The sequence below is a fragment of the Novosphingobium decolorationis genome (genome assembly GCF_018417475.1).
In the GTDB taxonomy this organism is placed as follows: domain Bacteria; phylum Pseudomonadota; class Alphaproteobacteria; order Sphingomonadales; family Sphingomonadaceae; genus Novosphingobium; species Novosphingobium decolorationis.
The window spans coordinates 1,622,564-1,678,805 of record NZ_CP054856.1 but is presented as its reverse complement, the minus strand read 5'-3'; the positions used below and the strand labels follow the sequence as shown (position 1 = coordinate 1,678,805).

General features: G+C 66.2%; 52 protein-coding genes and 1 tRNA gene (2 of these 53 cut by a window edge). 25 read left to right on the top strand and 28 right to left on the bottom strand.

Going from position 1 to position 56,242, the window contains the following annotated elements; translation table 11 throughout:
• Positions 1-317, bottom strand: partial view of a beta-keto acid cleavage family enzyme gene (locus HT578_RS07595; RefSeq protein WP_213503372.1) — the start only. It extends 571 nt beyond the left edge of the window; the window shows 317 of its 888 coding nt (coding positions 1-317); it begins with the start codon at positions 315-317; its stop codon lies off the left edge, out of view.
• A gap of 156 nt (positions 318-473) precedes the next feature.
• Between HT578_RS07595 and HT578_RS07590 the strand changes: the two genes are divergently transcribed.
• A complete protein-coding gene (locus HT578_RS07590) occupies positions 474-1,310 on the top strand; it encodes a helix-turn-helix transcriptional regulator (protein ID WP_213503370.1) in 837 nt (278 codons plus the stop codon).
• On the opposite strand, the gene HT578_RS07585 is transcribed toward HT578_RS07590, so the two are convergent.
• The 4 genes from HT578_RS07585 to HT578_RS07570 form a co-directional block, all read right to left on the bottom strand.
• Positions 1,285-2,748, bottom strand: a complete 1,464-nt coding sequence (locus HT578_RS07585; RefSeq protein ID WP_213503368.1) for an MFS transporter — start codon at positions 2,746-2,748, stop codon at positions 1,285-1,287. The two genes, HT578_RS07590 and HT578_RS07585, sit on opposite strands and share 26 nt — an antisense overlap.
• Positions 2,749-2,802: 54 nt before the next feature.
• Positions 2,803-3,672, bottom strand: coding sequence for a CmcJ/NvfI family oxidoreductase (locus HT578_RS07580; RefSeq protein ID WP_213503366.1), 870 nt, complete (start codon positions 3,670-3,672; stop codon positions 2,803-2,805).
• 97 nt (positions 3,673-3,769) lie between these two features.
• Positions 3,770-4,207, bottom strand: coding sequence for an acyl-CoA thioesterase (locus tag HT578_RS07575; RefSeq protein ID WP_039391119.1), 438 nt, complete (start codon positions 4,205-4,207; stop codon positions 3,770-3,772).
• Positions 4,208-4,210: 3 nt separating this feature from the next.
• On the bottom strand, positions 4,211-4,891 hold the full coding sequence (locus HT578_RS07570) for a glutathione S-transferase family protein (RefSeq protein WP_213503359.1): 681 nt from the start codon (positions 4,889-4,891) through the stop codon (positions 4,211-4,213).
• A gap of 267 nt (positions 4,892-5,158) precedes the next feature.
• Between HT578_RS07570 and HT578_RS07565 the strand changes: the two genes are divergently transcribed.
• Genes HT578_RS07565 through HT578_RS07550 form a run of 4 tightly spaced genes read left to right on the top strand, consistent with a single transcriptional unit; the run spans position 5,159 to position 9,107 of the window.
• Positions 5,159-5,929: a glutathione S-transferase family protein gene (locus HT578_RS07565; protein ID WP_213503357.1), complete on the top strand. Its 771-nt coding sequence runs from the start codon at positions 5,159-5,161 to the stop codon at positions 5,927-5,929.
• Positions 5,930-5,939: 10 nt separating this feature from the next.
• Entirely contained in the window at positions 5,940-6,758 is an 819-nt protein-coding gene (locus tag HT578_RS07560; protein WP_213503355.1) for a beta-etherase, read from the top strand.
• Between the two features lie 10 nt (positions 6,759-6,768).
• Positions 6,769-7,620, top strand: a complete 852-nt coding sequence (locus HT578_RS07555) for a glutathione S-transferase family protein (protein ID WP_239026547.1) — start codon at positions 6,769-6,771, stop codon at positions 7,618-7,620.
• A gap of 50 nt (positions 7,621-7,670) precedes the next feature.
• Positions 7,671-9,107, top strand: a complete 1,437-nt coding sequence (locus HT578_RS07550; RefSeq protein ID WP_213503353.1) for an aldehyde dehydrogenase family protein — start codon at positions 7,671-7,673, stop codon at positions 9,105-9,107.
• 91 nt (positions 9,108-9,198) lie between these two features.
• Here the strand turns inward: HT578_RS07550 and HT578_RS07545 are convergent, their stop codons facing one another.
• Positions 9,199-10,128, bottom strand: a complete 930-nt coding sequence (locus HT578_RS07545; RefSeq protein WP_213503351.1) for an SDR family oxidoreductase — start codon at positions 10,126-10,128, stop codon at positions 9,199-9,201.
• Positions 10,129-10,201: 73 nt separating this feature from the next.
• On the opposite strand from HT578_RS07545, the gene HT578_RS07540 reads away from it, so the two are divergent.
• The 3 genes from HT578_RS07540 to HT578_RS07530 all read left to right on the top strand — a co-directional run bounded on the left by HT578_RS07540 (position 10,202) and on the right by HT578_RS07530 (position 14,170).
• The gene (locus HT578_RS07540; RefSeq protein WP_239026546.1) at positions 10,202-10,930 is read left to right on the top strand and encodes a nuclear transport factor 2 family protein; all 729 of its coding nucleotides are present in this window, start codon (positions 10,202-10,204) and stop codon (positions 10,928-10,930) included.
• 177 nt (positions 10,931-11,107) lie between these two features.
• Positions 11,108-12,373, top strand: a complete 1,266-nt coding sequence (locus HT578_RS07535) for an MFS transporter (protein WP_213504173.1) — start codon at positions 11,108-11,110, stop codon at positions 12,371-12,373.
• Positions 12,374-12,463: 90 nt separating this feature from the next.
• On the top strand, positions 12,464-14,170 hold the full coding sequence (locus HT578_RS07530; RefSeq protein WP_213503349.1) for an acyl-CoA dehydrogenase family protein: 1,707 nt from the start codon (positions 12,464-12,466) through the stop codon (positions 14,168-14,170).
• 33 nt (positions 14,171-14,203) lie between these two features.
• On the opposite strand, the gene HT578_RS07525 is transcribed toward HT578_RS07530, so the two are convergent.
• Entirely contained in the window at positions 14,204-14,671 is a 468-nt protein-coding gene (locus tag HT578_RS07525; RefSeq protein ID WP_213503341.1) for a MarR family winged helix-turn-helix transcriptional regulator, read from the bottom strand.
• 121 nt (positions 14,672-14,792) lie between these two features.
• Between HT578_RS07525 and HT578_RS07520 the strand changes: the two genes are divergently transcribed.
• A complete protein-coding gene (locus tag HT578_RS07520; RefSeq protein ID WP_213503340.1) occupies positions 14,793-16,262 on the top strand; it encodes a lignostilbene-alpha,beta-dioxygenase in 1,470 nt (489 codons plus the stop codon).
• A gap of 1,151 nt (positions 16,263-17,413) precedes the next feature.
• Here the strand turns inward: HT578_RS07520 and HT578_RS07515 are convergent.
• From HT578_RS07515 to HT578_RS07495, 5 genes are all read right to left on the bottom strand, one after another.
• On the bottom strand, positions 17,414-19,060 hold the full coding sequence (locus HT578_RS07515; protein WP_239026545.1) for an MFS transporter: 1,647 nt from the start codon (positions 19,058-19,060) through the stop codon (positions 17,414-17,416).
• Positions 19,045-20,100: an amidohydrolase family protein gene (locus HT578_RS07510; RefSeq protein ID WP_213503332.1), complete on the bottom strand. Its 1,056-nt coding sequence runs from the start codon at positions 20,098-20,100 to the stop codon at positions 19,045-19,047. Before HT578_RS07510 ends, HT578_RS07515 begins: the two co-directional genes overlap by 16 nt.
• Positions 20,101-20,107: 7 nt before the next feature.
• Positions 20,108-21,538 carry an NAD-dependent succinate-semialdehyde dehydrogenase gene (locus HT578_RS07505; protein ID WP_213503323.1) on the bottom strand — a complete coding sequence of 477 codons (1,431 nt, stop codon included), beginning with the start codon at positions 21,536-21,538 and terminating at the stop codon, positions 20,108-20,110.
• Positions 21,539-21,664: 126 nt separating this feature from the next.
• Complete coding sequence (locus tag HT578_RS07500; RefSeq protein ID WP_213503321.1) at positions 21,665-22,441, bottom strand: nuclear transport factor 2 family protein; 777 nt, start codon at positions 22,439-22,441, stop codon at positions 21,665-21,667.
• A 47-nt stretch (positions 22,442-22,488) separates the two neighbouring features.
• Positions 22,489-23,916, bottom strand: a complete 1,428-nt coding sequence (locus HT578_RS07495; RefSeq protein ID WP_213503319.1) for an MFS transporter — start codon at positions 23,914-23,916, stop codon at positions 22,489-22,491.
• 157 nt (positions 23,917-24,073) lie between these two features.
• Between HT578_RS07495 and HT578_RS07490 the strand changes: the two genes are divergently transcribed.
• Positions 24,074-25,009 (top strand): SDR family NAD(P)-dependent oxidoreductase, encoded by a 936-nt coding sequence (locus HT578_RS07490; RefSeq protein WP_039391156.1) that lies wholly within the window; start codon positions 24,074-24,076, stop codon positions 25,007-25,009.
• 10 nt (positions 25,010-25,019) lie between these two features.
• Complete coding sequence (locus HT578_RS07485; RefSeq protein WP_213503311.1) at positions 25,020-25,919, top strand: SDR family NAD(P)-dependent oxidoreductase; 900 nt, start codon at positions 25,020-25,022, stop codon at positions 25,917-25,919.
• Positions 25,920-26,089: 170 nt separating this feature from the next.
• Here HT578_RS07485 and HT578_RS07480 read toward each other — a convergent pair.
• Positions 26,090-26,163: transfer RNA gene (locus HT578_RS07480), tRNA-Cys, on the bottom strand.
• A gap of 222 nt (positions 26,164-26,385) precedes the next feature.
• Here HT578_RS07480 and mobA point away from each other — a divergent pair.
• Positions 26,386-26,907 carry a molybdenum cofactor guanylyltransferase gene (gene mobA, locus HT578_RS07475; RefSeq protein WP_213503309.1) on the top strand — a complete coding sequence of 174 codons (522 nt, stop codon included), beginning with the start codon at positions 26,386-26,388 and terminating at the stop codon, positions 26,905-26,907.
• A 94-nt stretch (positions 26,908-27,001) separates the two neighbouring features.
• On the opposite strand, the gene HT578_RS07470 is transcribed toward mobA, so the two are convergent.
• Positions 27,002-27,766 (bottom strand): winged helix-turn-helix domain-containing protein, encoded by a 765-nt coding sequence (locus HT578_RS07470; protein WP_213503307.1) that lies wholly within the window; start codon positions 27,764-27,766, stop codon positions 27,002-27,004.
• A 128-nt stretch (positions 27,767-27,894) separates the two neighbouring features.
• Positions 27,895-29,097 carry an LL-diaminopimelate aminotransferase gene (locus tag HT578_RS07465; RefSeq protein ID WP_039391195.1) on the bottom strand — a complete coding sequence of 401 codons (1,203 nt, stop codon included), beginning with the start codon at positions 29,095-29,097 and terminating at the stop codon, positions 27,895-27,897.
• Between the two features lie 235 nt (positions 29,098-29,332).
• On the opposite strand from HT578_RS07465, the gene HT578_RS07460 reads away from it, so the two are divergent.
• Positions 29,333-31,210 (top strand): PHA/PHB synthase family protein, encoded by a 1,878-nt coding sequence (locus tag HT578_RS07460; RefSeq protein WP_213503305.1) that lies wholly within the window; start codon positions 29,333-29,335, stop codon positions 31,208-31,210.
• Positions 31,211-31,395: 185 nt separating this feature from the next.
• On the opposite strand, the gene HT578_RS22185 is transcribed toward HT578_RS07460, so the two are convergent.
• Positions 31,396-31,863, bottom strand: a complete 468-nt coding sequence (locus tag HT578_RS22185) for a hypothetical protein (RefSeq protein WP_239026544.1) — start codon at positions 31,861-31,863, stop codon at positions 31,396-31,398.
• On the opposite strand from HT578_RS22185, the gene HT578_RS22180 reads away from it, so the two are divergent.
• From HT578_RS22180 to lptG, 4 genes are all read left to right on the top strand, one after another.
• Entirely contained in the window at positions 31,838-32,371 is a 534-nt protein-coding gene (locus HT578_RS22180; RefSeq protein ID WP_239026543.1) for a phasin family protein, read from the top strand. The two genes, HT578_RS22185 and HT578_RS22180, sit on opposite strands and share 26 nt — an antisense overlap.
• 133 nt (positions 32,372-32,504) lie before the next feature.
• The gene (gene clpS / locus HT578_RS07450) at positions 32,505-32,891 is read left to right on the top strand and encodes an ATP-dependent Clp protease adapter ClpS (protein WP_213503289.1); all 387 of its coding nucleotides are present in this window, start codon (positions 32,505-32,507) and stop codon (positions 32,889-32,891) included.
• A gap of 237 nt (positions 32,892-33,128) precedes the next feature.
• Entirely contained in the window at positions 33,129-34,367 is a 1,239-nt protein-coding gene (lptF, locus tag HT578_RS07445) for an LPS export ABC transporter permease LptF (RefSeq protein WP_213503287.1), read from the top strand.
• 1 nt (position 34,368) lies between these two features.
• Entirely contained in the window at positions 34,369-35,466 is a 1,098-nt protein-coding gene (lptG, locus tag HT578_RS07440) for an LPS export ABC transporter permease LptG (protein WP_213503286.1), read from the top strand.
• Between the two features lie 187 nt (positions 35,467-35,653).
• Here the strand turns inward: lptG and HT578_RS07435 are convergent, their stop codons facing one another.
• Positions 35,654-36,790: a fatty acid desaturase family protein gene (locus HT578_RS07435; protein ID WP_213503284.1), complete on the bottom strand. Its 1,137-nt coding sequence runs from the start codon at positions 36,788-36,790 to the stop codon at positions 35,654-35,656.
• Between the two features lie 176 nt (positions 36,791-36,966).
• Here HT578_RS07435 and HT578_RS07430 point away from each other — a divergent pair, with 176 nt between their 5' ends.
• Both HT578_RS07430 and HT578_RS07425 read left to right on the top strand, forming a co-directional pair.
• Entirely contained in the window at positions 36,967-38,133 is a 1,167-nt protein-coding gene (locus tag HT578_RS07430) for an N-acetyltransferase (RefSeq protein ID WP_213503282.1), read from the top strand.
• Positions 38,134-38,306: 173 nt separating this feature from the next.
• Positions 38,307-39,245, top strand: coding sequence for an HpcH/HpaI aldolase/citrate lyase family protein (locus HT578_RS07425; protein WP_213503275.1), 939 nt, complete (start codon positions 38,307-38,309; stop codon positions 39,243-39,245).
• Here the strand turns inward: HT578_RS07425 and HT578_RS07420 are convergent.
• Both HT578_RS07420 and lipB read right to left on the bottom strand, forming a co-directional pair.
• Positions 39,242-39,577 (bottom strand): hypothetical protein, encoded by a 336-nt coding sequence (locus tag HT578_RS07420; RefSeq protein ID WP_213503273.1) that lies wholly within the window; start codon positions 39,575-39,577, stop codon positions 39,242-39,244. The genes HT578_RS07425 and HT578_RS07420 overlap by 4 nt on opposite strands.
• Positions 39,574-40,257, bottom strand: coding sequence for a lipoyl(octanoyl) transferase LipB (lipB, locus tag HT578_RS07415; protein ID WP_213503271.1), 684 nt, complete (start codon positions 40,255-40,257; stop codon positions 39,574-39,576). Before lipB ends, HT578_RS07420 begins: the two co-directional genes overlap by 4 nt.
• Positions 40,258-40,379: 122 nt before the next feature.
• On the opposite strand from lipB, the gene HT578_RS07410 reads away from it, so the two are divergent.
• Entirely contained in the window at positions 40,380-41,228 is an 849-nt protein-coding gene (locus HT578_RS07410) for a lipoyltransferase (RefSeq protein WP_213503269.1), read from the top strand.
• 91 nt (positions 41,229-41,319) lie between these two features.
• Here HT578_RS07410 and HT578_RS07405 read toward each other — a convergent pair whose 3' ends face one another.
• The 4 genes from HT578_RS07405 to HT578_RS07390 form a co-directional block, all read right to left on the bottom strand.
• Positions 41,320-41,952 (bottom strand): class I SAM-dependent methyltransferase, encoded by a 633-nt coding sequence (locus HT578_RS07405; RefSeq protein ID WP_213503267.1) that lies wholly within the window; start codon positions 41,950-41,952, stop codon positions 41,320-41,322.
• Positions 41,953-42,065: 113 nt separating this feature from the next.
• Positions 42,066-42,410, bottom strand: coding sequence for an arsenate reductase (glutaredoxin) (gene arsC, locus HT578_RS07400; protein WP_039391213.1), 345 nt, complete (start codon positions 42,408-42,410; stop codon positions 42,066-42,068).
• 10 nt (positions 42,411-42,420) lie between these two features.
• Entirely contained in the window at positions 42,421-43,017 is a 597-nt protein-coding gene (locus tag HT578_RS07395; protein ID WP_213503265.1) for a (2Fe-2S)-binding protein, read from the bottom strand.
• A 48-nt stretch (positions 43,018-43,065) separates the two neighbouring features.
• Positions 43,066-45,117: a TonB-dependent receptor gene (locus tag HT578_RS07390; RefSeq protein WP_213503263.1), complete on the bottom strand. Its 2,052-nt coding sequence runs from the start codon at positions 45,115-45,117 to the stop codon at positions 43,066-43,068.
• 130 nt (positions 45,118-45,247) lie between these two features.
• Here HT578_RS07390 and HT578_RS07385 point away from each other — a divergent pair, with 130 nt between their 5' ends.
• On the top strand, positions 45,248-45,817 hold the full coding sequence (locus tag HT578_RS07385) for a YqgE/AlgH family protein (protein WP_213503261.1): 570 nt from the start codon (positions 45,248-45,250) through the stop codon (positions 45,815-45,817).
• Positions 45,818-45,820: 3 nt separating this feature from the next.
• Here HT578_RS07385 and HT578_RS07380 read toward each other — a convergent pair whose 3' ends face one another.
• The 5 genes from HT578_RS07380 to HT578_RS07360 form a co-directional block, all read right to left on the bottom strand.
• Positions 45,821-46,381 (bottom strand): nucleotidyltransferase family protein, encoded by a 561-nt coding sequence (locus HT578_RS07380; protein ID WP_239026606.1) that lies wholly within the window; start codon positions 46,379-46,381, stop codon positions 45,821-45,823.
• 38 nt (positions 46,382-46,419) lie between these two features.
• Positions 46,420-47,442 carry an XdhC family protein gene (locus HT578_RS07375; RefSeq protein WP_213503259.1) on the bottom strand — a complete coding sequence of 341 codons (1,023 nt, stop codon included), beginning with the start codon at positions 47,440-47,442 and terminating at the stop codon, positions 46,420-46,422.
• A gap of 41 nt (positions 47,443-47,483) precedes the next feature.
• Positions 47,484-48,098, bottom strand: coding sequence for a TetR/AcrR family transcriptional regulator (locus HT578_RS07370; RefSeq protein ID WP_213503251.1), 615 nt, complete (start codon positions 48,096-48,098; stop codon positions 47,484-47,486).
• A gap of 135 nt (positions 48,099-48,233) precedes the next feature.
• On the bottom strand, positions 48,234-48,872 hold the full coding sequence (locus HT578_RS07365; RefSeq protein WP_213503249.1) for a murein L,D-transpeptidase catalytic domain-containing protein: 639 nt from the start codon (positions 48,870-48,872) through the stop codon (positions 48,234-48,236).
• 132 nt (positions 48,873-49,004) lie between these two features.
• Positions 49,005-50,264 (bottom strand): polyhydroxyalkanoate depolymerase, encoded by a 1,260-nt coding sequence (locus tag HT578_RS07360; protein WP_213503247.1) that lies wholly within the window; start codon positions 50,262-50,264, stop codon positions 49,005-49,007.
• 249 nt (positions 50,265-50,513) lie between these two features.
• Between HT578_RS07360 and HT578_RS07355 the strand changes: the two genes are divergently transcribed.
• The 4 genes from HT578_RS07355 to ppk2 all read left to right on the top strand — a co-directional run.
• Positions 50,514-52,370 carry an ABC transporter transmembrane domain-containing protein gene (locus HT578_RS07355; protein WP_213503245.1) on the top strand — a complete coding sequence of 619 codons (1,857 nt, stop codon included), beginning with the start codon at positions 50,514-50,516 and terminating at the stop codon, positions 52,368-52,370.
• 117 nt (positions 52,371-52,487) lie between these two features.
• Complete coding sequence (locus HT578_RS07350; RefSeq protein WP_213503243.1) at positions 52,488-54,635, top strand: M13 family metallopeptidase; 2,148 nt, start codon at positions 52,488-52,490, stop codon at positions 54,633-54,635.
• Between the two features lie 89 nt (positions 54,636-54,724).
• The gene (locus HT578_RS07345) at positions 54,725-55,537 is read left to right on the top strand and encodes an undecaprenyl-diphosphate phosphatase (RefSeq protein ID WP_213503236.1); all 813 of its coding nucleotides are present in this window, start codon (positions 54,725-54,727) and stop codon (positions 55,535-55,537) included.
• A protein-coding gene (ppk2, locus tag HT578_RS07340) for a polyphosphate kinase 2 (RefSeq protein WP_039392392.1) crosses the window boundary here: on the top strand, positions 55,534-56,242 show its 5' portion. Its footprint extends 80 nt past the window's final position; only the first 709 of its 789 coding nucleotides appear in the window; its start codon is at positions 55,534-55,536; the stop codon falls past the right edge of the window. Before HT578_RS07345 ends, ppk2 begins: the two co-directional genes overlap by 4 nt.

The window sequence follows — 56,242 nt, the reverse complement described above, 5'->3', positions numbered from 1 at the left end:
ATCAGCGTGCCTTCGCCGCACACCTTGGGATCTTCCTCGCTCTGCATCCAGGTGCAGCCGGGCCCGGTGGTCACGTTGAGGATGACCTCGCGGTTCTTCTCGCGAATCAGGCCCACGACCTCGCGGTAGTCGTCGAGCGCCTGCGAGGGTTCGCCGGTCTTCCCGTCACGCACGTGGACGTGAATGATCGAGGCACCTGCCTCGGCGGCGGCGAGGGCTTCGGCGGCGACATGGTCGGGGCGGAACGGGAAGTTGGGGTGGTCCGGCATGGGCGAACTGCCGGTAACCGCACACGTAATGTAGACCTTCTTGGCCAATTTGGATCTCCTCTCACCTTGCATGCCCGTTTGATTTCGGGTTCACTCTGGCAAAACTACAAGATCGAGGCTGGCGGAATAGTTCAGCACATATCCTATCACGCCCGGTAACAGGTACCGGGAGTGACAGGTCGGAGAGAGAGAAGGGGAAGAGAGATGTCCCATCGCAAGGAACTTTCGCGATTCCTGAAAGCGGCCCGGGCCCGGCTGACACCGTCCGAAGTGGGCCTTCCCGAAGGTGAACGACGCCGTGCAAAGGGTCTGCGGCGCGAAGAAGTCGCCGCGCTCGCGGGCATGAGTGTCACCTGGTACACCTGGTTCGAACAGGGCCGTGAGATCCAGCTGTCCGCGCCCATGATCGAGCGACTGGGACGCACCTTGCGGCTTTCCGATACCGAGCGTGACTACCTGTTCGGCCTTGCGCAGCATCGCCCGCCGCCGCTCGCCTCCAGGCTGGACGAGGACATTCGTCCGGCGACGCGCCACCTGCTCGATACCCTTGGCATGCCCGCGCTGGTGATTGTTGCGGACTGGACCGTGGTGGGCTGGAACCGGATGGTGACGGCAGCCTTTCGTGACTACGCGGACATGCCGCGCGGCGAGCGCAACCTGTTCAAGATCCTGATGCTGGGCGAACGCTACCAGCGCCATCCGGAAAGCTTCCGCGCAATGGCCTCGCGCCTGACCGCGCGGTTGAAGTGGGACTACAGCCAGGCTGGCACGCCCGAGGCCTTTGATGAACTCATCGCGGAAATGACCGAGAAGTCGGAACATTTCCGCGAGTTCTGGGAGTGCAGCGCGATCCAGGCCCACTTCGGCGGCGAGAACAACGCGCGCGTGCCCGAAGTGGGCAAGATCTCCTTTACGCACAGCTCCTATGGCATCGAGGAAGCGCCCGGCCAGCGCCTGATCCTCTTTGCACCCAAGGGTGAGGAAGACGCCCGCAAGCTGGAAAAGCTGCGCGAACTCAGGCCCGAACTGGTGGCTCTGTAACCGCGGGCGCGTTGCCGGTGACCTTGGCTCCGGCATCGGCAGGAAGGCGCAGGAACAGAAAGACCGACAGGGTTCCGATGCCCGAAAGCGCAAGCAGTGCGACGCGGTAGGGCAGGGGATCGGAGGCAAGCCCGTCGCCGAGCGGAAGGTTGAGGAATAGCGCGCCGAGCGAAATGCCCGCGGCAGCCGATAGCGCGTTGCCGATGGCGTTGAGGACATTGGCGCCGGGCAGTTCGTCGGCCTCGACATCCGCAAAGGCGAGGCTGACCATGCCGGTGAAGGGGACCGAACGGGCCATTCCGATGAGGAACATGGCCAGCGCCATCAGCCAGACCGGCATTGCGACCGTAAACGCGGCGACCGAGGCGCTCGCTGCCATCATCATCGCGGTACCCACGACAAGGCCGCTGCGAAAGCCGACGCGGCGCAGGATGCGACTGATGAAGGGTTTGACCGCCAGGTCGCCGAGGTTGTTGGCGAGCAGCAGGACACCGGCCATTCCTGGTGACAGCCCGAAAGCCAGCTGGAAATAGAGCGGCAGGACGAGGGCAAGGCCCATGTGGGGAATGCGCATGAGCATGCCCGCGCCATAGGAAATCGCGCGGAAGGTCTGGTGGCGCAGCGCGTCGAGGGGGACCAGCCCATGGCGCATTCGGCGAAGCCAACGGTAGGCCATGACGGCAAGCACGCTGCCTGTACCCATCAGGATGAGGGGCACCGTGGGCGCATCGGGGTGGGCGCCGAGCCGGTCCAGCCCATAGATGAGGAGTGAGAGCGCGGAGGCTATGAGCACGAATCCCACCGCATCGAAACGCAGCCGCTGGGGCGCAAGACGCGGGAGCAGGCGCCGGGCCAGCAGCGCGCCGACCAGCGTGAGCGGCAGATTGATCAGGAAGATCGAAGGCCAACCAAAAGCCTCTGTCAGGAACCCGCCGAGCGGCGGCCCGATGACCGGCGCGATGAGCGCGGGCGTGGTGCTGATCGCCAGCATCTCGACAAGTCGGTGCTTGGGCGTGATGCGCAGCAGGACTAGGTTGCCGACTGGGGTCATGAGGCTGGAGCACAGCGCCTGGAAGGCGCGCGCAGCGACGAAGAAGCCCAGTGTCGGGCTCTGCGAGCACAAGAGCGAAGCGACCCCAAAGCCGAGCACCGAGACGGTGAGCACGCGCCGGGGCCCGAGGCGCAGCGCGACCCAGCTGCTCAGAGGCAGGAACGCGGTCGAGACCATGAGATAGGCGGTGATGCCGATGCCCAGTTCGCTCGCCGCAACGCCAAAGTCACGCGCCATGTCGGGAAGCGCGGTCGCGATGACCGTCGCCTCGAGGATCGAGAGAAACATGACGAAGGCGACAAGGATGGCGGCCGCACGCGGATCGGCGTGCGACGCATCCCTGCCGGGTGCCTCGGGAGCGCGGCGGGTGTCCGCTGGCGCGCTCATATATGCCTCCGAAGGCGGATGGGCCCCGGAATGTGGTCGGCTCGCGTCAGGGGATCAGCCCTTCTTCTCGAAATAGGCGATGGCCCGGAATTCGTAGCTGCGCCGCACATTTGCGTCGGGGCGCGTGGTGTCGTGGAAGGCGGTGTGCGGGCTGCGCCAGGCGCGCGCGTGGTCGGAATCGTGGAACTTGATGAAGATGACCTCATCGCGGGTCATGTCCGGATAGTACCACCAGCGGTGCCCGGGGCTGTACTTGAAGATCGTCGCGGCGAGCAGCTTTTCCTCGTCGGGAATCGGCGCGAAGAGATCGGCGCCGGTCGGGATCTCGTCGACATCGACCTTGTAGTTGGAGATGCTGTCGTCCTCGCCGATCGAGGGGCCCTCGCACAGCGCGAGCGGCCAGTCCTGCGGCGGCGGCGAGAAGGTACGCCAGAGGCTGAAGCACACGAAGCGCTCGTAGCCCGGACCATCGGGGCGCATCTTGTCGTAGAAGACCTTGGCGATGGCGTTGGCGGTCGGCGTGTTGAAGTCGACGTGCGCTTCGGCCGCAGGGGGCTGCACGCCCGCGGCACCTACAACGGGAGAACGCAACTGGCCCCCCATGGGGTGGATGAAGTCGCAGCCCGTCAACCGCTTGGCGACCTCTTCCACCTCGGCCGGATAGATCGCCTTGAGCGTATCGGCATCGGCAAAGTCGGTCACCTTGGTGGGGTGCTCGGCCAGGCAGAAGCCGTGTTCGTCGAGGGTGGGGGGCGTCTCGCGCAGGCGCGCGTTGCGGATCGTCGCAGGGTAGAAGTCGTAGACGCCGGTGTTGTACTCCGCGCCCGGCGCCCAGAAGCGACGGTTGATGCGCGAGGTCGGCACCAGGTACTTGATCTCGGTGTCAATGGCCGCGCCGGGGCGCGACAGGGTGGCACTGTCCATGGTTGTCCTCTCCTCCATGCTGGATGGGGCGCCTGCCGGATCTTGTTGTCGTGTCCTGTGCAGGCGCCTTGGTGCGGCCCTCGGGCTTGCCGGCGGTCTACCCGGACGCGAAGCGCGCGCGCACGTCGTCGGGCACGCGTGCGGCCTTGAGCGGGCCGCTGCCGTCCTTCTCACGGATCGTCCAGACGCGCTTCTCGGTTCCTTCGACGCAGAGCGCATCGCCAAGGCGGATGCGGTGCGCGATGGTGAAACTGGAGTTGCCGAAGACGGGGGCATCGGCCTCGATGGTGACCACGTCGCCGTAGCTGGCAGGCTTCAGGAAGCGGGCCGACAGGTCCACCAGCGGGAAACCGGCAACGCCCATCTCGCGCAGCATATCGCGCTTTTTGGGAAGGCCTGCCGCTTCGAACAGCAGCACCGAACTCTCGGCGAACATGTCCATGTAGCGCGGGGCAAAGACGATGCCGGCCGGATCGCACTGGCCCCACTCGATGCGGTACTCGCGGCTGAGGAAGGGGGGGGTAGGTGTGCTCATCGTTCAGGCCAGGATGTTCTTGCCCTGGCGGGTCGTCTTTTCGGCCATCTCGTCCGCCTTGGGCGGTTCAGGCAGGAGCAGGCCGCGCTGGACGGCCGGGCGCTCACCGATGGTCTCGAACCAGCGCTGCAGGTGGGGCAGCCCCTCCATGTCGATGCAGGCCCAGTCATGCCCGCGCACCCACGGGAAGCAGGCGATGTCGGCGATCGAATAGTCGCCCGCGAGGAATTCGTTGTCGGCGAGGTGCGTGTCCATCACCTCAAAGAGGCGGCGGCTCTCGCGCGTGTAGCGGTCGATGACCTCGGGCAGCCTGGGCTCGAAGTAGCGGTTGAAGACGGTGGCCTGTCCCATCATTGGTCCCAGGCCCGACATTTGCCACATCACCCACTGGATCGCGCGGCTGCGGCCCATCGTGTCGGTCGGCAGGAAGCGGCCGAACTTTTCGGCAAGGTAGATCAGGATCGCACCCGATTCGAACACCGCGAAACCACCGTTCGCGGCATCGACCTCATGGTCGATCAGCGTGGGGATGCGCCCGTTGGGATTGCGGGCGAGGTACCAGTCTTCCTTCTGCTCGCGGTTGGTCAGCGAGATTGGACGCAATGTGTAGTTCGCGTCCAGCTCCTCGAGCATGATGGTGGTTTTCCAACCATTCGGTGTTTCCGAAGTCCACAGTTCCAGCACGTCTCTCTCCCATGGCGCCGTGTGCGTGATTCGCCTTCAGGGTGCGCCATTCGTGGCACGAACGAAAGCAGAGGCGATGCTCGCGGGCAAGAAGAGTGCAAACAGTAGTATTGGAAGTGACAGTTAGGCCCTGCGCACCGATCTGCGGCTGCAACCAGTTGGCTATTGTAATAGTATCGCTGCTGGGCTTCCCCCCGGCCGCGCGGCGACGCACTCTGCCATTCGAGAGATCCGCAAGGACACAAATGGAGAGGATACGCCCACGCGATGTTGACGCTGTACAGCTTTGGCCCCGGAGCCAATTCGCTTAAGCCCCTGCTGGCCCTTTACGAGAAAGGCCTCGAATTTACGCCGCGCTTCGTCGATCCGACCAAGTTCGAGCATCACGAGGAATGGTTCAAGAAGATCAACCCGCGCGGCCAGGTTCCCGCGCTCGATCACGATGGCAACGTCATCACCGAATCGACGGTGATTTGCGAATACCTCGAAGACGCCTTCCCCGATGCGCCCCGGCTGCGTCCCACCGACCCTGTGCAGATCGCCGAGATGCGCGTGTGGACCAAGTGGGTGGACGAATACTTCTGCTGGTGCGTCTCCACCATCGGCTGGGAGCGCGGCATCGGTCCGATGGCCCGCGCGCTCTCGGACGAGGAGTTCGAGGAAAAGGTCAAGCGCATCCCGATCCCTGAGCAGCAGGCCAAGTGGCGCAGCGCCCGCGCCGGCTTCCCCAAGGAGGTTCTGAACGAGGAAATGCGCAAGATCCGCGTGTCCATCGACCGTCTCGAAAAGCGCCTTTCCGAAAGCACCTGGCTGGCGGGCGAGGACTATACGCTTGCCGACATCTGCAACTTCGCCATCGCCAACGGCATGGAGAAGGGCTTTGATGACATCGTCAATACGGCCGCTACGCCCAACCTTGTCGCCTGGATCGAACGCATCAACGCGCGTCCCGCCTGCATCGAGATGTTCGCCAAGTCCAAGAGCGAGTTCGCCGCGCGCAAGCCCTTCGCCAAGAGCGAAGAGCAGGCACAGGCCTGAGGAGCGCGCCATGGCCAAGGACAACCGCATAACGCTTTACGATCTGCAGCTTGCCTCGGGCTGCACGATCAGCCCCTTCGTGTGGCGCACCAAGTATGCGCTGGCGCACAAGGGCTTCGACATGGATATCGTGCCGGGCGGCTTTACCGGCATTGCCGAGCGCACGGGGGGGCGTTCCGAACGTGCGCCGGTGATCGTCGACGATGGCAAGTGGGTGCTCGACAGCTGGAAGATCGCTGAATACCTCGACGAGACCTATCCTGATCGCCCGATGCTGTTCGAGGGCCCTTCCATGAAGGTGCTCACCAAGTTCCTCGATGCCTGGCTCTGGAAGACGATCATCGCACCGTGGTTCCGCTGCTACATCCTCGACTACCATGATCTGTCGTTGCCGCAGGACCATGCCTACGTGCGCGAATCGCGCGAGACGATGTTCCTGGGCGGGCAGAAGCTGGAGGATGTGCAGGCGGGCCGCGAGGATCGGCTTCCGCACGTGCCGCCGTTGCTGGAGCCGCTGCGCCAGCTGCTGCGCGATACGCCCTGGCTGGGCGGTGCGACACCCAACTACGCGGACTACACTGCGCTCGCCATCTTCCTGTGGACCGGCTCTGTGTGCACCACGCCGCCGCTCACCGAGGATGACCCCTTGCGCGACTGGCTCGACCGCGGCTTCGACCTTTACGGCGGGCTGGGGCGTCATCCGGGCATGCACACGCTGTTCGGCCTGAAGCTGCGCGAGGGCGATCCCGAGCCCTTCGACCGCACCGGCCTCGGCATCGAGCCGGCGCCGGTCAACCAGGGCTCGGCCGAGCCGGCTACGGCGAACTGAGGGGGCGCACATGGCATGGGACGATGAACCCGAAGGCGGCGCTTTGCGCATGTACCAGATCCCGGGCTGCCCGTTTTCCGAACGGGTGGAGCTGCTGCTCGACCTCAAAGGGCTGGGCGATGTCCTCGTCGACCACGAGATCGACATCTCCAAGCCGCGCCCGGACTGGCTCCTGAAGAAGACGCGGGGGACGACTTCGCTTCCCGCGCTGGAGTTGGAGAACGGGGAGACCTTGAAGGAGAGTATGGTCATCATGCGCTACATCGAGGACCGCTTCCCCGAAGTGCCGGTCGCGCGCCAGGATCCCTACGAGCACGCTCTCGAGGCGATGCTGTGCGCAACTGATGGCGCCTACACCGGAGCGGGCTATCGCATGATCCTGAACCGGGACAAGGCCAGGCGCGAGGAATTGAAGGCCGAGGTCGACGCGCAGTACGCCCGGCTCGACGATTTCCTGCGGCACTACAGCCCGGATGGGGTCTACCTGTTCGACCGTTTCGGCTGGGCCGAAGTGGCCTTTGCGCCGATGTTCAAGCGGCTGTGGTTCCTCGAATACTACGAGGACTACGAGGTGCCGCAGAACCTGACGCGGGTGCTTTTGTGGCGCGAGGCGACATTGGCCGAGCCCGTGGTGCAGGCGCGCCACGGCCACCGCGAGCTGATGACGCTCTACTACGACTACACCCAGGGCGGTGGAAACGGACGTCTGCCCGAAGGGCGCAGCGTCTCCAGCTTTACCCTCGATCCGCCGTGGCGCGCGAGGCCCATGCCGCCGCGTGACAAGTGGGGGCAGGGCGCCAGCGATGCCGAGCTCGGGCTGATCCCGGGCATTACTGTCCGTTCGGACACAGTGCCCGCCTGAGCGCACTGGCCCGACACCGAACACCTATTTGTGAGAGCAGGAAGCCGACAATGAAGAGCTATCTCCAGAACTACATCGATGGAAAGTGGGTCGACAGCACCGGGGGCGTGAAGCACACCGTCATCAACCCGGCGACCGAAGGCCCGGCGAGCGAGATCGTGCTGGGCACCAGCGCGGATGTCGATGCGGCGGTCAGCGCCGCGCGCGCGGCTTTTGAAACCTTCAGCCAGACCACGCGCGAGGAGCGCATGGAACTGCTGGGCAAGGTGATCGAGGCTTACAAGGCCCGTATCCCCGACATTGCCGAAGCCATTGCCGTGGAAATGGGCTGCCCGATCTCCACCGCCTCGACCGCACAAGCGGGCTCGGGCCTGGGGCACCTTGCCCAGGCCCTTGCCGCGCTTGAGAAGTTCGAGTTCTCCGAGCAGGTGGGCGACAACGTCGTGGTGCGTGAGCCCATCGGCGTGGTCGGCCTCATCACCCCGTGGAACTGGCCGATGAACCAGATCGTCGCCAAGGTGGGCCCGTGCCTTGCGGCTGGCTGCACGATGATCCTCAAGCCATCCGAGGAAGCGCCGAGCTCGGCCGCGATCTTCGCGGAGGTGCTGGAAGCCGCAGGCGTTCCTGCCGGTGTCTTCAACCTCGTTCAGGGCGATGGTCCGGGCGTGGGCACCGCTCTTGCCGCGCATCCGGGTATCGACATGATCAGCTTCACCGGCTCCACCCGGGCGGGCATCATGGTCGCCAAGAACGCGGCCGACACGGTCAAGCGCGTGGCGCAGGAACTGGGCGGCAAGTCGCCCAACATCATCCTGGAAGGCACGCCGCTCGACAAGGCGCTGCCCGACGGCGTGGGCGGTGTACTTCTGAACTCGGGCCAGTCCTGCGTGGCCCCGACCCGCATGCTTGTCCATGTCTCGCAGCATGACGAGGCTGCAGCGGAAGTGGGCAAGATGTTTGCCGAAAAGCCCGTGGGCGATCCCATGAGCGAAGGCCCGCACATCGGCCCGGTCGTCAACAAGGCCCAGTGGGAGAAGATCCAGGGCCTGATCCAGAAGGGCATCGACGAAGGCGCGACGCTTGTCACCGGGGGGACCGGCCGCCCGAAGGGCTTCGAGCATGGCTTCTACGTGAAGCCCACGGTGTTCTCCAACGTGACGCCCGACATGGCCATCGCGCAGGAAGAGATCTTCGGCCCGGTTCTGGTGATCATGCCCTACACGGACGAGGACGATGCGGTGCGCATCGCCAACGACACGCCCTACGGCCTTGGTGCCTACATCGCGGGCGATCCGGCCAAGGCGAGCAAGCTGGTCGGCAAACTGCGCGCTGGCGCGGTCTTCGTCAACGCAGGCGGCCTGGTCATGGACATGCCGTTCGGCGGCTACAAGCAGTCGGGCAATGGCCGTGAATTTGGCAAGTTCGGGCTTGAGGAATTCCTCGAGGTCAAGGCGGTGATCGGCACCTACGTGCCCGAGAACGCCTGATCCTTTCTGATCTTCGACACCTCCCGAAGGTGACTTCGCCCCCGGATGCCTCGCGCATCCGGGGGATTTTTCGTGGGCCCTTCGGGCCTGCTCAGGTGAGGTCCGCGAGCGAGATCGCCTGTCCTGCGGCCGAGGCGCGGTTGGCCTCGCGGCGCAGCCGTTCGATCTCGAGGCGCTCGGGCGGGGCCTCCTCGTCGGGAAGCGCGGCGAGCGAAGTCCGGTAGATCTCCTCGAAGTCTTCCGCGTACTCGGGGTGCGAGAAGATCAGCCCGCGGTTCTCCTCGATGCCCTTCAAGGTCTTCTCGCCCACTTCAAGCGGGTCCATGCCAAGATCAAAGGCCTTGCCGAATTCGGTCAGGGCCTCGGGATCGATGTCCTCGAACCCGCTGTGCGCAAAGGCGTCCGGGCGGCGAAACGCACTGTCCCACGCGTTGGTGCGGGTAAGCCCCGGGCACAGCAGCGAGACCCCGATACCTTCGGGCGCGAGGTTGTAGCGCAGGCTCTCGGTCAGGCCGCGCACGGCGAACTTGCTCGCGGTGTAGATGCCCGCCTGCGGACCCGACAGGTACGCCGCCATCGAGGCGACATTGACGACGTGACCGCCCTTGCCAGTGCGCTTCAGGAGCGGAAGGAGGGCGACAAGACCATTTGCAACACCTCCGAAATTCACCCCCATGATCCAGTCGTAATCGGCGTGGGTGGCGGTGTCGGTCGGCCCGAACACCGAGACGCCTGCGTTGTTGACCAGCACGTGAAGCCGGCCGAAGGCAGCCTCGATTTCCTCGGCCACTTCGGCAAAGCGGGCACGGTCGGTGACATCGAGCTTCACGAACAAGGGGATTTCCCGCTTTTCCTCGCGAAACCAATCTTCCGCCTGCGCGCGGTAATCTTCGTTGCGGTAGCTGAGAGCAAGCCGAAAGCCCGCGTTCGACAGGGCGCGCGCAATCCCGAAGCCGAGGCCCGATACGCCGCCGGTGATGAAGGCTACCCGCCCTTCGTGGCGTTTTGTCGTCTCTCCCATGGTGCGAAGTTCTCCTCTCGCCTTGATTTCAAATATTGTTGGTGTAGCAAACTATAACGAACAAGATCGTGCAATGGGAGAGATTCGCATGACCGACGTGCTCGACAAGGCCGCGACCGCGCGCCTCGATGCGCTGGAACACCGTGTGGGCGAACTGGAGGACATCAACGCCATCCGCCGCCTGCACTGGGCCTACGGCTACTACATCGACTTCAACCAGCCCGAGGAAGTGGCGCAGCTCTTTTCCGAGGATGGCGTCGTCGTCTTCCTTTCGGGAGAATATGTCGGTCATGCCGGTGTGAAGCGTCTTTACGGCGACTGGATCGCGGGGCGCTTCACGGGCGGGCGTCCGGGCCCGGTGGACGGTCTGCTCCTGGATCACTTCCAGATGCAGGACATCATCACCGTCGCGCCCGATCGCCAGACCGCGAAGGGCCGCTTCCGCGGCATGCTGTTCGGCGGCTGGCACGACGATTTCCAGGACACGCGCGAGGAGATCATGCCCCAGCAGTTCATGGAAGCGGGCATCTACGAGAACGACTACGTGCGCGAGAACGGCGTGTGGAAGATCAAGCGCCTCGACTACATGATGCAGTGGCAGTCCAACTACGAGGACGGCTGGGCGCACACCACCTCGCACCTTCAGCCCGCCGCCAAGACTTTCCCGGAAGACCCGCTGGGCCCCGACCGCCTGCTTCCTGAAAGCGAGCATCGCCCGACCTGGCCGTTCCGTCGTGACGTGCCTATGCACTTCGCGCACCCGCGTTTCGGCGCCGTTCTGGCGGGGCAGCAGGCCTCCTGATCCCTCGCGCGATTTTCGCGTTGGTTCCGCCTCTTATTGTATGCTAACGAAACAATGAGAGGCGGAACGGAGCCGTAAGAGGCGGCCCGTTCTTCCGCAAGCCTTGGGAGAGACGGCGCCGTGAACTCGGTCGATGCCAGCCTGCGCGATCCGCGCGATATCATTTCCGACGCCCCCATGTCGCGGGGGCAGATCATTGCCGTGGCCATCATGGTTGGTCTCAACGCGCTCGACGGGTTCGATGTGCTGTCGATCAGCTTCGCCTCGCCGGGCATCGCGACCGAGTGGGGGATCGACCGGGTGGCGCTGGGTGCGGTGCTCTCGATGGAGCTCATCGGCATGGCCGTGGGCTCGGTGGTGCTGGGCGGCGTCGCCGACCGGATCGGTCGGCGCCGCACGATCCTGGGGTGCCTGGTTGTCATGGCGCTGGGCATGGCGATGGTGACGCAGACCGCCAGCGTGACCGTACTTTCGATCTGGCGTGTCCTCACGGGGCTCGGCATCGGCGGCATGCTGGCCTCGATCAACGCGGTCACGGCCGAGTTCGCCAGTACGCGACGGCGCACGCTCGCCATGGGCATCATGGTCATCGGCTACCCGCTGGGCGCGGTCATCGGTGGCCTCATTTCAGCCGAGCTTCTCGTCCTTTTCGACTGGCGCGCGATCTTCTGGTTCGGTGCGCTCCTCACCGCCATCTTCATCCCGCTGGTCTGGATCTTCGTGCCCGAGAGCGTCCATTATACGCTCGTGCACCGAAACCCCGATACGCTGGCGCGGATTAACGCCCTGCTCGCTCGCTTCGGGCACGGTGCGGTCTCGGTTCTCCCGCCGGTGCGCGAAGAGGAGGAGAAGGCCTCCATCGCCGACATCCTGCGCCCGGGTCTGATGGCAACGACGCTTCTCGTGACCTTCGCCTACTTCGCGCACATCGTCAGCTTCTACTTCATCCTGAAGTGGACGCCCAAGATCGTGGTCGATCTCGGCTTCCCGCCGCCTGAGGCCGCCAGCGTGCTCGTCTGGGCCAACATGGGCGGCGTGCTGGGAGGGGCGATCTTCGGCTTTGCCGTGCAGCGCCTGCCGCTGAAGGGGGCGACCGTCACCATGCTGTTCGGCGCTTCGATCATGGTCGCGCTGTTCGGTGCGGCGGGGGCGAACACGCTCGTCGGCCTTTCCGCGCTGGCCTTCGCTTCGGGGCTCTTCACCAATAGCGCGGTCTCGGGTCTCTACACGCTTTTTGCGCGGGTCTTCCCGACCCATGTGCGCGCGACCGGCACCGGCTTTGCCATCGGTATCGGACGCGGCGGGGCGGCGCTTTCGCCGATCCTCGCCGGTGCGCTGTTCGAGTGGGGGCTCTCGCTCGCCCTGGTTGCGACCACCATCGCTCTGGGCTCGCTCACAGCGGCCTTCGCGCTTCTGGCGCTGCGCTTCCAGCCGCGCGACTGAGTGGAGAGGGCGTCTCTACTTTTGCTCTCGAAATAGCAATCAAACATAGCTATCTCGATTCCAAGAGAACGATACGTTTGGAGAGCGAACTTGGATTACCAGCCGCATTGCGATGCCCTTGCCCGTCACCTGGAGATTGCGCCGTTCCTGGAGGAGCTGGCCGCCACGGGAATCGAGGTCGACCAGGAGACATGGCAGCAGATCCTCCTGGAGGCTGCCAAGCTGGCCGAAGGCGTGATCGCGCCGGTGGACCGCGTGATGGACGAGGTCGGCGCCAAGATCGTCGATGGGCGTGTGAAGACGGTGCCCGGCCACAAGGAGGCTTGGGAGCAGTTCGCGCAAGGTGGCTGGATCGGCCTTCCTTTGCCGGAGGAGTTGGGCGGCATGGCGCTGCCACTCGTCCTGCAGAACGCGTGCGAGGAACTGTTCAACCGGGCCTCCCCCGCCTTTTCGATGCTGGGAACTCCCGGGCGCACCGCGGCCGAGATGCTGGTGGCCAGCGCACCGGCGGAAATCGCGGGCGAGTGGGTGCCGCGGCTCGTCAGCGGCGAATGGGGCGCGACGATCTGCATTTCCGAGCCCGATGCGGGCTCCGACGTCGGGCGCATTCGGATCCGGGCGGTCTCCGATGGCGCGGGCGGATGGCGGATCACCGGCGAAAAGTGCTGGATCTCCTTTGGCGACCATGACCTGACCCAGCGCATCGGCCACTGCATGCTCGCGCGTTCGAACGAGCAGCCTGGCGTGCGGGGTCTCAGCCTCTTTCTCGTGCCTGACAGCATCGAGGATGGCACGCGCAACGGCGCCTTCGTGCGACGGATCGAGGAAAAGCTGGGTCTGCACGGCTCGCCGACTTGCGTGATGGGCTACGAGGATGCGCAAGGCACTCTGATCGGTCCGGAGGGGCGCGGTTTGCAGACGCTGTTCCACATGATGCTGCGCATGCGCCTCTCGTGTGGTCCGCAGGGCATCGGTGTCGCCGCCAACGCCTTCGACCGCGCGCTGCGCTATGCCGGAGAGCGCCGGCAGGGCGGGGCGCCGACCGACAAGCCCGTTCTCATCCGTGAGCATGCCGATGTTCAGCGCATGCTGCTGGGCATGGCCGGGCGCATCGAGGCGGCGCGCGGTGTGTCGCTCGCCTGCGGCAACATCCTGCAACTGAGCGAACGGGCCGAGGATCCCGCCGAAAAGGCGCGCTGGGCTTCGCTTGCCCAGTTCCTGCTGCCGATTGCCAAGGACATGTCGGCCAGGCTCGCCTTCGATTGCGCGAGCGAGGCGGTGCAGGTCTTCGGCGGGGCGGGCTACACCCGCGAATGGCCGGTCGAGCAGACCTTGCGCGATGCGCGCGTGTTTGCCGTCTTCGAAGGCACCAGCGGCATCCAGGCCATCGACATGGTCCACCGCCGTCTCTGGCGCGAGAAGGGGGAGGGGCTGGGCCACTTCCTTGCGATCGCGCGGGGTGAGGGCGATTTGGGCGATACGGAAGCGGCCGCGCAACTGGGCGCAAGCCTCGACACGCTTGAGGCCGTCGCGGCGCAGATGGCGCAGATGGAAGGTTCGGGGCGCGATGGCGATGCCGGGGCGCTGGCCTTCCTCGACCTGTGCGGTGCCTGTGTCGGCGGCTGGATCGCGGGGCGTCTGGTACGCGACGCTGGCGAGGATCCGGCAGGTGCACGCCTCAAGGCCGCAGCGCGCTTCTACCTGGCCGAACTCCCGGCCCGCACAGAGGCGCTGGGCCGACTGGCAACGCTGGGCGAACGTCGCCTTGAAGGTTTCGCGGCGTTCGTCGAAGATTGAGGTGCGGCAGGCGCGCGGGACAGGCCGCGCGCCTCAGAAGGCCTTGATGTCGACCTCGTGAATGCGTTTCAGGAGGGCGGCGAGCATGTGGAACTCGGCATCGGAAAAGCGCTCCTTGAGCCAGTTGCCAAGCTCGGTGCTGCGCTCACGCGCAATCGAGAGCATCGCCGTGCCCGCCTCGGTGATGGCGAGCGTCTGGCGGCGCTTGTCGGTCGGCGACTGGCCGCGTTGGATAAGTCCACGCCCTTCGAGGCGGTTGATGATGCCCATCACCGTGGCGCGGTCCATCTGCAGCGTGCGGCCGATATCGCTCTGCGAGGTGCCTGCGTTCTCCTGGATCAGGATCATCGTGGTAAGCTGGGTCTGGGTGATCCCCAGGTCGCTGAAAATGTCGGAAAACCGCCGTTGTACCGCGCCCTGCGCCAGGCGAAGATGTAGGTCGAGCACATGATCGATGCTCGTCGCAGTGGGCACTTCGGTCAAAGGGAGGGGGGCGTTCATAGGCCCTAGTTGCGATCATTTCTGCATTGCGTCAAGCGGCGACTTGGATAAATTTGTGAGTGAGGCATACAATATCGCAAGGGCGAATCCACGCACGAGATTCGCTGATCCAGGAGAGGATATGTCCCACTTCCCCGACAGCCCGAGTTTCACCGGGTTCAACACGCCGTCGCGCATCGAGGCCGACATCGCCGACCTTGCCCACGAAGGCGCGATTCCCGAAGCCCTGAGCGGCGCATTCTACCGCGTCCAGCCCGATCCGCAGTTCCCGCCGCGGCTGGGCGATGACATCGCCTTCAACGGCGATGGCATGATCACCCGCTTCCACATCCACGACGGCCAGTGTGATTTTCGCCAGCGCTGGGCCAGGACCGACAAGTGGAACCGGGAACACGAAGCGGGTAAGGCTCTCTTCGGGGCCTACCGCAATCCCCTCACCGACGACCCGTCCGTCAAGGGCGAGTACCGCTCCACCGCCAACACCAACGCGTGGATCTACGCGGGCAAGCTCTGGGCGATGAAGGAGGATAGCCCGGCTCTCCTGATGGACCCGGTGACGATGGAAACCACCGGCTTCGAGACCTTCGGCGGCACGATGAGGGGCCAGACCTTCACCGCCCACCCCAAGATCGATCCCCTTACCGGCAACATGGTCGCCATCGGCTACGCCGCCTCGGGGCTGTGCACCGACGATGTCGCCTACTACGAGGTCAACCCGCAAGGAGAACTGATCCGCGAGGTCTGGTTCAAGGTCCCCTACTACTGCATGATGCACGACTTCGCGATCACCGAGGACTACCTCGTCATCCACATCGTGCCTTCGATCGGCAGCTGGGAGCGGCTCGAGAAGGGCCTCCCCCACTTCGGTTTCGACACGACCAAGCCGGTACACCTCGGCGTCCTCCCCCGCCGCGAGGGTGTTTCCGGCGACGAGATCCGCTGGTTCACCCGCGACAACTGCTTTGCCAGCCACGTCCTCAACGCCTGGCAGGAGGGATCGAAGATCCACTTCCTGACCTGCGAGGCGAAGAACAACATGTTCCCCTTCTTTCCCGACATCCACGGCGAGCCCTTCAACGGCATGGAGGCGATGAGCTACCCGACCGACTGGACGGTGGACATGGCCAGCAACGAGGACGCCTTCGAGGCGGTCACGAAGCTGAGCGAGACGGCCTGCGAATTTCCCCGCATCGACGACCGCTTCACCGGCCAGCAGACCCGCTACGGCTGGTTCCTCGAGATGGACATGAAGCGCCCCGTCGAATTGCGCGGCGGCAGCGCAGGCGGTCTTCTGATGAACTGCCTGTTCCTCAAGGACTTCGCAACCGGCGAGGAGCAGCACTGGTGGTGCGGCCCGGTTTCCAGCCTGCAGGAACCCTGCTTCGTGCCCCGCAGCGCCGAGGGCGAGGAAGGCGATGGCTGGATCGTCCAGGTCTGCAACCGCCTCGAAGAGCACACCAGCGACCTCCTGATCTTCGATGCCCTCGACATTGCCAAAGGCCCCGTCGCGACCGTCCACATCCCGATCCGCCTGCGCTTCGGCCTCCACGGCAACTGGGTTGACGCCCAGGACATCGGCCTCGCCGCCTAGCCGCATCGGGGCCAGGTGACACCCAGGTTGACACAGGTGACACAGTCCAGAGGGTGTCCCCCGGCCCCCGTGTCACCCTCCCAAGGTGCCTGATTTCAAGGAGATGGCGATAGCGAGCATTCCCGCAGTTTCGCACGAGCGCGCGCCTGTAGGAAAGTGAAAACTCCTGGCATCGAGGGCTAAGAAAAGGCCGATGCGAGGGCCATCGCCCTCGCGCTCCCAGAACCGGAGAGGGCAGGTTCTTGCGCGAAGGTCGCGTCCTCCCGCCAGCCTCGACTTCGCGTAAAGTCCTGGCCGAGGCGTGACGTCGCAGTTGCGCCCTAGTTGGTCGTTCGAGGGGCGATTTGCCGCGCCAGGAAACCGTCAGTCAGGTTACGTTTGTCGACCCGATCGGCCAGCAGTCGGAATGGGTGGCGGGCGGAAATTCCGCCGTGCGCCAAATATGGTCGCGCATGATGAGCCTTGCGCATTTTAGAAAAAGTGTACATTTTTATTCAAATTCGCTCTAAATCTAGATTAATTTACGAAAATTATATGAATTAAGGAGGGCAATTTGCAAAATTTCGGCATTTGGCACATTCTTATATCACTTTCAGTGATATTATTTTGGTTATTTATTGCAAAATTTATTCACAATAAGCTTAAATAAAATAACACGAATGTTGTAATCGCAGCCCGCAGTGTGGCGGCATATTGCCAGAATCTCTCAGAACTTGCTTGTCCGTTACCGGCCTGTCTCGGGTATCCAGAATGAGAAAGCAGGCCGACCGCAGCTGGGCACGGAAAATCGGCGGTTGAAGGCCGCAAAGGGTCGCGAGCTGCCTCCGCGTGAGCGTCAGCTATCCCCGCAACCCGGCTCCAAACCGGAAAGTCGCCCACCGGCCCAGATTCGACGAGGCCGTTGCCAGAAGAGGGGCATGGAAGGGCACGACTTCGCTCGACAGTTTCGGGAGCCCGAGGGCGATGGCCCTCGGAATTCACTTCTTCTGCTTTCTTTCGCTTTCTGTCTGCCCAGATGGTCTACCTTACGGATCTGACGCGGACCCGGCTGCGCGAGGTGTGGTTGCCGGGTATGGGGTCAAGGGGGGGGGGGATGACCCCTTGAATTTCCCCTTTCTCCTGCACTTCGCAGCCGCCGGAAGGGGCGTGCGTCAGACCGGCTCTCCGGCGGCGCGGCAGCGGGGGACGAGGCTGTTTTCGTCGCGTTTTACCCAGATCATGGCGAGGATGAGGCAGACCACGATCACGGGAGCGACGAGGTTCACCGAGAGGATCGCCGAGCCCAGGTTCCCGCCGTTGGCGTCGCTGATCATGCCCACCGCGTAGGGGCCGATGCCAAGGCCGCTCAGCGTCGAGATCATCACGAAGGCCGAGCTTGTCACGCCGCGCATGCGGGGCAGGACGAGGTTGTACATCATCGCGTAGAGTGGGGGCATCCACATCGTCAGCACCAGCGAATAGAGCGTGAAGCGCAGGTAGAAGCTGCTCGCCTCGGGGGCGGTGTAGACCCAGATCGCGAGGAGCGGCGAGAGGCCGAGCGAGGCGAGGGTGAGGCCGATGCGGCCTGCGCCCGGAAGGTAGCGGTTGGCCTTGTCGGCGAGCGGGCCGGCCACCAGCGGGCCGAGCATGCCCAGGCCCGCCGAGAGGAGGCCGAAGTTGAGCCCGGTCTCGCGCGCGGAGAGGCCGTAGCTGCGCATCAGGAAGGACGGCGTGAAGCCCATGACCCCGTAGTTGATCGCGTATTGCAGCGCGCCCGCGCCCATCAGCAACAGCAGCGTGGGCGAGGCGATGGCCGCGTGGGCCGGGCGGTCGGAGAGCTTGAGCGACTGGAACAGGTTGAGGATCACGAAGGCCCCGAAGCCGACCACGCTCCACTGCAGGACATGCGGGTTGATGGCGAGGACGCCGAAATCGATGGCGGGACGCGGCGAGAAGTGCTGGGCGAGCCTTGCGATCGTGGTGCAGGCGGTCACGATCAGGGCAAGGCCCACGATGTTGGCGATCCAGCTGCGCGCAGGAGCCCCGCGCCGGTGCAGCATGGCCCAGTTGGTGACGGGGGCAACGGCGGCAAAGAGCGCGAGGCTGGCCTTGAAGGGCGCTGGGTCCTTTTTCGTGGCGATGCCATCGCTCTTGCCGCGTTCGGGTTCCGGCTCGCGCAGGAGCAGCAGCACGAGGATGAAACCGGGAAGGGCCGCGACCACGAAGGCGAACTGCCAGCCCGAAAGGCCGAGCGGCGCGCCGGAGGTAAAGGCGTGGTTCCACCAGTCCGCCGCGATTCCTCCCAGCATCATCGAGGCACCAAGGCCCAAGGCGATGGCGATGGCGACGGCGGCCATGGCGAAGCTGCGCCGTCCCTTGGGGATGACATCGAAGATGAGGCTGTTGCCGGTCGGCTGGGCGGCGGCCTCGCCGATCCCGACGCCCAGGCGCGAGAGGGCAAGGAGGGCAAAGCCCGAGGCGAAGGCCGCCATCAGTGTCGAGACCGACCAGATCGCGATGCAGATCGCGAGCAGCTTCGTGCGGATCCAGCCATCGGCGAGCCGCCCCAGCGGGAGCGAGAAGAGCGCGTAGAAAAGCGCGAAGACGGTGCCGTAGAGCAGGCCCAGTTCGGCATCGCCAATGTTCAGATCGGCGCGGATGTCGCTGGCGAGGATCGAGAGGATCTGGCGGTCGAGCAGGCTCATCGCCTGGGCCGCGCAGATCAGGGTGAGGATGCGCCAGCCGGCCGTGCCGATCCTGTCGTCGCGGGTGGGTGGCGGAGCACTCGGGGTCACGTCGGCCTTCACAGGTTGAACCATTTTTCAGCGTTGGTCTGGAAGAACTGGCGTTTGGCGTCGAAGGGCATGTCCATCGCGTCCATGGCGTGGACCTCCTGCGCGACGACTTCATAGGGATAGTCCATCGCGTACATCACGCGCTCGGTGCCCATGACGCTCTGCGCGAACTTGACCGCGGGCTCCCAGGCCATGCCCGAGTTGGTGACCAGGACATTGCTGCGGAAATACTCGGCAATCGTCTTGTTCAGGGGCTTCATGCATTCGTAGCGGTTCGCGCGCACGCCCGCCTGGTGCATGTAGTCGAGCCGGTAGAGCCAGTAGGGCAGCGCCTCGCCCATGTGGCCGACCATGATCTGCAAGGTCGGGTAGCGGTCGAAGATGCCGCTGGTGATGAGGCGGAGCAGGTGCATCCCCGTCTCCACCCCGAAGCCGAAGATCGCGCCGTCGAGCCCCGCTTCGAGCATGGGGTCGATCATCGCATCGGGCGGGGTCGAGGGGTGGATGTAGAGCGGCTGGCCGACATCCGCGAGCGCACGGAAGATCGGATCGAACTTGGCCGCGTCCAGATATTCGCCCTGGGTGTGGCTGTTGATCTGGACGCCCTTGAAGCCCAGCTCCTTCGCGCCGCGCCGGATCTCGGCGGCGGACCATTCCGGGTCCTGCGGGGCGACGGCGGTCATGCCGATGAAGCGGTCGGGGTGGGCCTGGCAGCGCTCGGCGAGGTAATCGTTGGCGGCCAGCGCAATGCCTTTGGCCTCGTCCAGGTCGAGGAGCGGCTGCACGCCGGGCGAGGTCAGCGCCAGGATCGCCTTGTCGATGCCGTGGGCGTCCATGTCCGCGAGGCGCCGCTCGCCCAGGTCCAGCAGGCGCTCGATGATGGTCATCGCGCGCTCGCTCGGGCTCTTGGCGTAGAAGCCCCAGAGCGAGACCATGCCCTTGTCCGCAGTCCCGTCCTTCACCATGCGCAGGTAGATGTCGATCTGCTCGCGCGTGGCGAAGGCCTCTTCGGTGGCGATGCGAAGGTAGCCCTTGTCACCGCCGGTCTTGAGCTCTCCCGTCATGTCTTTGTTATCCTTCGTGTACAGCCTTGGTGACGAGGCAGGCCATGATGCCTTCGGGCCCGTCCTCGTGCCCGTGGCCTGACCATTTGACCCCGCCAAAGGGGCTGTCCGCGCCCCCGATCATGGGCGTGTTGATGCCGACCATGCCCGCCTCGATGGCGGCCGAAAGGCGCTTCTGGCGCGAGGCGTTCGATGTCCAGGCGTAGGCGGCAAGGCCGTAGGGCAGGCGGTTGGCCTCGGCGATCATGGCTTCCTCGCTCTCGAAGCGGTTGAGGAGGGCGACCGGGCCGAAGGGTTCCTCGTTCATGATGCGCGCGGTTTGCGGCACGTCGGAGAGGACCGTGGGCTGGTAGAAGAAGCCCTGGTTGCCCAGCCGCTCGCCGCCGGTGTGGAGGCGCGCGCCCGCATCCACCGCCTCGTGGATGAGCGCGTCGATGGCCTCCACCCGGCGCGGGTTGGCGAGCGGACCCATCTGGCTTTCCGGGGCGAGGCCGGGGCCGATCCGCAAGGCCGCGGCGCGGCTTGCAAAGCCTTCGCGGAAGGCCTCGTAGACAGGCGCCTCGACGAGGAAGCGGGTGGGGCTGACGCAGACCTGCCCGCCGTTGCGGAACTTCTGCGGCACGGCAATGTCGAGCACGCGCTCGATATCGGCGTCGGCAAAGACGAGCACGGGGCCGTGGCCGCCCAGTTCCATCGTCGTGCGCTTGAAATCCTCCGCCGCGAGCTTGGCGAGCTGGCGCCCGACCACGGTGGAGCCGGTGAACGAGAGCTTGCGGATGACGGGACTGGCCAGGAGGTGGCGCGAGACTTCGTCGGGCACGCCGAAGACGGCCTGCGCGACATCGGTGGGAAGCCCCGCGTCATAAAGGCATTGCAGCACGGCAAGCGCGCTGGCGGGGGTTTCCTCGGCCGCCTTCATGATGACCGAGCAGCCCGCCGCGACCGGCGCGCCGAGCTTGCGGCCCGGATTGCCGATGGGAAAGTTCCAGGGCGCAAAGGCCGCAACCGGACCGACGGGCTCGTGCACCACGGTCGAGCGCATGCCTTCGGGGCGCACCAGCGTGCGGCCGTAGATGCGAAAGACTTCGCCCGCATAGAACTCGAAAAGGCCGATGTTCATGCCGACCTCGATGCGCGCTTCGGCAAGGGTCTTGCCCTGTTCGAGGACGGCGATGCGCGCGATGTCCTCTGTGCGCTCGCGCATCAGGCGCGCCGCGCCGTTGAGTACGTTCGCGCGTTCCTGCGGCGTCGATTTGCGCCAGCGGGCAAAGCCGCGCGCGGCCGCCTCCAGTGCGCGGTCGAGGTCGGCGCTGCTCGCAAGTGGCAGCTTGCCGATGGTCTCGCCAGTCGCCGGGTTCAGAACATCGTGGGTCCTGCGGTCGGCGCCGGAGAGGCGCTCGCCGTCGATCATCAGGTACAGTTCAGGGTATTCGCTCATGCCTCACCGCGCGGCTGGAGGGATCGGGTAAAGGGCCTTCAGGCAGGGGCCATCGGGCAGGGCCCTCTCGCGCCAGAGGGGTTCGAAGCGGCGCGAGGGAGCCCTGCCGTCAGGGCGCAGGCGGGCCTATTCGGCCGCCTGGGCACCTGCCTTGGCGTCTGCCTTGGCTTGGGCGCGGTCGATGTCGCCCTGCCAGCGCTCGGCCACCATGTCCTTGCCGGTCACAGGGTGGGGCATGTGGAAGGGCAGCAGCTTGTGGGTGGGCCAGAGCCAGTGATCCTCGATCAGGGCGTCCGGGCCGCTCGGGTCCTCGGGGTAAAGCACCTTGGGGAAGGGGACGTATTCGGCCTCGGTATAGGCCCAGCCCTTGTCGAAATCGGCGTGCCAGTGCGGGAAGTAGTTGAGCACGTGGATGCGCCAGACCCCGTCCACCTTCTTGTAGGTGTTCTCGTAAATGCCGCCTTCCCACCACTGGCGCGGGTTGGCCATCATCGGGTTGTCGGGGGTGAGGTAGTCCTTGTGGCGCCCGGCCTGCATCATCGAACGCGCGCGTGCGTGCGCGGTCACGCCGTCGGGATCGATGGTGACGATGTCCTGGAGCTGCGGATGGTCGAGCAGGAAGCCGTCGATCGGGCCGTTGTTGCCGTGGGTGAAGCGCTTCTGGAACCGCTCGACGTAAAGGCGGCGCGCGCCTTCCTTGCCCTTCCACACGCCGCCGAAGAAGCGCACTTCGGCATCGTCGGTGAACAGGTCGACGGTCTCGTTGTACATGCACTTGTCGATGAGATAGCCGTAGAGGTGCTGCAGCTTGCGCACGTCCAGCTCGTCCTCGCGCACGGTCAGGCGGCGGGCCAGATCGGCGACCTGGTTTTCCAGGGCCTCGATGCGGGCGGTGTCGGTCATATGGGGGTCCTCTCTCCTGGGATTATCGTTGTCGGGTTGGGGCAGGGTCACAGGCCCAGCGCTTCGAGACGCTCGATCTCCTCGCGGTAGGGGCGGATTGCCCGGTAGATGCAGAAAGTGGCGAGCGGCAGCAGGGCGATCGCGGTGATCTCCAGCGCCAGCCACAGCTTGGCCGGGTCGGCGACGACGTACTGCGCGACAAGCCCGATCACGAAGCTGCCCATCGCGCCAAAGAAGGTGAACATGAACAGGTAGATCGCGGTGACCTGCCCGCGCATGGCGTTGGGCGCGACGCGCTGGATCGCCGCGTTCTGGGGCACCGCGCCTGCAATCCCGAACATCGCGCCGAACGAGGCGACGCCCAGCGCCGCATAGCCGTTGGGCATGAGCGGCGAGAGGATCGAGCACACGGTGACGACGGCAAAGCAGATCGTGGCGGCAACGACGTTGGCGTCCTTGCGGCGCTTGGCCAGCCATTCGACGAAGGTGCCGCCCAGGACCAGGCCGAGCAGCGAGGCGACGAGCGTCATGCCGCCGATGACCGCGCCGATCTGCGCTTCGTTCCAGCCGTAGGTGCGGATCATGAAGGGCACGCGCCAGAAGGAAAGGCCGAAGGTCTCGATCGCGCTCAGCGCAAGACCGAAGAACAGCGGGTAGTAGACGCGGCGGTTGGCGTGGATCGCCTTGGCCGCGTCGAGGCCGGTGAAGGTGAGGATGCGGCGCGAGAGCGAGGCGTTTTCCGGGACAGTGTTCATCATGCCCGGAATGACAAGGCGCTTGGGTTCCTTCACGGTCAGGAACAGGAGCGCGAAGAGGAAGGCGGGTAGGCCCGTCCAGATCAGGATCCACTGCCAGGAATAGATGCGAAAGGAGCCCCAGACGGTCGGCTCCCAGTGCGAGGTCATCGCGATCAGCTGGCCGCCGAGAAGGGGGCCGAGCGTCGATCCGCCGATGAAGCCCAGCTGCAGCACGGCAAAGGCGCGGGTGATCTTCTTGGGCGGGAACATGTCGGCGAGCAGCGAATAGGAAGCGGGCGCGTGCGCCGAACCGCCCGCGGCCAGGAACACGCGGCTGCCCACGAACTGGATGAAGTTCTGCGCGATGCCGCCTGCAATGGTGACAAGGCCGATCACCGCGACGCCGCCTGAAAGCACGTACTTGCGCGGAAAGATGTCGGCGAGGCGGGCGAGCGGGATGCCCACGAAGAGGTAGCAGATGATGCTGGCGGGCCCCGCGAGGAAGCCCAGCTGCGAATCGGTGAGCCCGAAGTCGGCCTTGATCCGTTCGGCCATCATCCCGAACACGACCTGGTCGAAGAAGGTGAGAAAGGTCGCCAGGACAATCACGGCCAGCGCCCAGTAGGCGCTGGAGGGCGTGGGCCATTCGCGCGATTCGGCGCCATCCTGACCGGCGGCCCCTTGCGCTTCGCTGCCCGCAGGCTCGAACGGCTCGATACCGGCACTCGCTACTGCCATCGCGTCTCTCTTCCCATCTCTCTCAGGACGCCTTGTCAGGTCGTTCCCATTCGTTATTGTTGGCCTTGCATACAATCTCTTGTTCGTGAAAAAAAGACAGGAGATTCGGTTCAAGGCCGAAAAAGTTTGAAAAATCGATGGAGAGGAGTGAGGAACTATGCAGGATCTACCGGGGAAGACCGCCTTTGTGACCGGCGGCGCCAGCGGGATTGGCCTGGGTATCGCCAAGGCCCTGCTGGGAGCGGGCATGAACGTTGCTATTGCCGACATTCGCCAGGACCATCTCGATGACGCCGCAGCCGAACTGGACGGCGGCGACAAGGTGCTCGCGCTCCAGCTCGACGTCACCGACCGCGCTGCCTTTGCTGCCGCCGCCGATGCCACCGAGGCCAAGTTCGGCAAGATCCACATCCTGTGCAACAACGCAGGGGTTGCGGTTGTCGGCCCCACCGACATGGCGACTTTCGCCGACTGGGACTGGGTCATGGGCGTGAACGTGGGCGGCACGATCAACGGTATCGTCACCATGCTGCCGCGCATGCTCAAGCACGGCGAGGGCGGCCACATCGTCAACACCGCCTCGATGTCCGCGCTCGTGCCAGCGCCGGGCACCACGATCTATTCCTCGGGCAAGGCGGCCGTCACCTCGATGATGGAATGCATGCGCCCTGAACTGGAATCGCGCGGCATCGTGTGCTCGGCCTTCTGCCCGGGCGCGGTGCAGTCGAACATTGCCGAAGCCGGGCGCACCCGTCCCGACGCCCTCGCCGAAACCGGTTACGCCGAGGCCGACAAGGGGCGCCAGGCGGGGGGCAGCTTCTTCCACCTCTACCAGACCAAGGAAGAGGTCGGTGAGCGCGTGCTGACGGGCATCCTCAACGATGAACTCTACATCCTCACCCACGCCGAATTCCTCATCGGCGTGCAGGAGCGTGGCGAGGCGACCACCGCGGCGGTGCAGGTCCAGCTGCCCGAGAACGAGGAGTACAAGAACACCTTCGGCGTGCTGTTCCGCAACTCGGCGATCACCCAGGAGATCGACCGGCAGAAGGCCCTGCGCGCCGCGCAGATGTCTGAAGCTGGCGTCGCGTAAGGGGGCGGGCATGACACAGCTTGCGGGCCGCACGGCCTTCGTGACGGGCGGGGCGAACGGGCTGGGCCTGGGCCTTGCCCGCGCCCTCCTTGCCGAAGGGTGCAAGGTGGCCATCGCCGACGTGCGCGAGGATTCGATCGAGGCCGCGCTCAAGCTGCTGGAGAACCAGCACGTGATGGGCGTGCCGCTCGATGTCGCCTCGCGCGAAAGTTTTGCGCAGGCGGCCGACCGGGTGGAGGCCGAACTTGGCCCGGTCAGTCTCCTCTTCAACAACGCTGGCGTGAACCTTTTCCAGACCATCGACGACAGTTCGTACGATGACTGGGACTGGCTTCTGGGGGTCAACCTGCACGGCGTCATCAACGGGGTGACGACTTTCGTGCCGCGCATGAAGGAGCGCGGGCTGGGCGGCCACGTGTGCAACACCGCCTCGATGGCCGCGTTCCTGTGCAATGGCGCGCCGGGCATCTACAACACGACCAAGTTCGCGGTCCGGGGCCTTAGTGAGTCCTTGCGCTACAGCCTCGCCGCACACGGGATCGGCGTCTCGATGCTCTGCCCGGGGCTGGTGAAGAGCCAGATCTATGCGAGCGATGCGATCCGGCCCGAGGCGCTCAAGGCGGGTGCGAAGGAGGTGAACACCGAATTCGTGAGCAACCTCGAAAAGCTGCACCAGGCCGGGATGGAGCCCGAGGTGATCGCCGCGCGTACGCTGGAGGCGATCCAGGAGAACCGCTTCTACATCTTCTCCCACCCCGAGTTCCAGGACGAGCTGGCCGAAGTCTTCGACGAGGTCCTCGCCGATTTCCGCGAATACCCCGAGGATCCGGGCCTTGCCGACCGCCTGCAGATCGAGGCGGGCCGCCGCGCCAGCTACAGGAAGGCGCGCGAGGCCGCCAACGCGCTCTGATCCTTCGGCATATTCTCCGAGAAAACCCACGGGCCGCGCAGGGCGATCTGCGCGGCCCGTTTGCGTTGCGTTTGGGGCCACGACAGGCCCGCGGGCAGGCCGCTCGTCATGTCCGGGATGGAGAGGAAAGCCACAGGACCGAACTCGACCGGAATTGCGATCGGCGGTAGTGGAGGCCCGAGCCGGAATCGAACCGGCGTATACGGATTTGCAGTCCGCTGCGTCACCACTCCGCCATCGGGCCTTCGGTGTGGAGGAAGCGCCAGTAACAACGGATCGCGGCTTGCGCAATGGCTTTTCCGCGCGAAAACGATGCAGGTGAGAATTCTTTCGCAGGTTCCTGTGCAAATGCCGCTTTTTCGGGCCCGACACCGCGCTTGGCGGAAGTGGGAGGCTTGCAGGGACGGGGGCTGCTGCGCCATCGTGGCGGGGCACATGACGTGCGGTGGCGGCAAGGAGCGCAAGCATGATCCTGGGTGTGGTGCTGGCGGGAGGCCAGTCGCGCCGTTTCGGTACGGACAAGGCGCTCGCGTGCTTTGCGGGCGAAAGCTTGCTGGAAAGAGCGGTCGCGCAGTTGCAGGCGTGGTGCGACGAGGTCGTTGTCGTGGGCCGACAGGACGCGCCCGTGCCCGTGCTTCCCGATTGGCCGCGTCCCGGAATGGGGCCTCTGGCGGGCCTTGCCGGAGCCTTGCGGCATGGGCGTGAGCAGGCGTTTGCCTCCGTCCTCAGTGCGCCGGTGGATTGTCCGCTTCTGCCCCAGGACCTGCTGGCCCGGCTTTCGCCAGCGCCGGCTTTCCTTCTGGACCAACCGGTCATCGGGCACTGGCCCGTCGCGGCGTTTGCGGCGGCAGATGCGATCCTGATGGGAGAGGGGCGTCACTCGATGCGCCGCCTGGCCGAGAGCATCGGCGCGCGCGGGGTTGCGTGCGAGGGGCCGTTGGTCAACGTCAATACGCCGGAGGACCTGGCCGCGCTCCTGCGCCGCTGAGCGCAGGCTCTGTCTGATGGATTGGGTGCGAGCTAGCTGATGTGCCGTCCAGGGGGCCGGGGGAGCCCATGGACAGCGGCATCACGGTCTGGTGTCAGTTCGCCAGGCTCTGGCTTTCCTGCGCCATGGGATGTGGCCTGGAGTACGTGCCTACGCTCCGGCTCTCGTTGCGGGAGGGGCCCTGCGTGTGCGGGTTGCGCAGCGAATAGCCGCCGCCCGGGATCGTCTCGATCAGGTCGCGGATGCCGACATGCGCGAGCTTGCGGCGCAGGCGCGACATATGCACCGCGATGCTGTTGGTCTCCGGCACAAATCCCATGCGCCACACATCGTGGATCAGCGATTGCTTGCTGACCGGCCGGTCGATGTTCTCCGCCAGCCGCCAGATCAGGGCGAATTCCCGCGGATTGAGATTGAGCGGCGTGTCTTCGTGGTAGCCCTCGCGCGCGAGCAGATCGAGGCGAAGGCGGTCAAGGCGACGCACGCGCGGAAGGCTCTTGATCGCTTCCATGAGCAGTCGCCCGCGTGCGTCGAGTTCCTCGAGGCAGACATCCGCCGGTATGGCATCGCCGATACCGGCGTGGAGTAGGTCGGCGCGCGCCCGGCTCGAATCGACATCGACCACCATGATCGATTTTTTGCAGGCCCAGCTCAACGCAGCGCCCTCCTCGCTCTCGCACATGGTCTCGTAAGACGCGAGATCCATGAGGCTCAGGGTGCCCTGATTGAGTTCGTTCGAACCTTCGCTCGTTACGAGGTGCCAGCCCCGTATCCGCAGATCGTGGCTGGCCGGAAGCGGCTCCGCGCCCAGCCAGCGGAATGTTCTACTGTTAACCTTCGTACTATGGGCCTGCGCCATGTGTGTCCCCCCAATCGCAAAGTCTCACTGCGGTTTCTTTCCAAGGGCACAGTGGGTCGGATGGGGGGGAGCAACAACTGCAAAAATATTACAGGTATGACTACGTAGAAGTTGGAAAGTACACGTTTCTAGGAAGTTGCGCCGCTGTTGACGCCTTTGCTGTTCAGGAAGCGCTTGATGTTGCGCGCGGCCTGGCGCAGGCGCTGCTCGTTCTCAACCATGGCGATGCGCACGAATCCTTCGCCGTCCTCGCCATAGCCCACGCCCGGCGCCACGGCGACTTCGGCCTCGGTCAGGAGCTGCTTGGAGAATTCCAGGCTGCCCATGTCCTTGAGTGCAGGGGGGAGCGGGGCCCAGGCGAACATCGAGGCCTTGGGGCTGGGGATCTCCCATCCGGCACGGCCGAAGGCCTCGACCATCACGTCGCGGCGCTTCTGGTAGAGCTGGCGGTTCTTCTCGACGATGTCCTGCGGGCCGTTGAGCGCGGCGCAGGCGGCCGCCTGGATCGGGGTGAAGGCGCCGTAGTCGAGGTAGGACTTCACGCGGCTCATCGCCGCGATCAGCTTGGGATTACCCACCGCAAAGCCCATGCGCCAGCCCGCCATCGAATAGGTCTTCGACATCGAGGTGAATTCCACCGCGACGTCCTTGGCGCCGGGCACCTCGAGGATCGAGCGGGTCGGGTTGCCGTCGTAGTAGAGCTCGGAATAGGCAAGGTCGGACAGGATCCAGACCTTGTTCTCCTTGGCCCAGGCGACGAGGCGCTCGTAGAAGGCGAGGTCCACCGTCTCGGCGGTCGGGTTCGAGGGGTAGTTCACCACCAGGATCGAGGGACGCGGCACGGTGAAGGCCATCGCGCGGTCGAGCTGCTCCCAGTAGTGCTCGTCGGGCGTGGTCGGCACCGAGCGGATCGTCGCGCCCGCGATGATGAAGCCGAAGGTGTGGATCGGGTAGCTGGGGTTGGGGGCCAGGACCACGTCGCCCGGCGCGGTGATCGCGGTAGCGAGGCTGGCGAGACCCTCCTTGGAGCCCATCGTGACGACGACTTCGGTCTCGGGATCGACGTCGACGCCGAAGCGGTTGCCATAGTAGTTGGCCTGGGCGCGGCGCAGGCCGGGAATGCCCTTGGACTGCGAATAGCCGTGCGCGTCGGGCTTGCGCGCCACTTCGCACAGCTTGTCGATGACGTGCTGCGGGGGCGGCAGGTCGGGGTTGCCCATGCCCAGGTCAATGATGTCCTGTCCCGCTCGCCGGGCCGCGTGACGCATCGCGTTGACTTCGGCGATAACGTAGGGCGGCAGGCGCTTGATGCGGTAGAACTCGTCTTCCATGACCTATCTTCTAAAATCCGTGTCTGTGGGCGGCGGGAATGCCTATGCGCCCCTCTAGTGGATAACGAAGCCTACGCAAATGGGTCTCTTGCGCAAATTTTGTTGCGCGCGCCGCAGGGGCGGTTTGCCGCAGCGCCCGTGCAAAGCCCCTCGACAGGTCCGCTGCGATGCCGCAGACAGGGGCGACCCAGTGCCCGAGGGGCGCAGCGCGAGAGACGGGGAAGGAGCTGGCCGCATGGCGCACGACGCCACTGAATTTCTGAGCGAGATCCTGCAGAACCAGACCAGGGGGATGACCGAGCTGTTCGGGCTCCTGGCGCCCCAGGAGGGCAGCGCGCAGGCCGAAAGCGTGGTGCACTGGACCCAGATCGCCGAGCGTATGCAGTCCATCTGGACCGACTACCAGGTCGAGCAGTTCCAGGGCGGCGGCAAGAGCAATGCCGGGCACTTCAGCGATCCGCTCAAGTGGATCGGCACGCTCGAATCGGTCATGCGCCTCCTGCCGCTGTCGCGGCCCGAGGTGCAGCAGCGTCTGTGGACGCAGGGGCTCGAACTCGCGCAGGCCGTGCTCGCGCGCTACGGCATCGGCGAGCACGCCCACGTCGCCAGCGAGGCGGGCGCTGGCGATGCGCCCGAGCTGCCGCTGAGCGACGCGCGCTTCGGGGCCGAGGAGTGGCGCTCCACCCCCTTCTTCGCGCTCATCCACCAGCTTTACCTCATGTTCCGGCAGGAGCTCATCGGCCTTGCCGAGGCGACCGAAGGCATGGAGCCTGCGCGCAAGGCGCAGCTCCTGTTCGCGACGCGCGCGCTCGTCGATGCGCTGAGTCCGGCCAATTTTCCGCTGACCAACCCGGTCGCCATGACCGAGGCCAGCCGCACCGGGGGCGAGAGCCTGGTGCGCGGCTTCCAGAACTTCGTCGAGGACCTGCGCAAGGGCCAGCTGACCCATTCCAACACCGGCTTCTTCACGCTGGGCGAGAATATCGCGGTGACGCCGGGCAAGGTGGTCCACGAGACGCCGCTGTTCCAGCTGATCCAGTACACGCCGACGACCGACGCGGTCATGGAGACCCCGCTCGTCATCTTCCCGCCGTGGATCAACCGCTTCTACATCCTCGATCTCAACGCGAAGAAGAGCTTCGTGCGCTGGGCGGTCGAGCAGGGCATCACCGTCTTCATGGTGTCCTGGAAGTCGGCCGACGAGACCATGGCCGACGTGGTCTGGGACGATTACATCGCCGCGCAGATCGAGGCGATCGAGCTGGTGCGTGCGCGCCTCAAGGTGCCGTCCGTCCACACCATCGGCTACTGCGTGGCCGGGACCACGCTCGCCGCGACGCTGGCGCTGCTGGCACGGCGCGGCGAGGCGGACAAGGTGGCGAGCGCGACCTTCTTTACAGCGCAGGTCGATTTCGAGGAGGCGGGCGACCTCAAGAACTTCGTCGACAGCCAGCAGATCGACAACCTCGCGCTGCTCTCGCCCGAGGGCTATCTCGACGGGCGCTACCTGGCCGCGACCTTCAACCTGCTGCGCGGCAACGACCTCATCTGGAACTACGTCGAGAAGAACTACCTCAAGGGCGAGGAGCATCCCGCCTTCGATCTGCTCCACTGGAACGGGGACGTCACCAACCTGCCGGCACGCTGGCACCAGCATTACCTGCGCGATCTCTACCGCGACAACCGGCTGGTCGTACCGGATTCGCTCAAGGCGCTGGGGGAGCCGATCGATCTCCACCGCATCGTCACGCCCTGCTACATCCAGGCGGGCCGCGAGGATCACATCGCGCCGCCCGAGAGCGTGTGGAAGCTGACCCGCTACCTGGCCGGGGACTGGACCTTCCTGCTGGCCGGCTCGGGCCATATCGCGGGCGTGGTCAATCCGCCCTCGGCCAACAAGTACCAGTACTGGACCAACGCGGGCGACGTGCAGGACCTCTCCGACTTCATCGCCGGGGCCACGGAGACGAAGGGCAGCTGGTGGCCGCACTGGGCGGCGTGGCTGCAGGCTCGTACACCAGGTGAAGTTCCCGTACGCGGCAAGCGCCGACCGGGCGGGCGCGGGGATACGGTGCTTGAGGATGCACCCGGCCGCTACGTGATGACACGCTGAGCCCGCGCCTGCCAGTTCACCGGGTGAAGGAACCAGGAGCGCGGGTCGCAGGTTAACTTTCTGACACCTTCGTCAATTCATGCTGCAATGCGATGGATTGCATGCGAACTGGAGGCAGTTGGCCTTGACGCCAAGGGGCTTGAAGCGTATTGTGCACTGCAACAAAGGATGTTCGGGCGCGCTCTTCAAGGCAGCTTTTCGAATGCTTTGAGTATCTTCCGGACGTGACACTGCACGAGAGGCTGGATTCGCGGGATGGCTGAAAACGAAGTTCCGAAAAGCGAAGATGCGCCCAAGGCCGATGCTTCGGCCAAGGCGGACGAAATCAAGGTGGCACCGGCTCCCGTAGCGGCGCCGGAACCCGCGGCAAAACCCGCTTCGGCCCCCAAGGTCGCGGCAAAGGCTCCCGCTCCGAAGGCTCCGGCCCCCAAGGCGCCCGCGGCGAAGAAGCCGGTGGCCAGGAAGGCGGCGCCCAAAAAGGCCGCGGCGACGAAAACTCCGGCGAAGGCCGCAGCTGCTCCCAAGGCAAGCGCGCCCGCACCCAAGAAACCGGCCGCTCCCAGCGCGCCGAAACCGACTGTCACCAAGGCTGAAGAGAAGCCGGCGAAGGCCGGGGCAAGCCCGAAGGTGGCGAAACCCAAGGCGGTGCCCAAGACCGCTCCTTCATCCACTGCTCCCGCGTTTGCCGGGCTACTCAACAACTTCATGCTCGAGGATACGACAATGGACATGAGCGCTAACTTCACCAGCTTCCAGGACGCGATGGCACAGGCCCAGAGCAAGGCCAAGGAAGCCTTTGAGAAGGGTACGTCGATGATGGGCGAAGCATCCGATTTCACCAAGGGTAACGTCGAAGCAATGATGGAATCGGGCAAGATCTTTGCCGAGGGCATGCAGAGCTTCGGTTCGGAAATGGTCACCGAAGGACGCTCGGCGTTCGAGACCATGTCGGGTGACATCAAGGAACTCGCCGCCGCCAAGTCGCCGACCGACTTCTTCAAGCTCCAGGGCGACATGGTCCGCAAGAACTTCGACACCGCCGTGGCGACCAGCTCGAAGAACAGCGAAGCCATGCTCAAGCTGATGAGCGATGCCTTCGCCCCGCTCTCGGGCCGCGTCAGCATGGCCATGGAAAAGGCGCGCAAGGCCACTTCGGCCTGATCACGCCTTTTTGCTAACGGTTTGATGGGGATGGGGTTTTGGCCGCGTCCCCCTCTCGCCGTGACGCATATACTCAGACCCAGCCAAGGGAGCGTCTTGTAGAAAGAGGCTCCCTTTGCGATATCCAGGCTCTATGGCTTACCCCTTCGACGATTCCCTGTTGCACCGCGTATCCCCTCTTGTCGCCACCGGAGCGGGGGAGGACGGACCCGGTACAGGTGACGACGATCAGGTCGGCATCGCCACCAAGACCCGCGCCAAGCCCAAGAAGCCCAGCCAGTTCAAGGTCCTGATGCTGAATGACGACTACACGCCGATGGAGTTCGTCGTGATGGTCCTCAAGCGCTTCTTCCATATGGACCTCGAGCAGGCGACCCGCGTGATGCTTCATGTCCACCAGAAGGGCGTCGGCGTCTGCGGGATATTCCCCTATGAGATCGCGGAAACCAAGGTGAACCAGGTGATGGATTTCGCCCGGCAGAACCAGCATCCGCTCCAGTGCACCCTGGAAAAGGCCTGAGCGGCCACGGGTGCAGCCCCCGGAAGGTTCGGCCTCGCGCGTCCGGACGGGGAACGCGCGCGGCGCACGTTCGTTGGACATGTCCATTCCCTTTCGGGGTTGCCGACATGCCTCCCGTGTACATCCCAATTGCCTTGAACGCATCGCGGCGCGCGCGGCGGGCTCGACAATTCGCTTTTCCCGAGGCGAACGAGCCGTTAAGGCCCATGGCGAACCCGGCGCTGTGATGACGACTACGTGAAATTTCTGAACGCCATAGACCGCTATATCCTGCGCCTCGTGCTCATGCCGATGCTGGGCATCTTCGTGCTCGCCGCCTCGCTGCTGGTGCTCGACAAGATGCTGCGCCTGTTCGACTTCGTGGCAACCGAAGGCGGGCCGGTCGGCGTTGTCTTCAAGCTTCTCGTCAACATGCTGCCCGAGTACGCGAGCCTGGCGATCCCGCTTGGTCTCATGCTCGGCATCCTGCTCGCCTTCCGCAAGCTTGCCACTTCGAGCGAACTCGACGTGATGCGCGCGGTGGGCCTGAGCTACACGCGCATGCTGCGCGTGCCCTACATGATCACGCTGGTGCTGGTGGGGGTGAACTTCGCCATCGTCGGCTACCTCCAGCCGCTCTCGCGCTACTACTACGAAGAGCTCAACTACGAGTTGCAGTCGGGCGCGCTCGGCGCCTCGATCAAGGTGGGCGAGTTCACCACGCTGGAGGACCGCATTGCCCTGCGCATCGATGCCAGCGAGGATGAGGGGCGCCGCCTCATGGGCATCTTCGCGCGCGTTGCCAACTCCAAGGGGCAGGTGCTCTCGATCTCGGCGCGCGAGGGCCGCTTCATGGCGCTCCAGGGCTCGCCCGACACGATCATCCTGCGCCTCGAGAACGGCCAGATCATTCAGGACATGCCCGGCGATGCGCCGCGTGTCCTGTCCTTTACCCGGCACGACCTGCCGATCGACCTGCCCGCGATCGAGAACTTCCGCCAGCGCGGCGGCCAGAGCCGCGAGTACCTGCTGCCCGAACTGATGCAGCTGGGCTGGAACAAGGACAGTCCGCAGACCGCCGAGGAGCGCGCCTCCAGCCAGGCCAATTTCAACTACCGCATGGTCGAGGTGGTGATGATGCTGCTCCTGCCGCTGCTGGCCGTGGCGCTCGCGATCCCGCCCAAGCGTTCGACCTCCTCGCTCGGTCTGTTCGTCTCGATCGTGATCATCGTCGCCTATCACAAGGTCAACCAGTACGCGAGCGACGTGGCCGCGCTGGGCCGGATCGATCCCGTGATCGGCCTTTGGGGGCCGTTCCTCGTGCTCGCCGCGCTGATCCTCTGGATGTATTACCGCGTGGCCTACGTGCCTGGCGGCCAGGCCATCGGCTGGCTGGAGAAGGGCTTCGAGATGCTCACCAAGCGCCTGAAGTCGCTCCTGCGCCGCCGTCGTCGCAGCCACGGCCCGGTTCTGCCCGAGCCGCAGGACCAGAATTGAGATGCAGTTGGAATTCTTCCCCTCGCGCACGCTGACGCTCTATCTTGCACGCCTCTTCGTGACCCGCATCGCGGCCATGCTGGTGATGCTGGTGCTGGTGCTTCAGGTGCTCGACCTCCTGGGGGAGAGCGGCGACATCCTGGCTTATCCCAGCAACGGCGAATCGCAGCTTCTCTATTACGTCTCGCTGCGCGTGCCGCAGCTGATCGCGCGCTTCCTGCCCTATTCGGTGCTGCTGGCGACGATCATCACACTGGCCACGCTCAACCAGAACAGCGAGGTCATCTCGATGAAGGCGGCCGGGCTCTCGGCGCACCAGGTCCTGGCGCCGCTCCTGATGAGCGCGACGGTGATTGCGGGCATAAGCTTCGTCTTCAACGAGCGCGTGGTGACCCGCGCGACGGCGACGCTCGATGCCTGGAGTTCGGTCGAATATGGCCCCGTGCCCGAGGATTCGGGCGTGCGCAGCAACATCTATCTTGCCGATGGGAAGAACCTGATGACCGCGCGCACGATGACGGGCGAGGGGGCCGGGCTGATCCTCAACGGCGTCACCTTCTACGCGCGCGATGAGAACGACATGATCGTGCAGCAGGTGCGCGCGGACCGGGCGACTTACGCCAATCCGGGCTGGAAGATGACGAACGCGACCGTCTTCGAGGTGGCGACGACCACGACCACGCAGGTCCCTGCGGTTGTCGTCGCCAAGGACGTGACGCCGGGCAAGGTCACGCTGTCCAAGGTCGATGCCAATTCGCAGGACATCTTCACACTCAGCACCTCGATCGAGGCGCTGCGCGTCGCCGGGCGCCGGACAAGCTCGCTCGAAGCGGCCTGGTGGCACAAGATTTCCGGGCCCATGTCCTCGATCCTGATGCCGCTGCTGGGCGCTGTCGCGGGCTTTGGCCTTGCCCGTTCGGGCCAGCTCCTGATCCGCTCGATCGCGGGCATGGCGCTGGGCTTTGCCTACTTCGTGCTCGACAACGCCGCGCTCGCGATGGGCAACTTCGGCGGCTACCCCCCGCTGGTCGCGGCCTGGGCGCCGTTCGTGCTCTTCGCGCTCATCGGGGAGGCGGTGCTGGTGCGGACCGAGGAATAGAAGCAGTACGAATTCAAGGGGCCATTGCCCCTTGGGCCCCGAAATGGACGACCTCACCTTACGCGCGCGAACGTGGCTGAAAGCGGTGCGGTCGACAGTTCGGGGAGCCCGAGGGCAATGGCCCTCGGATCATTCCAGTCCTTAAAGCCACAAAAAAAAGCCGGCGCAGCGCCGGCTTTTTCGTATCTCAGCGGCGAGACATCGTCCCGCGCACGAGCCGCCCGAGCAGTGGCAGGAGGCCGGGGTAGCTCGCCTTTTCGTAGGTCGATTCCAGGCCCAGGTGGGCGCTCAGGCGCCGGTGGCACTCGGTCAGCGAGTGGTAGGGCATCGAGGGCAGCAGGTGGTGCAGCGCGTGGAAGCGCAGGCCGACGGGCGCCCAAAGCGGCGACAGGAAGCCCGGCGGGGGCACGTTCACCGAATCGAGATACTGCGCGGTCAGGGTCATCTCCTCGCCCTCGTTCTCCCACAGGTGCGCGACAAGCGTGCGGACCTGGTTGAGGAAGGCGGTCAGCGAGACCACCGAAAGGGCGATGATGAGCGGGCGCCAGCCGTAGCTGTAGCTGGCGACAAGGACGGCGATGGCCCAGAGAGAGCAGCCCAGCTCCTGCCAGAAGACCATGCGCGCAAAGTCGCCCTTGGGCTTCTCGCGGCGGTAGCGGGGGTTGATGGCCAGCGCGGAGGCGCGCTCCCACACCAGCGTGCGCAGCGGCGGGATGATGACGCCGAGCGGCACGAGGATGGCCGAGCGGATGAGCAGAGCCGGCGGCAGCAGGATCGCGGTCAGGGCAAAGACCGGCAGGCTCCAGGGCTTCATCAGCGCGAGCGGCAGGTACTCGGGATCGGCGATGGTGCCGTAGCGCTTGCGCGAATGGTGCTGCGCGTGGACGCCCTCGTACATGAACGAGGGGATCAGCATCGGGATGCCCACCAGCAGGTTCCAGCCGAAGCGGAAACCCGGCAGGGCATCGCGGTGCATGTGGGTGATCTCGTGGATGAAGAGGAGCGCGCGGTAGAGCGCGATCGAGGCGAACAGGCCGAGCGCCACGGCCAGAGGCGTGCTCTCCACCAGGATCGCGCCCGCCAGCGCGGCGTAGCCCAGCGCGGCTGAGCCGAGCATGTCGGGCCAGTAGATCTCGGGGCGGGCCCGGGCGATGTCGCGGGTCAGCTGGGCGGCGGCGCGCAGCATCGCGCGGTCCTCGGGAATCTGGGCATGCCAGCTCCCGGTCGTTCCCGGCGCGACGGCACGCACGCGCGCCTGTGCGGGCGCGGCGGCGGCGCCTTCACAAGGCTGCGGGTTCACTTCAAGGGCTTCCTGGGCACTCATTTCATCAATTCCACTTGTGACCTTCGCGAGGTCGGGGCGATCCGGGGGCGGAAACGGGCGCCTTTCGTCTTTGGCGTGCACAGCCTCACCGTGTACGCCGCTTGACAAGAGACCGGTTCCGGTCGCAGTTCGCCTCAATTCATTCCCATTTCCTACACGCAAACAAAGGCAGGATCGTGGCCAAAGCCGAACTAGTCATCACTCCGGTTTCGAGCAAGGCCGACCGGGCTGCCTTTGTCGATTGCAGTTATCGACTCAATGCGTCAGATCAAAACTGGGTCGCGAACCTGCGCTCGGAGGAGATCGCCAAGTTCACGCCCGGCAAGAACCCGTTTTTCGAGCATGCCCGCCACCAGCTGTTCCTGGCGCGCCGCGAGGGCCGCGTCGTGGGCCGCATATCGGCGCAGATCGATGAACTGGCGCTGAAACAGCCGGTCGAGCAGGGCATGGGACCGGGCACGGGCAACTGGGGCGCGATCGAGGCCGAGGATGCCGAGGTCGCCAAGGCGCTGATCGACACCGCCGAGGGCTGGCTGCGCCGCGAGGGCATGACCCGCGTGCTGGCGCCGATGAACCTCTCGGTCTGGGAAGAGCCGGGCCTCCTGGTCAAGGGGCACGACCATTCGCCGATGGTGATGATGGGCCACCACAACGCGGCCTACCAGGGCTGGATCGAGGGCGAGGGCTATACCCGCGCCAAGACGCTCTACACCTATGACCTGGACGTGACCAAGGAGTTCCCGCGGCTCGTCCAGCGCATCGTCGCCTCGGGCGAGAAGAACGCCAAGATCACGATTCGCAACGCCGATCTCAAGCACTTCGACCGCGACGCCGGGATCATCTGCGACATCCTCAACGATGCCTGGTCGGACAACTGGGGCTTCGTGCCCTTCACCGCAGAAGAGATCGCGCACACCGGCAAGGCGTTGAAGCCGCTGGTCCATCCCGAGCTTATCCGCATCGCCGAGTACGAGGGCGAGCCGGTGGCCTTCATGATGACCCTGCCGGACCTCAACGGCATCCAGAAGCGGGTGAACGGGGCCAAGGGCAAGCCGGGCGTGCTGGGCCTTATCAAGCTGCTCCTGTGGCTGCGCCGCCCGAACCCGGCCGACATGCGCGTGCCGCTGATGGGCGTGCGCAAGAAGCTGCAGTCCTCGCGCCTTGCCAGCCAGCTCGCTTTCATGATGATCGAGTTCATCCGCCGCTCGGCCACCGCCAAGTTCGGGGCGAAGCGTGCCGAGATCGGCTGGATCCTCGATGACAACCAGGGCATGGTTGCCATCGCCGACGCCATCGACAGCCAGATCAACCGCGAATACGTGATCTACGAAAAGGCGCTCTGATCGCAGCGCTTTCGGGGAGGTCGAGGGCGATGGCTCCCGCCGCCTCCCTGCCGGTGCCCTTTGTCGCGCGGCCGGGGCTCGATTGCAGGAAGTGTTAACTGTGCGAGGCTAGACTGCGGCCCGAAGCGCGTAAGGGGCGCGCTTGGGGCATGGCGGCAAAGATACCAATGGGCATGAAATCGAGGTCCTGGCTCCTCGTTCCGGGCAACAGCGAAGAACGTCTCGGCACGGCGATTGGCACGGGCGCGGACATCGTCGTGATCGACCTCGAGGACACCGTACCGGTGAGCGAGAAGGCGCGCGCGCGCGACCTTGCCGCAGGCTGGCTCTCGGCGCATCGCCAGCACGTCATCGAACAGCAGCGGATGGGCCGCTGGGTGCGGCTCAACAGCATGGAATCGGGCCATGTGCGCGAGGATCTGGCCGCGGTGATGCCCTTTGCGCCCGACGGGGTGATCCTCCCCAAGGCCACAGGCCCGGAAACGGTGCGCCAACTGGCCAGCGAAGTCTACGAGTTCGAGCAGGCGCTGGGGGTCGCCGCCAATTCCACGCGGATCATGCCGGTTGTCGGCGAGACACCGGGCGCGGCGCTGCGGATTGCCGAATACGCCTCGTCGGCCCATCAGCGTGTCATAGGCCTCACCTGGAATGCGGCGGGCCTCAGCGCAGCCATGGGCGGCCAGGCGGTGCGCACGCTCCAGGGCGCCTGGAGCGATACCGCCCGCTTCGTGCGCGTGCAGGCGCTGCTGAGCGCCCATGCCGGCGATGTCATGGCCATCGACGCGCCATTTGACGATTTCGACAACGAGGCCGGGACCAACATCGCGGCGCAAGGCGCGCGCGCGGACGGCTTCTCGGGCATGTTCGCGATCCACCCGGCGCAGATTGCCACGATCAACGCCGCCTTCACCCCCTCGGTCGAGGAACTGGTCGAGGCGCGCGATGTCGTCGCCGCCTTCGAGGGCAACCCGCATGTCGGTTCGCTGCCCTTGCGCGGACGGATGATCGACCGTTCGCACCTGGCGCTGGCGCGGCGCACGATTGCGATGTTCGAGCGCGATGGCCGGGGCGGGGAAGACCTGCGCCGCCAGCCGATCCTGCGCCCCGCTTAAGCGGCGTCCTCTTCCGGCGCGGAGGGTTCCTGCGCTGCGGAAGCCCCGTCCTCGGTGGTGTCCCCGGCGGTGTCCTCGCTATCCTGCGTCGGCGCAGCCGATGCCGAGCCCTGGTTCGGTTCGGCCAGTTCCGGCTCGGCGAGCGGGGCCTGGGAGCGGCGCTGGTCGTAGAGGGGCATGGCATCGTCGACCGAGCGCGGCAGGAGCTCGGCACCCTGCGCGGCCTCGGCAGAAGGAGCCTCGCGCGCATCGTCCTTGCAGGCGGCCAGCCCGGCGAGGAGCGGCAGGGCAAGCCCCAGCGCGGCGGCGCGGCGCATCGAAATGCTAATCATGCCGGGGTCTCCTTGGGGCAGCGGGTTTCGAGCGCGCCCAGAAAGGCGTCGGCCCGTGCGAGCAGGGCCTTGTCCCACACGTCGAATTCCGCGTCCTTGTTCAGCCGCTTGAGGCTGGTCACGCCGAATTCCTCGATCCCGCAGGGTACGATGCCGGTGAAATGGGTGAGGTCGGGGTGAATGTTGACCGCAAAGCCGTGCATTGTCACCCACTTGCGGATGCGCACGCCGATGGCGCCGATCTTGGCCTCGCGCCCGTCGATGTCGCTGGTCCAGATGCCGATGCGCCCCTCGCTGCGGAAGCCCTCGACGCCGAAGTCGGTGAGGGTGTCGATCACCCAGCCTTCGAGCGCGTGGACGAAGCCACGCGCATCGCGCGCGCGCTTGCGCAGATCGAGCAGGACATAGACCACGCGCTGGCCCGGGCCATGGTAGGTGTAGCGCCCGCCGCGCCCGGCCTCGACGACTTCGAAGCGGGGGTCGAGCAGATCGGAGACAGCCGCGCTGGTGCCGGCGGTGTAGACGGGCGGGTGTTCGAGAAACCAGATCAGTTCGCGCGCTTCGCCCGCAGCAATCGCGGCGTTGCGCTCGGTCATCTCGGCCAGCGCCTCACGGTAGGGGACAGGTTCACTGCTGATGCGCAGTTCGATGTCCCCGGGCAGAGTCTGGATGGTGTTCATGCCTCGCTGCGTGGCCCTTCCGTGCGTTCATATCAAGTGGATTCACAAGGCAACTATCCCTAAGACCGCGATTGCGAGATGACGCCCGGCGCGAACACGCGGCGGGCGAGAAGGAGATGGCAATGCAGTTCGACAGCAACCTGGCCTGGAACGAGGCCGTGGCCAGGGTCCGCGCCAACCGCGACGTGCTGATGGCGCTCGCGGGCGTCTTCTTCCTGCTGCCTGCGCTGCTTTCCAGCGTGTTCCTGGCCGACATCCAGCAGCAGATGATGGAGCTGGCGCAGGACAGCGAGGGGCTGGAAGCGCTGATTTCGGCGAACCTGGGCACGATCCTGGCCTTCGGGATCGGGGGCATGCTGGTCCAGTTCGTGGGCTATCTGGCTGCCACGGTGATCCTGGGCGTGGGCGGACGGCCGAGCGTGGGCGAGGCGATCTCGGTGGCCTTGCGCGCGGTGCCCACGCTGATCGGGGCGACGCTACTTTATATCGTGGGGATCACGCTGGTTTCCTTCGTGCTGGGCCTCCTGGTCGCGCTCGGCTCGCTGGTGGCGGGCACGGCCGGGGCTTCGCTGGGCGGCGTGGTCATGCTGATCGGCCTTTTCGGCGTGTCGATCTGGTCGGCGGTGCGCCTCTCGCTGCTGGTCCCCGTGATCGTGCGCGAGGGGCTTGCGAACCCGGTCGCGGCCATGCGCCGTTCGTGGGAACTGACGGGCGGGCACACGCCGCGTCTCCTGGGCTTCTACGCGCTGCTGATGCTGGGATACCTGGCGATCAGCTTCATGGTTTCGCTGCTCCTCATCACCCCGCTCTCGCTCGTCTTCGGGGCGGGCGCGGTGACGAACTTCCTGGCTGGCGTTGTCGCCGGACTTATCGGGGCGGTCAGCAACGTGCTGCTGGTCGCGGTGCTGGTGCGCGTGCACGCCCAGCTTTCGCACGCCACGCCCGACGGGCAGGCCAGCCTCTTCGACTGAGACTTCCCGTGGCCTCCATACGAAAAGGCCCGCCGGACCGGATGGTCGGGCGGGCCTTTTCGTATGAGGTGCCTTTGCAGGACGGGGAGGCTCAGTCCTCGTCCTTCCAGCCCCAGTACATGCAGCAAGGCGGCACGTTGATCACTTCAAGGCCGCTGTCGATGCGCTTGAAGTGGCGGGCCATGAAGTCGCGCGCGCGCGGCGTGAACTGGTAGACCAGGAACGCGCCGCCCTTGCGGATCACGCGGTGGGTGGCCGCCGCGATCGCGGGGCCTACGCCATCGGGGAGCGTCGAGAAGGGCAGGCCCGAAAGGACGTAGTCGGCCTTCTCGTGGCCATGCGCCTTGACGATGTCTTCCACGTCCGCAGCCGAGCCGAGCACCGCGACGAAGCGGCTGTCGGTGATCGTGCGGCGCAGGTACTCGATGAAGTCCGGGTTGGTGTCGATGACCAGCAGCATGCCGTCGCGCGGCAGGCGGTCGAGCACGGGCTGGCAGAAGGTGCCCACGCCCGGGCCGTATTCGACGAAGAGCTTGCAGTTGTCCCAATCGACAGGTGCCAGCATCTTGCGGATCACGAACCGCGAGGAGGGGACGATCGAGCCGACCATGACCGGATGGCGGACGAACCCTTCGAGGAAGACGCCCCAGGGGCCTAGGGCGTTCTTGACTTTACGCTTGATCCTTTGGGGCAGGGCCTCCCGGGCAAGCTCAGTGCTGGACATGCTGGCGCGTAACCTCGTGGTTCGTCTGTGTCATGGATGTGCCTTGCGGTGGCAGATTAGCCGTCGCATTGCAAGGCAGGGCGGGGTGAAGCGGGTTTATAACCGCTTCGATCTTACAGGATTTCAGAGACCTTTTCCTGCGGACGGCACAGCCGCACGCCCTTGTCGGTCTCGACCAGCGGGCGCTCGATGAGGATCGGGTCGGCGGCCATCGCGGCCAGCACATCGGCGTCCGAAGCCTCGGGCAACCCGCGCTCGATGGCATCGGTGCCGCGCGTGCGCAGACCTGCCTGCGGGGTGATCCCGGCGTCCTTGTAGAGCTGGGCGAGCTTCTCGGGGCTCGGCGGGGTCTTGAGGTATTCGACGACCTCAACCTCTACGCCCGGCGTCTCTTCCAGGATGGCAAGCGTCTTGCGCGAGGTGCCGCACTTGGGGTTGTGCCAGATGGTGGCCTTCATGGATCTCTCCTCAGGTGGCTGGGCGGTCCGCTGTGGCGCGGCCCGCGGGATGGGAATTGGTCTGGGGCGCCTCGCCGGGCGTCAGCGCGGGCACGCTGCGTGCCGCCGCATCGGTGGGGATGCCCGGCGCGGGCGCGGCGCTGATCGTCTCCTCGCGGCGAAGGACGCGCGCGGCGCGCGAAATCGCGCGCACGAGGCGCGGCGTCACCCCGCAGCGGCACAGGTTCGGAATGGCGGCCGCGATCTCGGCCTCGCTCGGGTTGGCATTGCCCTTGAGAAGCGCGGCGGCGGCCATGACGATACCCGGTGTGCAAAAGCCGCACTGGATCGCCTGTTCGGCCACCAGCGCCTGCTGCACCGGATGCGCGCGGTCGCGCGCAAGGCCCTCGATGGTGGTGACGAAGCGCCCTTCGCACTCGGCCAGGGTGATGAGGCAGGCGCGCAGCGCCGCCCCGTCGACCAGGACGGTGCAGGCGCCGCAGTCGCCATTGCCGCAGCCGAACTTGGTGCCGGTCAGGTTCGCGGCATCGCGCAGCGCCCACAGCAGCGGGGTCTGCGGGTCCATGTCGAATTCGACAGGACGCTCATTGACGGTCAGGCGGGACATGGCCGGTGTATTTAGGGACCTCTCAGGGCAAGTACCAGTGCCGGGACATCAAATCTCCACGCGAAAGCCCGCCCACAGGGTGCGCGGGGTGCCCAGGTCCATCGAGCCCGACTGGTTGCGCGTGACGATGGTCTCGTCAAACAGGTTCTCGCCGCGCAGGATCAGCGCGAGCGGTCCGGCCAGAGGCACCTGCGCGAAGGCGTCGAGCGTGGTCGCGGCGGGAAGGGCATCGGTCTCCTGGTCGTCCTCGTACTGCTTGCCGACGTGGCGCAGCGTGGCGGCCAGGTGCCAGCCCGCGCGCGGTCTCCAGCCCAGCGTCGCGCTCGCGGCGAGGCGCGGCACCTGCGAGGGGCGCATCCCGTCAAGCGCGGCCTGGATGCCCTGGGCCTCGACCTTGGCATCGGTCCAGGCGAGCGAGCCGTCGAAGCTGACCGTGCCCACGGTGAGCGCGGCGGTGGCCTCGATCCCGCGCGCGCGGATGGCATCGACGTTCTGGCGCTGGCGCGTCGTGGCATCGAGCGTGACGTTGGCGATCGCGTTCTTCACCTTGTTGTCGAAGGCGGTGACGGCAAGGCGCAGGCCCTCGGCCGGGGTCAGCTCCACACCCGCCTCGTAGCCGCGCAGCTTCTCAGGGGCGAGATCGGCGTTGGCGTTGGTGGTGACAGGGAAGACCACGAAGGGGCGGTAGAGTTCGTTCAAGGTGGGCAGGCGCAGGCTGGTGTAGGCCGCCGCGCGCAGGCGGATCGCGGGGCTCACCGTCCACAGCGCGCCGCCCCGGAAACTTCCGTCCCAGCCCGAACGGTCAGGATGGCGGGTGTCCTGGCTGAGCGAACCCTGGCTATCCAGTTCACGGTAGAAGCCGTTGCGGATCGTCCAGCGGTCCGCGCGCGCGCCCGCGGTGAGGACGAGGTTGCCCAGCGTCCAGTCGTCCTCCAGGAAGAGCCCGAGGTCCGACTGGTCGCCGCCCGCGCGGCGAAAGGCGGTCTGCTGGCCGGTGAAGGTGCTGTAGGGCGCTTCGGCCAGATGCCCGCCGACAAGGCGGATATCGGCGCCCAGCCGCAGCACGTGGTCGGCACCTACCGGCGGGCGCAGTTCGAACTTGCCGCCGGTTGCGAGCGTGGGCGTCTTGATCTGTTCGAGCGCGCGCACGAAGCGGGTGGAACTGATGACGCGGTTGGAAAAGTCCTGCGCCTGGACATAGCCCAGCACGTCGAACTGCCATTCGCCCCGGCCGACGAGGCGCAGGCTGGCCTGCTGGCCCGAGGCCGAGCTGTCGGCGTCCTCGAAGCGCAGTGTGCGCTGGTCATCATAGACAAGGGCCGAGGCCTGGATCTCCAGCGTCTCGCCCAGCGGGGCGACCGCGCGCAGCGAGCCGGACAGGCTCTCGTAGGCCGCGCGCGCGGAGGCGTCCACGCGCTGGTCCTTGGGCGTTGTCCAGAAGCCCTGGCCCCGGTCCCATTGCACGCCCGCCACGATAAAGCCCTTGCCCAGCGTCTGGGCGGTGCTCACCGAACCTTGGGTGCCGCCTCTGTCGTTGACGAGCGCGGTGCCCGAAAAGGCGCCAAGCGTCTCAGGGCCTGCGCTCATCAGCTCGATCGTGCCCGAGATCGCGCCGCTGCCAAAGGCGCCCGCGCCGCCGCCGCGCGTCACGCGCACCGAGGACAGGCGCTCGGGCGCAAGCGCGGTGAAGGGGACGTAACCGAAGAAGGGGTTGGAGACGGGCACGCCGTCGAGGAGGACCAGCGCGCGGCTCGATGCATTGCCGCCCAGCGCGCGCAGCGTCGCCCCTTGTGCGGACGGGTTCGAGGAGCGGCTGTCCGAGCGGCGGAACTGCTGGAAGCCTGCGACCGAGGCGAGGACATCCTCGATCCGGCCCGAGGCGCTCGACACGAGTTCGTCGCGCGCGATGGTCTCGACATCGTAGGCGACGGTCGCCGGGCTGTCGGCAAGGCCGTGGCCGGTGACGATGATGGGCCCGGCATCGGCGCTCTCCATCGCCGTGGGGGCCTCGGCGTCCGCGGCCAGCGCGCTGCTGCTTGCAACGAGGCCGAGAACGAGGGCGGTGGTGCCGAACAGGCTTTGTGCGATTGTATTTTTCATGACCCGGGCAGGCTTAATTGCCGATGAGGTGCGAACAACCCCTTGCGTAGACTTTATTCGCGCCGTGCGGGCGAAAAGGAGGACTTGCACCTTGTCGCGCGCGGACAGACGGGTAGAGTCCGAAAGGGTGATGGAAGGACAGTATCTTGCCGGCCGCATGCTTCTGGCCATGCCGGGCATGTTCGATCCGCGTTTCGAGCGTTCGGTGAACGTGCTGTGCGTGCACGACGAACACGGCGCGCTGGGCATCAACGTGGGCGAGGTGCGCGAGGGCGTGACCTTCCACGCCATTCTCGATGATCTGGGGCTCGACACCGCGATGGCGCCCGACTGCGCGGTGCTGAACGGCGGGCCGGTGGAGCCGGGGCGCGGCTTCGTGCTGCATTCGCTCGACTGGGGCGGCGGGGACTCGATCGAGGTGCACACCCAGGAAGGCCCCTTGTGCGCGCTCTCGGCCTCGATGGACATCCTGCGCGCGATTGCGCAGGGGCGTGGGCCCAGCCAGTGGGTCATGGCGCTGGGCTATGCGGGCTGGGCGCCGGGGCAGCTGGAAGAGGAAATGCGCCACCACGGCTGGTACGCCGCGCAAGGCAGCCGCGAGGTGCTCTTCGACACCGCGCCCGAGGCGCGCTGGACGGGCGCCTGGAAGCACGAGGGCATCGATCCGGGGCTTCTCGCCAGCCAGACCGGCAACGCCTGAGGGTCAGTCTGGGGTCCCGCCCTTGAGGCGCGCGAGGTCTTCCGGGCGGTCGATGTCGAGCCGGACGGCGGGATCGTCGGTTTCGTGAACGGCCACGTCGGATCGTCCGCGCAGGATCTGCCCGGCACCGGCATCGCCTGTCAGCGTGGGAACGTCAGCCAGCGCGCGGGCCGAGAGCAGGACCGGATGGCCGGGCTTGCCCCCATGGCGCGGCAAGGCGGCGAAGTTGTCCGCGAGGATCCGGGCCAGATGCGCGGCCTCGCCGGGCGGCACGCGGGGCATGTCGCCCAGGAACACGAAGAGCGTGTCCACATCGCCCAGGGCCGCGACGCCGGCCTTGAGCGTGGTCGATAGCGCCTGGCTCTCCACGCGCAGGATCGTGACGGGCGGGGCCCCCTCGGGCGCCTGCCACTGCGACAGGTCGAGGTCGGGCCGGGCGGCGACGACGACCTTGTCCACGGGGGCTGCGCAGGCTGTGCGCAGGGCATGGTGGACCAGCGGCTCGCCCTCGAAGGTCGCGGAGAGCTTGTCCGAGCCGAACCGCCGTGCCGAGCCTGCCGCCAGGACGAGCGCGGCGCGCGCGGATGGGGTGGTGGCCGCGCTCAGGCGCGCTCTCCGGCCGGGTTGAGCGCCTGCATGATCTCGGCGATGATCCCGGTGGCGACTTCCCAGGGCGCTTTGCCCAGGCCGGTCATGCCCGGCGAGAGGCGCAGGCGTTCCAGCTCGTCCGGGCTCGCGCCCGCGGCTTCGAGCGCGGCGAGGCGGGCAGGCGCGCGCGAACGCGCCCCGATCATCGCAACGTAGCCCGCCTGGCCACGAAGCGCGGCAAGGCAGCCGCCCAGATCGTGGTGGTCCTCGTGCGTGGCCCCCAGATAGGCGGTCCAGCGGTCGAGGCCGAGCTCCTCCAGCGCGCGGGCCGGGTCCTCGCGGCGGTACTGCGAGACCGGGAAGGGCGGCGGGCTGGCCGGGCCATCGGGCCGCACGAGGACGGTCTCGAACTGGCTGAGCGCGGCCAGCTGTGCCGCAGCGAGCGCGCCGGGATCCCCGCCCGAGACGATCAGGCGGCGCGGCGGGTCGAAGCGGCGGGCAAGGCGCACCGCGTCGGCGTCTTCCAGGTCCAGGAGCGGGCCGCGCCCGGCTTCGACCCGGCGCGTGGTGCCATCGCTGATCCAGCGGCACGAGGTGCGGGCGCGGGCGTGGTCGAGGAGCGCGTGGGCGGCCGGGCAGTCGGGCGCGATGCGCTCGACCAGGATGAAGAGCGCGCCGCCGCAGCGCAGGCGAATGTCGATCCAGGGGCTGCCGGTGCCGTAGTGGAGGCGGCGCGGCTGGCCATCTGTCAGGACGGCGGCGGCGTGGCTGGCGACATCGCCCTCGATGCAGTCGCCCGAGAAGTAGCCGCTCACGGCGATGCGCGCCGCGTCGGTGTCCTGGGCGGTGAAGAGCATCTGCGAGCCAGGGCCGCGCGGGGCGCTGCCTTCGACCTTGTAGAGCGTGGCGAGGGCCGCGGGTTTCCCGGCTTCGAGCGCGCGCGCGAGCGCGGGGCGAATATCGTCGCTCCAGCCGAAGGTCGGCCAGTCGGCGTCGGCAATCTCGGCGAAGGGCGCCGCGATCTCGGTTTGTGTCATGCTTGCGTGGCGCCCGTGGTCTGTCCGGTGGTGTTCCGTTCTCAGGACAGCGCTGCCTCGACAGCTGCGTCCTGCGTGATCGGGGCAATTACCATGCGTTCGAGGATCATGGCAACCTGCTCGAGGCTGCCGTCCTCGCCCTGGCGCAGCCACCAGGTGAGCACGCCGATGACCGAGCTGACCCCATGGATCAGCGCGAGGTCGGCGGGAAGCCAGGTGTCTTCACGATGGAGTCCATGGCCGGCTGCGGCGCGTTCCCGGGCCTGGCGCAGGAACTCCGAACGCACGAGCCCGGCCGCGCCTCCGGTGAGGAGCGGGGCCCAGAACGCGCGGTCGCCCGCGACCCAGGCGCACAGTTCGCGCACGCTCGGTGCCTCCCGGGTCCGGGGGCTGTCGAGCAGGGCGAGCGTGCGGGTGAGCAGCTCGTCGATGGGATCGACGACGAGGTCGGAGAGCAACGCTTCCTTGGTGCTGAAATGCCGGAAAAACGTCGCGTAGCCGGTGCCCGCCCGCGCGGTGATCTCGCGAATGGTGAGCTCGTCGAAGGTGCGCTGGGCCAGCAGGTCGAGCAAGGTCGCGTTGAGCGCCTTGCGCGATCGGACCTGACGCGCGTCGGTGGGTGCCTCCTGCTTGAGGGCCGTGAGGTTTTTCTCCATGCCCGGGCGCGTATCACTATACCGGATAGGTGTCTAACAAAGGCGCCGGTTAATTGCAGGAATGGTCGCCAAGCGAACTTTCAGCCCGAATATCCGCATTTTGGGGCCTTCCAGTCCTTAACGCGCGGAGCCGGGTTACCCCTCGCCGATGCGGTCCGCGTAGAGCAGGCGCCCGCCCGAGAGGTGCCAGAGCGCCTGCTTGAAATCGGCATCGCCCATCGCGAAGCAGCCCTCGCTGCGCCCCAGCTTGCCGTACTTGTCGAGCATCGCGGCATCGGCGTACCAGGCCGGGTGGACCACGATCAGGCGTTCGAGCGCGGCGGAGTTGTCGTCATCGAGGCCAACGAGGCGGATCGAGGTGCCGTACTTGCCCTTGTACCATTCGCAGGTGAGGAAGGCCCCGCGCGAGGTGGCCAGCGATCCCGGCGCGTTCGAGAAGGACTGCAGCCAGCCGCTATGTTCCGGGTCCGAGCCGCGCCCGTGGGCGAGCAGGAACGAGCGGACCGTGCCATTCTCCAGGTTGGCGAAGTGCAGGCGCGGCTTCCAGGAGGGCAGGGCGAAATCGGCCATGCCCACGATGTCCTTGCGCCACACCGCATCGCCGACGCGGGTGGCCTGCGCGTGCGCGGATGCGAGCACGCGGCGCTCATAGGGGGTGGTGGACGCAGCCGTCGCGGGCGCAGTTGCGGCGAGCGCCCGGCCCGGAAGGGTCAGCGCAAGCCCGGCGCCGAGGCTGCCGTGGAGGAAATGTCGTCGGCCAAGCAGTGGGTTCATAATGGACAAAATACCACGCCGGGCACGCGTGCGCCAGCGGGGAGGCGTGCGGATCGGCGAGCCGGGAAGGCGTCCTGTCGCCTCCCCCGGCTCCTTGTGCCGATCCGTGCCGATACGCGAGGGGCCTGTCGATCAGGCCTTGGCCTTGCTCGCCTTGCTGGCGGGCTCGACCGTGGGGTGCGTGCGCATCCAGTCCTCGAGCACGGGGGCAATGCGCCCGCGCCACTTCGAACCGTTGAAGATGCCGTAGTGGCCGACCTTCTCGGCGAGGTAGTAGCGCTTCTTCGCCTCGGGCAGGTTGGGCGCAAGGTGCAGCGCCGCGCGGGTCTGGCCAATCCCCGAGATGTCGTCCTTCTCGCCCTCGACGGCAAGAAGCGCGGTGTCGCGGATCGCGCCCGGATCGATCACCTCGCCGCGGTGGACGAACTCGCCCTTGGGCAGCGAGTGCTTCTGGAAGACGTGTTCGACCGTCTGCAGGTAGAAGTCGGCGGTCATGTCGCAGACCGAGCGGTATTCATCGTAGAAGGCCTTGGTCGCGCCCGCGCTTTCCCCGTCGCCTTCGACGAGGTGCTTGAACATGCCGTAGTGGCTCATCATGTGGTTGCCTAGGTTCATCGCCATGAAGCCGGCGAGCTGCAGGAAACCGGGATAGACCTCGCGGCCCGCGCCCGGATAGGACAGCGGCACGGTGGCAATGACGTTGTGCTTGAACCAGGACAGCGGCTGGTTCATCGCCACGTCGTTGACGCTGGTGGGCGCCTCGCGGGTGTCGATCGGCCCGCCCATCATGGTCAGCGTGGCCGGGCGGCACGGGTTCTTGTGCTTGCCCATCACGGCCGCAGCCGCAAAGGCGGGCACCGAGGGCTGGCACACGGCGAGCATGTGCGTGTTGGGGCCGATGAATTCGAGGAACCCGATCAGGTAGTCGATATAGTCGTCGAGATCGAAGCGGCCTTCGCTTTCGGGCACCATCTTCGCGTCGGCCCAGTCGGTGATGTAGACGACGCAGCTTTCCAGCATGCGCGCGACCGTGCCGCGCAGGAGCGTCGCGTAGTGGCCGCTCATGGGGGCGGCGACGAGGAGGCGCGGCGCGTCCTTGGGAAGCCCGGCGCGCTCGAAGCGCAGCAGGTTGCCGAAGGGACGGTGCAGGACAATCGATTCGGTAACGGCGTGGAGCGTTCCATCCACCTCGACCGATTCGATGTCGAAGGCGGGCTTGCCGCGCGGCGCGGCGGCGTGCGCGAAGACGTCGAGGGCCGAGGCCATGTAGGGGCCCAAGCCCATGTAACCCATGGGGAGGGAAGGATTCGTCAGGAGCTCGGCGCCGACCGAAGCCCAGGCCGCCGCGCCGCTGAGCATGGTGCGCTGCAATTCGTAGGCGTTGTAAAGCAAGTGGTATCTCCTGGCCGCCCGGGGGGGAGGCGGCATGCCATTTCTAGGCGCTATCTGGTCTCTAAAGCGTGGCCGTGCAATGCGGCATTACCGAATAGTCCAAGGTGAAAAGACGATAAGACCCCGCAATTGCGGCTAAGCGCTTCGTATCCTTCCGGATATTGGCAGGTGACGGTGAACAGGCAATGAAAGTCGGGGCGCGTGTCTTGCCCTTTCCCTTGCCCCCTTGACCTTGTAAGGCGCTGGATCATGCAATCCCCAGACGGCCCGGCCGAGAGCATCGAGACCCCTGCGTCCCCGGAGGATACCTCCGCGTCCCGTGAGGATGCGGCGCCCAGACGCCCGCGACGCTCGCTGCGCCCGCTCGCGATGGTCTGGCGCGAACTCTTCAAGTATCCGGGCCGGATGGCCGTGGCGGGCACCGCGCTCGTCGTCTCGGCGATGTCGACGCTGGCGATTCCCTATGGCTTTCGCCGCGTGATCGACCAGGGCTTTGCGCAAGGGGCCGATCACGACGTGATCCGCACCTGGTTCCTGATGCTGCTGGGCGTGGTGGTGGTCCTGGCCATCGCGACCTCGATCCGTTTCTACTCGGTGTCCTGGCTGGGCGAGCGCGTGGTGGCCGACATCCGCCTGCGCGTCCAGCGCCACCTGCTCGCGCTTGCGCCCGGCTTCTTCGAGGAGAACAGCCCCAAGGAAATCGCCTCGCGCATGACCGCGGACACCGCGATCATCGAGCAGGTGGTGGGCACCACCGTCTCGGTCGCGCTGCGCAACGCGATCATGGCGACAGGGGGCGTGATCTTCCTCTTCGCGCTTGCGCCCAGCCTGACGGCGGGGCTTCTGGTCGCGATCCCCGTGGTGATCGTGCCGATCACCGTCTTCGGGCGGCGTCTGCGCGTCGTCGCGCGCAAGAGCCAGGACCGGGTTGCCGATATCGGCGCGATGACCGCCGAGGTGCTCGGCGCCTTGCGCGTAGTCCAGGCCTTCAACCAGCAGGAGCGCGAGGGCGGGCGCTTCAGCGCCGCGGTGGAGCGCACCTTTGATACCGGCCGTAAGCGCATCCTGATCCGTGCGGTGATGACCGCGGTGATGATGTTCCTCATCTTCGGCTCGATCACGATCATCATGTGGCGCGGCGCCATCGGCGTTGCCGAAGGCACGATCACGGGCGGCACGATTGCTGCCTTCGTCGTCACGGCGGGTATCGTGGCGGGTGCGTTCGGCTCGCTGACCGAGGTCTATGGCGACCTCGTGCGCGGGGCGGGCGCGGCCAGCCGTCTGGCCGAACTGCTCTCCGAGGAGCCCGAGATCGCGTCGCCCGCGCGCCCGCAGGCGCTGCCCGTGCCGCCGCGCGGCAAGATCGCCTTCGAGAAGGTCACCTTCCGCTATCCCACCCGGCCGGACATGGCCGCGCTGGTCGACTTCAGCCTGACCGTCGAGCCGGGCGAGACGGTCGCCATCGTTGGCCCTTCCGGCGCGGGCAAGTCCACGCTGTTCCAGCTCGCCGAGCGGTTCTACGACCCGCAGGGGGGCGTGGTGAAGATCGACGGCGTGCCGCTCTCCTCGGCAGACCCGAGCGACGTGCGCGCGCGCATCGCGCTGGTGCCGCAGGAAGGCGTGCTGTTCGCCGCCAGCGCGCGCGAGAACCTGCGCTACGGCCGGCCCGACGCGGACGATGCGATGATCTGGGAGGCCGCGCGCGCGGCCAACGCCGAGGACTTCCTGGGCATGCTCCCGGACGGGCTCGACACGTTCCTGGGCGAGGACGGGGCGCGCCTGTCGGGCGGCCAGCGCCAGCGCATCGCGATTGCCCGCGCGCTCTTGCGCGACGCGCCGATCCTGCTGCTGGACGAGGCGACGAGCGCGCTCGACGCCGAGAGCGAGCGTCTGGTGCAGGACGCGCTCGACACGCTGATGCAGAGCCGCACCACGCTCGTCATCGCGCACCGCCTTTCGACCGTGCGCGAGGCCGACCGGATCGTGGTCATGGATGGCGGGCGAATCGTCGAGGAGGGGACACACGCCGCGCTCACGCAGGCGGGCGGCCTCTATGCACGCCTCGCCTCGCTCCAGTTCGACGAACGGGCCACAGCGCTCGGCTAACGACATGGGCGGCGCCCTTGTGCGCTGGCGTTGCGTCAAATTGCAATTATCTTGCCGGGCTTTGATCGATCCGTAAGAGATCGACGCTGATGCCCAACCCCCAAGCAAAGGTATTGCATGCGTAACTTCAAGGGGCGTGCCCTCGCTCTCGCGGCGAGCGGCCTCGCCATCGCTTTCGCTTCCCCCGTCCTCGCCGCGCCGGAACAGGCCAGCGCGCAGGAAGCTTCCCCGCTCACGCCCTCGGACGACTGGGGGGACTTCGGCATCCAGACCCAGTGGATGGACACCGCGACCAAGCCCGGCGACGATTTCGACCGCTACGTCAGCGGCGTATGGGTCGACAGCGTGGAACTGCCCGCCGACCGCACCCGCTGGGGCTCGTTCCTGGAACTGAGCGAACTTTCCCAGCAGCGCATGCACGCGATCATGAACGAGCTGCTCGCCTCCAACCCGGCGCCGGGCAGCGATGCGGCGCGCGTGGCCGCGGCCTACAAGGCGTACATGGACGTCGATGCGATCAACGCGAAGGGCCTCGCCCCGATCCAGCCCTACATGGAGCGCATCTTCGCCGCGAAGAGCCCGCAGGACCTGGCCAGGCTGTTCGCCTCGCCCGGCTATGCCTCGCCTATCGGGATCTACGTGGGGGCGGACGCCAAGCAGAGCGATATCTACGCGCTCCACAGCTACGTCTCGGGGCTGGGCCTGCCCGACCGCAACTACTACCTCAAGACCGACGAGCGCTCGCAGAAGATCCGCAGCGCCTATCTTGAGTACCTGACCTTCCTGCTTGGCAAGGTCGGCTACCAGGATCCGGGCGCAGCGGCCAAGGCCGTGCTCTCGCTGGAAACGCGCATTGCCGAGGCCGACTGGGACCGCGTCGCCGCGCGCAACGATGACCTCACCTACAACAAGCTGACCCGTGCGCAGTACGAGGCGCTGGGGAGCTCGGGCGTGCTCTCGACCTTCCTCGACACGCTGGGCGCCGACCAGGCCTCCTACGTCATCGCCAGCGAGATCCCGGCCACGGCCGAGGAACTGGACGCGGCCAAGCTGGACGCCGCGCAGGCGCAGGCGCTGATGGGCGGCGGTCTGCCGGTCGTCGCCAGGCTGATCGACGAGGTGCCCGTCGCCACCTGGCAGGCCTGGCTCGCCGCGCGCTTTGTCAGCGGCCACGCCTCGATGCTGCCCAGCGACATCGATGAGGCCTCCTTCGCCTTCTACGGCACCACGCTGTCGGGCCAGCCCGAGCAGCGCCCGCGCTGGAAGCGCGGCGTCGCCGCGGTCGAGGGGCTGGCGGGCGAACTCGTTGGCAAGCTCTACGCCGAGCGCCACTATCCGCCCGAGCAGAAGGCCAAGATGGAGGCCCTCGTCGCCAACTTGCGCAAGGCGATGGCGGTGAATCTCCAGGAGCTTGACTGGATGGGCCCGGAGACCCGCCGCGAGGCGCAGGCCAAGCTGGACGCCTTCACCCCCAAGATCGGCGCGCCCGACACCTTCAAGACCTATGAGGGACTGGAGTTTTCGGCCAGCGATCCGATCGGCAACAGCCTGGCCGCCGGGGCCTGGGAAAACAACTTCGAGATGGGCCGCATCGGCCAGCCGGTCGACCGCAGCGAGTGGGCCATGCTGCCCGAGACGGTCAACGCCTACTACAACTCGACGATGAACGAGATCGTCTTCCCGGCCGCGATCCTCCAGCCTCCCTTCTTCAATCTCTCGGCCGATCCGGCGGTGAACTACGGCGCCATCGGCGCAGTGATCGGCCACGAGATGGGCCACGGCTTCGACGACCAGGGCGCCAAGTCCGATGGCACGGGCAACATGCGCGACTGGTGGACCCCGCAGGACAAGGCCAACTTCCAGGAACTGCAGGACAAGCTGGAAGCCCAGTACAACAGCTTCTGCCCCTTCGATGACGGCGAGACCTGCGTGAACGGCAAGCTCACCATGGGCGAGAACATCGGCGACCTGGGCGGCCTCAGCCTCGCCTACCGGGCCTACAAGATGGCGCTCGGCGGCAAGGAGGCCCCGGTGATCGACGGCTTCACCGGCGACCAGCGCTTCTTCATGGGCTGGGCGCAGGTCTGGCGCAGCAAGACCCGCGAGGCGCAGGCCCGCCAGATGCTGATGACCGATCCGCACGCCCCGCCGCACTACCGCGTCAACGGCATCGTTCGTAACTTCGATGAATGGTACAAGGCCTTCGATGTAAAGCCGGGCGATGACCTCTACCTGCCGCCCGAAGAACGCGTCCGTATCTGGTAACGCTTCAACGCCTTTTCGTGGCATTTTATTGCAGTGCAGCACGCAGCGGGTTGACTTGCCCCCTGCGTGCTGCATGAACCTTGTCCGCGATGGACCTTACACTGACAGCTATTCTCCTCGGCATCGTCGAGGGACTCACCGAGTTTCTGCCCGTCTCCTCGACGGGCCATCTCATCCTTGCCACCCAGATATTCGGCTACGATTCCGAGATATGGGCGACGTTCAACGTCGTCATCCAGCTGGGCGCGATCCTGGCTGTCATCGCCCACTTCTGGCGCACCTTCTGGGCGGTCGGCATGGGCCTGCTCGAACTCAACCCCACCTCGATCCGCTTCGTGCGCAATGTCGTCGTCGCGTTCATGCCCTCGGCGGTCCTGGGCCTTCTGCTCAACGACTGGATCGAGAGCCTGCTGGGCTCGCCCAGTGTCGTCGCCTGGGCGCTGATCGTGGGCGGCATTGCCATCCTTGCCATCGAGAAGGTGGCCAAGCCCGGCCCGCTGACCGGCGTGGCCGAACTGCCGCTGTCCAAGTGCGTGGGCGTGGGCTTTGCCCAGTGCCTCGCCATGGTGCCGGGCACCAGCCGTTCGGGCGCGACCATCATGGGCGCGCTGGCCATGGGCATCGAGCGCCGCACGGCCGCCGAATTCAGCTTCTTCCTTGCCGTCCCCACGATGGTGGGCGCCACCTTCCTCTCGGTCGTCAAGCACCGTGAGGAGCTGATGGCGGGCACCGGTCCTGTCGGCTGGAGCGAGATCGCGATCGGTTTCGTCGTCTCCTTCGTCGTCGCGCTGGTCGTCATCAAGGCGTTCATGGCCTTTGTCAGCCGTTCGGGCTTCTCGCCGTTTGCCTGGTATCGCCTGGCCGCGGGCGTCCTCGCGCTGTTCCTGCTGGGCCGCGCCTGAGCGTGGCGGGGCGGCTGAAGAAGAAGGACTACGAGGCCGCCCTCGCGCCGCTGCAGGAAGAACTTGTCGGTATGGCCCGCTGGGCCAAGGCGACCGGCGCGCGCATCGTGGTCCTCTTCGAGGGCCGCGATACGGCGGGCAAGGGCGGGGCGATCCGCGCCGTCTCCTCCTATCTCAATCCGCGCCAGTGCCGCACCGTGGCGCTGGGACCGCCCAGCGCGCGCGAGCAGGGCGAGTGGTATTTCCAGCGCTACGTCCAGCACCTGCCGAGCACCGGCGAGATCGTCCTGTTCGACCGCTCCTGGTACAACCGCGCGGGCGTCGAGAAGGTCATGGGCTATGCCACCAGCGCGCAGGTCGAGCAGTTCCTCGCCCAGGCGCCCGCGTTTGAACGCATGCTGGTCGATGACGGCATCCTCCTCTTCAAGTATTGGCTGACCTGCGACCAGGAGCAGCAGGAGGAGCGCCTGCGCGAACGGCTGGAGGATCCGCTCAAGCGCTGGAAGCTCTCGCCCGTCGATCTGGCCGCGCGCGCCAAGTACGAGGCCTACAGCAAGGCGCGCGCCGCGATGCTGGAGGCGACCCACAGCCGCCACGCCCCCTGGACCCTGGTCGACTTCAACGACCAGAAGCTTGGGCGCCTTACGCTGATTCGCAATCTGCTCGACCGGCTTCCCGACACCCGAGTCGATCCCCCCGAAATTG

Excerpts from the sequence above, each read along its gene's own strand:
- HT578_RS07585 (WP_213503368.1), bottom strand. The coding sequence starts at position 2,748 with ATGAGCGCGCCAGCGGACACCCGCCGCGCTCCCGAGGCACCCGGCAGG.
- HT578_RS07550 (WP_213503353.1), top strand. The coding sequence starts at position 7,671 with ATGAAGAGCTATCTCCAGAACTACATCGATGGAAAGTGGGTCGACAGC.
- HT578_RS07395 (WP_213503265.1), bottom strand. The coding sequence starts at position 43,017 with ATGTCCCGCCTGACCGTCAATGAGCGTCCTGTCGAATTCGACATGGAC.
- HT578_RS07555 (WP_239026547.1), top strand. The coding sequence starts at position 6,769 with ATGGCATGGGACGATGAACCCGAAGGCGGCGCTTTGCGCATGTACCAG.
- HT578_RS07405 (WP_213503267.1), bottom strand. The coding sequence starts at position 41,952 with ATGTCCAGCACTGAGCTTGCCCGGGAGGCCCTGCCCCAAAGGATCAAG.
- HT578_RS07345 (WP_213503236.1), top strand. The coding sequence starts at position 54,725 with ATGGACCTTACACTGACAGCTATTCTCCTCGGCATCGTCGAGGGACTC.
- HT578_RS07420 (WP_213503273.1), bottom strand. The coding sequence starts at position 39,577 with ATGATTAGCATTTCGATGCGCCGCGCCGCCGCGCTGGGGCTTGCCCTG.
- arsC (WP_039391213.1), bottom strand. The coding sequence starts at position 42,410 with ATGAAGGCCACCATCTGGCACAACCCCAAGTGCGGCACCTCGCGCAAG.
- HT578_RS07385 (WP_213503261.1), top strand. The coding sequence starts at position 45,248 with ATGGAAGGACAGTATCTTGCCGGCCGCATGCTTCTGGCCATGCCGGGC.
- HT578_RS07370 (WP_213503251.1), bottom strand. The coding sequence starts at position 48,098 with ATGGAGAAAAACCTCACGGCCCTCAAGCAGGAGGCACCCACCGACGCG.
- HT578_RS07350 (WP_213503243.1), top strand. The coding sequence starts at position 52,488 with ATGCGTAACTTCAAGGGGCGTGCCCTCGCTCTCGCGGCGAGCGGCCTC.
- HT578_RS07520 (WP_213503340.1), top strand. The coding sequence starts at position 14,793 with ATGTCCCACTTCCCCGACAGCCCGAGTTTCACCGGGTTCAACACGCCG.
- HT578_RS07580 (WP_213503366.1), bottom strand. The coding sequence starts at position 3,672 with ATGGACAGTGCCACCCTGTCGCGCCCCGGCGCGGCCATTGACACCGAG.
- HT578_RS07490 (WP_039391156.1), top strand. The coding sequence starts at position 24,074 with ATGCAGGATCTACCGGGGAAGACCGCCTTTGTGACCGGCGGCGCCAGC.
- mobA (WP_213503309.1), top strand. The coding sequence starts at position 26,386 with ATGATCCTGGGTGTGGTGCTGGCGGGAGGCCAGTCGCGCCGTTTCGGT.
- HT578_RS07540 (WP_239026546.1), top strand. The coding sequence starts at position 10,202 with ATGGGAGAGATTCGCATGACCGACGTGCTCGACAAGGCCGCGACCGCG.
- HT578_RS07535 (WP_213504173.1), top strand. The coding sequence starts at position 11,108 with ATGTCGCGGGGGCAGATCATTGCCGTGGCCATCATGGTTGGTCTCAAC.
- HT578_RS07390 (WP_213503263.1), bottom strand. The coding sequence starts at position 45,117 with ATGAAAAATACAATCGCACAAAGCCTGTTCGGCACCACCGCCCTCGTT.
- HT578_RS07435 (WP_213503284.1), bottom strand. The coding sequence starts at position 36,790 with ATGAGTGCCCAGGAAGCCCTTGAAGTGAACCCGCAGCCTTGTGAAGGC.
- HT578_RS07505 (WP_213503323.1), bottom strand. The coding sequence starts at position 21,538 with ATGAGCGAATACCCTGAACTGTACCTGATGATCGACGGCGAGCGCCTC.
- HT578_RS07560 (WP_213503355.1), top strand. The coding sequence starts at position 5,940 with ATGGCCAAGGACAACCGCATAACGCTTTACGATCTGCAGCTTGCCTCG.
- HT578_RS07375 (WP_213503259.1), bottom strand. The coding sequence starts at position 47,442 with ATGACACAAACCGAGATCGCGGCGCCCTTCGCCGAGATTGCCGACGCC.
- HT578_RS07575 (WP_039391119.1), bottom strand. The coding sequence starts at position 4,207 with ATGAGCACACCTACCCCCCCCTTCCTCAGCCGCGAGTACCGCATCGAG.
- HT578_RS07465 (WP_039391195.1), bottom strand. The coding sequence starts at position 29,097 with ATGGAAGACGAGTTCTACCGCATCAAGCGCCTGCCGCCCTACGTTATC.
- HT578_RS07470 (WP_213503307.1), bottom strand. The coding sequence starts at position 27,766 with ATGGCGCAGGCCCATAGTACGAAGGTTAACAGTAGAACATTCCGCTGG.
- HT578_RS07495 (WP_213503319.1), bottom strand. The coding sequence starts at position 23,916 with ATGGCAGTAGCGAGTGCCGGTATCGAGCCGTTCGAGCCTGCGGGCAGC.
- HT578_RS07365 (WP_213503249.1), bottom strand. The coding sequence starts at position 48,872 with ATGAACCCACTGCTTGGCCGACGACATTTCCTCCACGGCAGCCTCGGC.
- HT578_RS07565 (WP_213503357.1), top strand. The coding sequence starts at position 5,159 with ATGTTGACGCTGTACAGCTTTGGCCCCGGAGCCAATTCGCTTAAGCCC.
- lipB (WP_213503271.1), bottom strand. The coding sequence starts at position 40,257 with ATGAACACCATCCAGACTCTGCCCGGGGACATCGAACTGCGCATCAGC.
- HT578_RS07545 (WP_213503351.1), bottom strand. The coding sequence starts at position 10,128 with ATGGGAGAGACGACAAAACGCCACGAAGGGCGGGTAGCCTTCATCACC.
- HT578_RS07460 (WP_213503305.1), top strand. The coding sequence starts at position 29,333 with ATGGCGCACGACGCCACTGAATTTCTGAGCGAGATCCTGCAGAACCAG.
- HT578_RS07355 (WP_213503245.1), top strand. The coding sequence starts at position 50,514 with ATGCAATCCCCAGACGGCCCGGCCGAGAGCATCGAGACCCCTGCGTCC.
- HT578_RS07500 (WP_213503321.1), bottom strand. The coding sequence starts at position 22,441 with ATGACCGACACCGCCCGCATCGAGGCCCTGGAAAACCAGGTCGCCGAT.
- HT578_RS07525 (WP_213503341.1), bottom strand. The coding sequence starts at position 14,671 with ATGAACGCCCCCCTCCCTTTGACCGAAGTGCCCACTGCGACGAGCATC.
- HT578_RS07425 (WP_213503275.1), top strand. The coding sequence starts at position 38,307 with ATGAAATCGAGGTCCTGGCTCCTCGTTCCGGGCAACAGCGAAGAACGT.
- HT578_RS07510 (WP_213503332.1), bottom strand. The coding sequence starts at position 20,100 with ATGACGGGAGAGCTCAAGACCGGCGGTGACAAGGGCTACCTTCGCATC.
- clpS (WP_213503289.1), top strand. The coding sequence starts at position 32,505 with ATGGCTTACCCCTTCGACGATTCCCTGTTGCACCGCGTATCCCCTCTT.
- lptG (WP_213503286.1), top strand. The coding sequence starts at position 34,369 with ATGCAGTTGGAATTCTTCCCCTCGCGCACGCTGACGCTCTATCTTGCA.
- HT578_RS07515 (WP_239026545.1), bottom strand. The coding sequence starts at position 19,060 with ATGGTTCAACCTGTGAAGGCCGACGTGACCCCGAGTGCTCCGCCACCC.
- HT578_RS07410 (WP_213503269.1), top strand. The coding sequence starts at position 40,380 with ATGCAGTTCGACAGCAACCTGGCCTGGAACGAGGCCGTGGCCAGGGTC.
- HT578_RS07485 (WP_213503311.1), top strand. The coding sequence starts at position 25,020 with ATGACACAGCTTGCGGGCCGCACGGCCTTCGTGACGGGCGGGGCGAAC.
- HT578_RS07590 (WP_213503370.1), top strand. The coding sequence starts at position 474 with ATGTCCCATCGCAAGGAACTTTCGCGATTCCTGAAAGCGGCCCGGGCC.